This is a genomic window from Rhizobium sp. TH135, from assembly GCF_002855515.1.
GTDB lineage: Bacteria > Pseudomonadota > Alphaproteobacteria > Rhizobiales > Rhizobiaceae > Allorhizobium.
In genome coordinates, this window is record NZ_PKRP01000001.1 from 447,315 (window position 1) to 503,144 (window position 55,830).

57 protein-coding genes (2 of these 57 running past the window's edge) are annotated in these 55,830 nt (G+C 61.9%); 39 read left to right on the forward strand and 18 right to left on the reverse strand.

Going from position 1 to position 55,830, the window contains the following annotated elements:
* From C0V73_RS02195 to C0V73_RS02220, 6 genes are all read left to right on the forward strand, one after another.
* Window positions 1-770: the final stretch of a BCCT family transporter gene (locus C0V73_RS02195; RefSeq protein WP_102018348.1), read on the forward strand. Its footprint begins 889 nt before the window's first position; 770 of the gene's 1,659 nt are visible here — the last part of the coding sequence; its start codon lies off the left edge, out of view; it ends in the stop codon at window positions 768-770.
* A gap of 220 nt (window positions 771-990) precedes the next feature.
* A complete protein-coding gene (locus C0V73_RS02200) occupies window positions 991-2,820 on the forward strand; it encodes a potassium/proton antiporter (RefSeq protein ID WP_102018349.1) in 1,830 nt (609 codons plus the stop codon).
* Window positions 2,821-2,905: 85 nt separating this feature from the next.
* Window positions 2,906-4,105 (forward strand): phosphoglycerate kinase, encoded by a 1,200-nt coding sequence (locus C0V73_RS02205; protein WP_102018350.1) that lies wholly within the window; start codon window positions 2,906-2,908, stop codon window positions 4,103-4,105.
* Window positions 4,106-4,534: 429 nt separating this feature from the next.
* A complete protein-coding gene (locus C0V73_RS02210) occupies window positions 4,535-5,449 on the forward strand; it encodes a fructose bisphosphate aldolase (protein ID WP_102018351.1) in 915 nt (304 codons plus the stop codon).
* Between the two features lie 126 nt (window positions 5,450-5,575).
* Entirely contained in the window at window positions 5,576-6,487 is a 912-nt protein-coding gene (locus C0V73_RS02215) for a PhzF family phenazine biosynthesis protein (RefSeq protein ID WP_102018352.1), read from the forward strand.
* Window positions 6,488-6,664: 177 nt separating this feature from the next.
* A complete protein-coding gene (locus tag C0V73_RS02220; protein ID WP_102018353.1) occupies window positions 6,665-7,108 on the forward strand; it encodes a PACE efflux transporter in 444 nt (147 codons plus the stop codon).
* Window positions 7,109-7,120: 12 nt separating this feature from the next.
* Here C0V73_RS02220 and C0V73_RS23020 read toward each other — a convergent pair whose 3' ends face one another.
* A complete protein-coding gene (locus C0V73_RS23020) occupies window positions 7,121-7,276 on the reverse strand; it encodes a hypothetical protein (RefSeq protein WP_172449970.1) in 156 nt (51 codons plus the stop codon).
* Between the two features lie 206 nt (window positions 7,277-7,482).
* Here C0V73_RS23020 and C0V73_RS02225 point away from each other — a divergent pair, with 206 nt between their 5' ends.
* The 3 genes from C0V73_RS02225 (at window position 7,483) to C0V73_RS02235 (ending at window position 9,839) form a co-directional block, all read left to right on the forward strand.
* Window positions 7,483-8,778, forward strand: coding sequence for an MFS transporter (locus tag C0V73_RS02225; protein WP_102018354.1), 1,296 nt, complete (start codon window positions 7,483-7,485; stop codon window positions 8,776-8,778).
* Window positions 8,775-8,969 carry a DUF1192 domain-containing protein gene (locus C0V73_RS02230; RefSeq protein WP_102018355.1) on the forward strand — a complete coding sequence of 65 codons (195 nt, stop codon included), beginning with the start codon at window positions 8,775-8,777 and terminating at the stop codon, window positions 8,967-8,969. Before C0V73_RS02225 ends, C0V73_RS02230 begins: the two co-directional genes overlap by 4 nt.
* Before the next feature lie 351 nt (window positions 8,970-9,320).
* Entirely contained in the window at window positions 9,321-9,839 is a 519-nt protein-coding gene (locus C0V73_RS02235; RefSeq protein WP_102018356.1) for a DUF1465 family protein, read from the forward strand.
* A gap of 148 nt (window positions 9,840-9,987) precedes the next feature.
* Here the strand turns inward: C0V73_RS02235 and rpmE are convergent, their stop codons facing one another.
* Entirely contained in the window at window positions 9,988-10,209 is a 222-nt protein-coding gene (rpmE, locus tag C0V73_RS02240; RefSeq protein WP_102018357.1) for a 50S ribosomal protein L31, read from the reverse strand.
* A 188-nt stretch (window positions 10,210-10,397) separates the two neighbouring features.
* Here rpmE and C0V73_RS02245 point away from each other — a divergent pair, with 188 nt between their 5' ends.
* Both C0V73_RS02245 and C0V73_RS02250 read left to right on the forward strand, forming a co-directional pair.
* Window positions 10,398-12,200 carry an ABC transporter transmembrane domain-containing protein gene (locus tag C0V73_RS02245; RefSeq protein ID WP_102018358.1) on the forward strand — a complete coding sequence of 601 codons (1,803 nt, stop codon included), beginning with the start codon at window positions 10,398-10,400 and terminating at the stop codon, window positions 12,198-12,200.
* A 211-nt stretch (window positions 12,201-12,411) separates the two neighbouring features.
* Window positions 12,412-13,383, forward strand: coding sequence for a tripartite tricarboxylate transporter substrate binding protein (locus tag C0V73_RS02250; protein ID WP_102018359.1), 972 nt, complete (start codon window positions 12,412-12,414; stop codon window positions 13,381-13,383).
* 69 nt (window positions 13,384-13,452) lie between these two features.
* On the opposite strand, the gene C0V73_RS02255 is transcribed toward C0V73_RS02250, so the two are convergent.
* The 7 genes from C0V73_RS02255 to C0V73_RS02285 all read right to left on the reverse strand — a co-directional run bounded on the left by C0V73_RS02255 (window position 13,453) and on the right by C0V73_RS02285 (window position 21,532).
* Window positions 13,453-15,099: an FAD-binding dehydrogenase gene (locus C0V73_RS02255; RefSeq protein ID WP_102018360.1), complete on the reverse strand. Its 1,647-nt coding sequence runs from the start codon at window positions 15,097-15,099 to the stop codon at window positions 13,453-13,455.
* 88 nt (window positions 15,100-15,187) lie between these two features.
* Window positions 15,188-16,219, reverse strand: a complete 1,032-nt coding sequence (locus C0V73_RS02260; protein WP_102018361.1) for a peptidoglycan -binding protein — start codon at window positions 16,217-16,219, stop codon at window positions 15,188-15,190.
* Entirely contained in the window at window positions 16,220-17,254 is a 1,035-nt protein-coding gene (locus C0V73_RS02265) for a flagellar motor protein MotA (protein ID WP_102018362.1), read from the reverse strand. It lies immediately after the preceding gene.
* Between the two features lie 99 nt (window positions 17,255-17,353).
* A complete protein-coding gene (locus tag C0V73_RS02270; RefSeq protein ID WP_102018363.1) occupies window positions 17,354-18,154 on the reverse strand; it encodes an inositol monophosphatase family protein in 801 nt (266 codons plus the stop codon).
* 140 nt (window positions 18,155-18,294) lie between these two features.
* Window positions 18,295-19,563, reverse strand: coding sequence for a DUF4010 domain-containing protein (locus C0V73_RS02275; RefSeq protein ID WP_102018364.1), 1,269 nt, complete (start codon window positions 19,561-19,563; stop codon window positions 18,295-18,297).
* A gap of 122 nt (window positions 19,564-19,685) precedes the next feature.
* A complete protein-coding gene (locus C0V73_RS02280; protein ID WP_102018365.1) occupies window positions 19,686-20,876 on the reverse strand; it encodes a tetratricopeptide repeat protein in 1,191 nt (396 codons plus the stop codon).
* Window positions 20,877-20,884: 8 nt separating this feature from the next.
* Window positions 20,885-21,532: a thiamine phosphate synthase gene (locus C0V73_RS02285; RefSeq protein ID WP_102018366.1), complete on the reverse strand. Its 648-nt coding sequence runs from the start codon at window positions 21,530-21,532 to the stop codon at window positions 20,885-20,887.
* A 105-nt stretch (window positions 21,533-21,637) separates the two neighbouring features.
* Here C0V73_RS02285 and C0V73_RS02290 point away from each other — a divergent pair, with 105 nt between their 5' ends.
* Both C0V73_RS02290 and C0V73_RS02295 read left to right on the forward strand, forming a co-directional pair.
* Entirely contained in the window at window positions 21,638-22,414 is a 777-nt protein-coding gene (locus tag C0V73_RS02290) for a sulfite exporter TauE/SafE family protein (RefSeq protein ID WP_102018367.1), read from the forward strand.
* 84 nt (window positions 22,415-22,498) lie between these two features.
* Complete coding sequence (locus tag C0V73_RS02295) at window positions 22,499-22,759, forward strand: metalloregulator ArsR/SmtB family transcription factor (RefSeq protein ID WP_102018368.1); 261 nt, start codon at window positions 22,499-22,501, stop codon at window positions 22,757-22,759.
* Between the two features lie 148 nt (window positions 22,760-22,907).
* Here the strand turns inward: C0V73_RS02295 and C0V73_RS02300 are convergent, their stop codons facing one another.
* A complete protein-coding gene (locus tag C0V73_RS02300) occupies window positions 22,908-23,084 on the reverse strand; it encodes a DUF465 domain-containing protein (protein ID WP_102018369.1) in 177 nt (58 codons plus the stop codon).
* A gap of 233 nt (window positions 23,085-23,317) precedes the next feature.
* Between C0V73_RS02300 and C0V73_RS02305 the strand changes: the two genes are divergently transcribed.
* From C0V73_RS02305 to C0V73_RS02330, 6 genes are all read left to right on the forward strand, one after another.
* Entirely contained in the window at window positions 23,318-23,521 is a 204-nt protein-coding gene (locus C0V73_RS02305) for a DUF465 domain-containing protein (protein ID WP_102018370.1), read from the forward strand.
* Between the two features lie 16 nt (window positions 23,522-23,537).
* Complete coding sequence (purE, locus tag C0V73_RS02310) at window positions 23,538-24,038, forward strand: 5-(carboxyamino)imidazole ribonucleotide mutase (protein ID WP_102018371.1); 501 nt, start codon at window positions 23,538-23,540, stop codon at window positions 24,036-24,038.
* Window positions 24,035-25,099 carry a 5-(carboxyamino)imidazole ribonucleotide synthase gene (locus tag C0V73_RS02315; protein ID WP_102018372.1) on the forward strand — a complete coding sequence of 355 codons (1,065 nt, stop codon included), beginning with the start codon at window positions 24,035-24,037 and terminating at the stop codon, window positions 25,097-25,099. Before purE ends, C0V73_RS02315 begins: the two co-directional genes overlap by 4 nt.
* Before the next feature lie 178 nt (window positions 25,100-25,277).
* Window positions 25,278-25,403 (forward strand): type B 50S ribosomal protein L36, encoded by a 126-nt coding sequence (gene ykgO, locus C0V73_RS02320; RefSeq protein WP_006726873.1) that lies wholly within the window; start codon window positions 25,278-25,280, stop codon window positions 25,401-25,403.
* Between the two features lie 113 nt (window positions 25,404-25,516).
* A complete protein-coding gene (locus C0V73_RS02325; RefSeq protein WP_102018373.1) occupies window positions 25,517-26,152 on the forward strand; it encodes a tetratricopeptide repeat protein in 636 nt (211 codons plus the stop codon).
* 78 nt (window positions 26,153-26,230) lie between these two features.
* Complete coding sequence (locus C0V73_RS02330; protein ID WP_172449972.1) at window positions 26,231-27,298, forward strand: alpha/beta hydrolase; 1,068 nt, start codon at window positions 26,231-26,233, stop codon at window positions 27,296-27,298.
* A gap of 58 nt (window positions 27,299-27,356) precedes the next feature.
* Here C0V73_RS02330 and pyk read toward each other — a convergent pair whose 3' ends face one another.
* Window positions 27,357-28,796, reverse strand: coding sequence for a pyruvate kinase (gene pyk / locus C0V73_RS02335; protein ID WP_102018374.1), 1,440 nt, complete (start codon window positions 28,794-28,796; stop codon window positions 27,357-27,359).
* Entirely contained in the window at window positions 28,796-29,302 is a 507-nt protein-coding gene (locus C0V73_RS02340; RefSeq protein ID WP_102018375.1) for a DUF1036 domain-containing protein, read from the reverse strand. Before C0V73_RS02340 ends, pyk begins: the two co-directional genes overlap by 1 nt.
* Before the next feature lie 185 nt (window positions 29,303-29,487).
* On the opposite strand from C0V73_RS02340, the gene C0V73_RS02345 reads away from it, so the two are divergent.
* The 3 genes from C0V73_RS02345 (at window position 29,488) to C0V73_RS02355 (ending at window position 30,987) form a co-directional block, all read left to right on the forward strand.
* Entirely contained in the window at window positions 29,488-30,297 is an 810-nt protein-coding gene (locus C0V73_RS02345) for an N-formylglutamate amidohydrolase (protein ID WP_102018376.1), read from the forward strand.
* Between the two features lie 11 nt (window positions 30,298-30,308).
* Window positions 30,309-30,614, forward strand: a complete 306-nt coding sequence (locus C0V73_RS02350; RefSeq protein ID WP_102018377.1) for a DUF1244 domain-containing protein — start codon at window positions 30,309-30,311, stop codon at window positions 30,612-30,614.
* Window positions 30,615-30,720: 106 nt separating this feature from the next.
* Entirely contained in the window at window positions 30,721-30,987 is a 267-nt protein-coding gene (locus tag C0V73_RS02355) for a DUF2312 domain-containing protein (RefSeq protein ID WP_054148241.1), read from the forward strand.
* A 77-nt stretch (window positions 30,988-31,064) separates the two neighbouring features.
* Here the strand turns inward: C0V73_RS02355 and C0V73_RS02360 are convergent, their stop codons facing one another.
* The gene (locus C0V73_RS02360; protein ID WP_102018378.1) at window positions 31,065-32,924 is read right to left on the reverse strand and encodes a DUF882 domain-containing protein; all 1,860 of its coding nucleotides are present in this window, start codon (window positions 32,922-32,924) and stop codon (window positions 31,065-31,067) included.
* A 188-nt stretch (window positions 32,925-33,112) separates the two neighbouring features.
* Window positions 33,113-34,618 (reverse strand): sigma-54 dependent transcriptional regulator, encoded by a 1,506-nt coding sequence (locus C0V73_RS02365; RefSeq protein WP_102018903.1) that lies wholly within the window; start codon window positions 34,616-34,618, stop codon window positions 33,113-33,115.
* Between the two features lie 251 nt (window positions 34,619-34,869).
* On the opposite strand from C0V73_RS02365, the gene C0V73_RS02370 reads away from it, so the two are divergent.
* Genes C0V73_RS02370 through C0V73_RS02390 form a run of 5 tightly spaced genes read left to right on the forward strand, consistent with a single transcriptional unit; the run spans window position 34,870 to window position 40,102 of the window.
* Window positions 34,870-36,720, forward strand: a complete 1,851-nt coding sequence (locus C0V73_RS02370) for a M3 family oligoendopeptidase (RefSeq protein WP_102018379.1) — start codon at window positions 34,870-34,872, stop codon at window positions 36,718-36,720.
* Window positions 36,721-36,740: 20 nt separating this feature from the next.
* Entirely contained in the window at window positions 36,741-37,901 is a 1,161-nt protein-coding gene (locus C0V73_RS02375; protein ID WP_102018380.1) for an aminodeoxychorismate synthase component I, read from the forward strand.
* Window positions 37,886-38,506 (forward strand): aminotransferase class IV family protein, encoded by a 621-nt coding sequence (locus C0V73_RS02380; RefSeq protein WP_102018381.1) that lies wholly within the window; start codon window positions 37,886-37,888, stop codon window positions 38,504-38,506. Before C0V73_RS02375 ends, C0V73_RS02380 begins: the two co-directional genes overlap by 16 nt.
* An 8-nt stretch (window positions 38,507-38,514) precedes the next feature.
* Window positions 38,515-39,813: a hypothetical protein gene (locus C0V73_RS02385; RefSeq protein ID WP_143708299.1), complete on the forward strand. Its 1,299-nt coding sequence runs from the start codon at window positions 38,515-38,517 to the stop codon at window positions 39,811-39,813.
* 4 nt (window positions 39,814-39,817) lie between these two features.
* Window positions 39,818-40,102, forward strand: a complete 285-nt coding sequence (locus C0V73_RS02390; RefSeq protein WP_102018383.1) for a YciI family protein — start codon at window positions 39,818-39,820, stop codon at window positions 40,100-40,102.
* A 4-nt stretch (window positions 40,103-40,106) separates the two neighbouring features.
* Here the strand turns inward: C0V73_RS02390 and C0V73_RS02395 are convergent, their stop codons facing one another.
* Together C0V73_RS02395 and C0V73_RS02400 are read right to left on the reverse strand one after the other, a co-directional pair.
* Window positions 40,107-40,409, reverse strand: a complete 303-nt coding sequence (locus C0V73_RS02395) for a type II toxin-antitoxin system RelE/ParE family toxin (protein ID WP_102018384.1) — start codon at window positions 40,407-40,409, stop codon at window positions 40,107-40,109.
* Window positions 40,410-40,414: 5 nt separating this feature from the next.
* Window positions 40,415-40,807, reverse strand: coding sequence for a hypothetical protein (locus C0V73_RS02400; protein WP_143708300.1), 393 nt, complete (start codon window positions 40,805-40,807; stop codon window positions 40,415-40,417).
* On the opposite strand from C0V73_RS02400, the gene C0V73_RS02405 reads away from it, so the two are divergent.
* From C0V73_RS02405 to C0V73_RS02455, 11 genes are all read left to right on the forward strand, one after another.
* A complete protein-coding gene (locus tag C0V73_RS02405; protein ID WP_102018386.1) occupies window positions 40,791-41,684 on the forward strand; it encodes a DUF3445 domain-containing protein in 894 nt (297 codons plus the stop codon). The two genes, C0V73_RS02400 and C0V73_RS02405, sit on opposite strands and share 17 nt — an antisense overlap.
* A 136-nt stretch (window positions 41,685-41,820) precedes the next feature.
* Complete coding sequence (locus C0V73_RS02410; protein WP_102018387.1) at window positions 41,821-43,263, forward strand: homospermidine synthase; 1,443 nt, start codon at window positions 41,821-41,823, stop codon at window positions 43,261-43,263.
* A 185-nt stretch (window positions 43,264-43,448) separates the two neighbouring features.
* On the forward strand, window positions 43,449-43,814 hold the full coding sequence (gene omp10, locus C0V73_RS02415) for an outer membrane lipoprotein Omp10 (protein ID WP_102018904.1): 366 nt from the start codon (window positions 43,449-43,451) through the stop codon (window positions 43,812-43,814).
* A gap of 204 nt (window positions 43,815-44,018) precedes the next feature.
* Window positions 44,019-45,905: a 5'-nucleotidase C-terminal domain-containing protein gene (locus C0V73_RS02420; protein WP_102018388.1), complete on the forward strand. Its 1,887-nt coding sequence runs from the start codon at window positions 44,019-44,021 to the stop codon at window positions 45,903-45,905.
* A gap of 121 nt (window positions 45,906-46,026) precedes the next feature.
* Window positions 46,027-47,061, forward strand: coding sequence for a ferrochelatase (gene hemH / locus C0V73_RS02425; RefSeq protein WP_172449974.1), 1,035 nt, complete (start codon window positions 46,027-46,029; stop codon window positions 47,059-47,061).
* Between the two features lie 394 nt (window positions 47,062-47,455).
* Window positions 47,456-48,064: a hypothetical protein gene (locus tag C0V73_RS02430; RefSeq protein ID WP_102018390.1), complete on the forward strand. Its 609-nt coding sequence runs from the start codon at window positions 47,456-47,458 to the stop codon at window positions 48,062-48,064.
* An 86-nt stretch (window positions 48,065-48,150) separates the two neighbouring features.
* Complete coding sequence (locus tag C0V73_RS02435) at window positions 48,151-50,106, forward strand: methyl-accepting chemotaxis protein (RefSeq protein ID WP_102018391.1); 1,956 nt, start codon at window positions 48,151-48,153, stop codon at window positions 50,104-50,106.
* A 200-nt stretch (window positions 50,107-50,306) separates the two neighbouring features.
* Entirely contained in the window at window positions 50,307-51,308 is a 1,002-nt protein-coding gene (locus tag C0V73_RS02440) for an SPFH domain-containing protein (protein WP_102018392.1), read from the forward strand.
* Between the two features lie 5 nt (window positions 51,309-51,313).
* The gene (locus C0V73_RS02445) at window positions 51,314-51,772 is read left to right on the forward strand and encodes an NfeD family protein (RefSeq protein ID WP_102018905.1); all 459 of its coding nucleotides are present in this window, start codon (window positions 51,314-51,316) and stop codon (window positions 51,770-51,772) included.
* Between the two features lie 47 nt (window positions 51,773-51,819).
* Entirely contained in the window at window positions 51,820-52,056 is a 237-nt protein-coding gene (locus C0V73_RS02450) for a ribbon-helix-helix protein, CopG family (protein WP_102018393.1), read from the forward strand.
* Window positions 52,056-52,343, forward strand: coding sequence for a type II toxin-antitoxin system RelE/ParE family toxin (locus tag C0V73_RS02455; RefSeq protein WP_102018394.1), 288 nt, complete (start codon window positions 52,056-52,058; stop codon window positions 52,341-52,343). Before C0V73_RS02450 ends, C0V73_RS02455 begins: the two co-directional genes overlap by 1 nt.
* A gap of 3 nt (window positions 52,344-52,346) precedes the next feature.
* Here C0V73_RS02455 and C0V73_RS02460 read toward each other — a convergent pair whose 3' ends face one another.
* Window positions 52,347-53,342, reverse strand: a complete 996-nt coding sequence (locus C0V73_RS02460) for a KpsF/GutQ family sugar-phosphate isomerase (protein WP_102018395.1) — start codon at window positions 53,340-53,342, stop codon at window positions 52,347-52,349.
* Window positions 53,343-53,497: 155 nt separating this feature from the next.
* Between C0V73_RS02460 and C0V73_RS02465 the strand changes: the two genes are divergently transcribed.
* Window positions 53,498-55,048 carry an outer membrane beta-barrel protein gene (locus C0V73_RS02465; protein ID WP_102018396.1) on the forward strand — a complete coding sequence of 517 codons (1,551 nt, stop codon included), beginning with the start codon at window positions 53,498-53,500 and terminating at the stop codon, window positions 55,046-55,048.
* Between the two features lie 23 nt (window positions 55,049-55,071).
* On the opposite strand, the gene galU is transcribed toward C0V73_RS02465, so the two are convergent.
* Window positions 55,072-55,830, reverse strand: partial view of a UTP--glucose-1-phosphate uridylyltransferase GalU gene (gene galU, locus C0V73_RS02470; RefSeq protein WP_102018397.1) — the 3' portion only. Its footprint extends 129 nt past the window's final position; 759 of the gene's 888 nt are visible here — the last part of the coding sequence; the start codon falls outside the window, past its right edge — the gene reads right to left on this strand; its stop codon occupies window positions 55,072-55,074.

Sequence of the window (55,830 nt, forward strand, 5' to 3'; positions counted from 1 at the left end):
GTATCGCCATCGCATCCGTCGTGGCGGGTATGGACAAGGGCGTCAAACTGCTCTCCGAGGTCAATCTCGGCCTCGCTGCCTTGCTGCTCGTCTTCATCATCGCGGTCGGCCCGACCATGCAGATCGTCCAAGGCTTCTTCCTGAACCTCAAGGCCTATGCGACCTATCTGCCGGCCTTGTCCAATCCCTTCGGGCGTGAAGACACCAACTTCGCTCAGGGCTGGACGGCCTTCTACTGGGCCTGGTGGATCAGCTGGTCGCCCTTTGTCGGCATGTTCATCGCCCGCGTAAGCCGTGGCCGCACGGTCCGCGGTCTCCTGACGGCTGTGCTGCTCATTCCCTCGCTGGTCTCCGTCCTCTGGATGACAGCACTTGGCGGCACGGCAATCAGCCAGGTCGTCAATGACGGCCTGACCAGCGTCCAGGATGCAGCACTTGAACTGCAGCTGTTCGAGATGCTGGCCCACCTGCCGCTCACGGCCGTCACATCCTTCATCGGCATCGTGCTCGTGGTGGTCTTCTTCGTCACCTCATCCGACTCCGGCTCGCTGGTGATCGACACGATCTCGGCCGGCGGCAAGGTCAATGCGCCCGTGCCGCAGCGGGTGTTCTGGGCAACCTTCGAGGGCCTCGTCGCCATCGCGCTGCTGCTTGGCGGCGGACTTGTGGCCCTCCAGGCAATGGCCGTTTCTACCGGCCTGCCCTTTGCCATCGTGCTTCTGGGAGCAAGCTACGCTTTGATCCGCGGACTGCTCTCCGAACCCCGATAAAATTTCGTAGGGCGGATTAAAGAATTTAAATCCGCCCTACTATGATCATGATCTTGTTCCATTTTGCGCGAGCCGTTCGGCACGCATCTAAATTTCCGGTTTGCAAGGATTGCCCGTCATGACGACGGGAAACCACCATCTTTCGGTTTGACAGCCGGAGAGAGGGACCGGACAGTGATGGGCGCCGCCGGTCGGCCGGCATCGAGAAAGGGGAAGAGGATTGAGTGAGTTTTACGCGGTAACGTTGGTTGCGACGGCTCTGGTTTTCCTGGCCGCCTTTTCGAGCCTCATCGCTTTCCGCTTCGGCGCGCCGCTCCTTCTTCTCTTTCTGACCATTGGCCTTGGCGCGGGTGTCGATGGCCTCGGCATCGACTTCTCCAACTTCCCCCTCGCTTATGTGGTTGGCTCGCTTGCCCTGGCAGTCGTGCTTTTTGATTCGGGCTTCGGCACATCACTGCAATCCTTCCGCCTGTCAGCGGCCCCCGCCCTGACGCTCGCGACCTTCGGCGTGCTACTGACGACTGTCCTGCTAGGCGTGGCAGCCCATTTCCTCTTCGGCTTCAGCTATCTCGAGGGTCTGCTGCTCGGCGCCATCCTCGCGTCCACGGATGCGGCCGCCGTCTTCTTCCTCCTGCGCATCGGCGGCATCAACATCCGTGACCGCGTCCGTTCGGCCCTGGAAGTCGAATCCGGCACCAACGATCCCATGGCGATCTTCCTCGCCATCGCCCTCGTCGAGTTGATCTCGAACGGCAGCGGCGCGGATGGTCTTTCGCTGGATCTACTCAGGCTCTTCGTCGAGCAGATGGGTATCGGGCTCATCCTCGGTCTTGTCGGTGGTGCGTCGATCGCCTTCATCCTGCGCAAGTTGCAGATCGAGCAGGGACTGGCACCGATCTTCATGCTCGCCATGGCCCTGATGATCTTCGCCTTTACCGGCCTGATCGGCGGCAGCGGCTTCCTGGCCGTGTATGTCGCTGGCATCTATGCGGGGTCGCGCAAGCTGCCCTCCACGGTATCGATCAAGCGCTTCCAGGATGGGATGACTTGGCTCTCCCAGATCATCATGTTCCTGGTGCTGGGCCTGCTCGCGACCCCCTCGCAATTCCCGCAGATCCTGCTGCCTGCGGTCCTTCTCGCTCTCTTCCTCGTCTTCATCGCGCGTCCGCTCGCCGTCTGGCTCTGCCTCCTGCCGTTCGACTTCACCCAGCGTGAAACGGGCTTCATCGCCTGGGTCGGTCTACGCGGCGCCGTTTCGATCCTGCTCGGGATCGTCCCGGTCATCGGCAGCATGGAAAACGGCCAGCTCTTCTTCAACACGGCCTTCATCGTCGTGATGATCTCGCTGGTGCTGCAAGGCTGGACCATCAAGCCGCTTGCCAAGCGTCTCGGCCTCATCATCCCGCCGCGGATCGGGGCTATCGACAAGGTCGAACTCGACCTGCCGGGCACCGCCAACCACGAGCTGCTGGCCTACCGCGTCGTCGCCGGCAGCCCCGTGCTCCGCGGCGAGCGCATCCCGCGCTGGGCCATGCCCTCGCTTGTCATCCGCGATGGCAAGTCGATGCGTTATCAATATGCGGGCCGTCTGCGCGAGAATGACCAGGTCTACCTCTTCATCGCGCCGAGCTATTCCAAGCTGCTCGACCGGCTCTTCGCGACCGAAGCCCCGGTGGCCGAGGACGACGGCGAATTCTTCGGCACCTTCGCCATCGCTCCCGCCAGCCATGTGCGCGATATCGACGAGGCTTATGGGCCGCTGTCGATCTCCGACAGCGAGCGCGGCAAGACGGTCGCGGAACTGATCACCCAGCGCGTCGGGGGCCGCCCAGACTATGCCGACCGCGTCCGCCTCGGCACGATTGTTCTCATCGTGCGCGACATCGACGAGCACGGCCACATCGCCTCCGTCGGCGTCTCGATGGAACCGGTCGAGCCGGCAACCACCTGGCCGATCTTCCTCAATATCCGCGAACTCGCCCATGCGACGCGCGATTACCTGCGTCGCAAACGCGGCGCGGCGGCCGTCGATCGCAGCGCCGAAAAATGAGCCGGCGCGCCTTGCGCCGTCACATGAGCGGTGTAAGGTCCGGCCCGCAAGCCCAATTCCAACAGCATTCAAGACGGGTAGACCCATGCCGGCTTTCAAGACACTCGACGATCTCACCGACATCGCAGGCAAGCGCGTGCTTGTCCGCGTTGACCTCAACGTCCCCGTGACCAACGGCAAGGTCTCCGACACGACCCGCATCGAGCGCGTTGCGCCGACGATCCTGGAACTCTCGGAAAAGGGCGCCAAGGTCATCCTGCTCGCTCATTTCGGTCGTCCGAAGGGCGAGCCGGTCGCAGACCAGTCGCTGTCTCTGATCGCGCCTGCCGTAGAGGAAGTGCTCGACCAGCGCGTCGCCTTCGCCTCCGACTGCATCGGCGCCCCGGCTGCCGATGCCATCGCCAAGATGGAGAACGGCGACATCATGCTTCTGGAAAACACCCGCTTCCACAAGGGAGAAGAGAAGAACACCCCGGAGTTTACCGCCGAACTCGCCAAGAACGGCGACATCTACGTCAACGACGCCTTCTCGGCCGCACACCGCGCGCATGCCTCAACCGAAGGCCTCGCCCATCACCTGCCCGCCTATGCCGGCCGCACCATGCAGGCTGAGCTGGAAGCGCTGGAAAAGGGTCTGGGTCAGCCCACACGGCCGGTCGTTGCCATCGTCGGCGGCGCCAAGGTCTCGACCAAGATCGATCTGCTTTCCAACCTCGTGACCAAGGTCGACGCCCTCGTCATCGGCGGCGGCATGGCGAACACCTTCATCGCCGCCCAGGGAATCGATGTCGGCAAGTCGCTCTGCGAGCATGACCTCGCCGACACCGCCCGTTCGATCATGGAAACGGCGAAGACCGCGGGCTGCGCCATCGTGCTGCCCGTCGACGGCGTCGTTGCCCGCGAGTTCAAGGCCAATGCCGCCAACGAGACCGTCGACATCAACGCAATCCCCGCGGATGCCATGATGCTGGACGTCGGCCCGAAATCGGTCGAGCTGATCAACTCCTGGATCGGTAAAGCAGCAACGCTGGTCTGGAACGGCCCGCTCGGTGCCTTTGAAATCGCTCCCTTCGACAAGGCGACCGTATCGGCCGCTGAGCATGCCGCTGAACAGACCAAGGCCGGCAAGCTCGTTTCCGTTGCCGGCGGCGGCGATACCGTCTCGGCACTCAACCACGCTGGCGTTGCCGATGACTTCTCCTATGTCTCGACGGCAGGCGGCGCCTTCCTCGAATGGATGGAAGGCAAGGAATTGCCGGGCGTCGCGGTCCTGACCAAGGGCTGATCACGCCGACCCACCGATCAGAATAACAGTGAACCGCGTGTCCCAGGGCACGCGGTTTTTTCGTGCGCCTTGTCATTTGGCTGCCGGGTCTTCGGTGCTAGCATGATGCGACGGGAACCTCGGTCCGCCCGGCGGGTTGTTCCCCTCGACGCCAGATGTGCAGTCAAGCGGCGAAACAACAGCAATTTCCGTGCCGATTGAAACGCATTTAAAAATCTTTGAATTTTCAAACGATTGAAATGATTTCAATCGTTTCAATAGGTTAGCTGCCCATTTTCCCTTTGGAGAAGTTCTGTTATCGCCGAACTCATCTCGGTCTTTAAAGGCCGAAAGGCTCGAGGGAATGACCCGGACGACCACATCGGTCCGTCGAAAGAGCAAGAGAATAGTCCGGCGCGACGGCGCCATGTTCAGGGATAGGAGTGAGATATGGTGGACGCGAAGATGTTGGACAAAATGACCTCGGCACCCGGCTTCATCGCCGCGCTGGACCAGAGTGGCGGTTCGACACCGGGCGCACTCCGTCTCTATGGCATCTCCGAGAGCGACTACCAGGGCGACGACGAAATGTACCGCCTGATCCACGCCATGCGCGTGCGCATCATGAAGGCGCCTGCCTTCACCGGCGACAAGGTCATCGGCGCCATCCTCTTTGAGCGGACCATGGACGGTGATGTCGACGGCGAGCCCGTCCCCTCCTTCCTCTGGGAAAAGCGGGGCGTTGTCCCGTTCCTCAAGATCGACAAGGGTCTGATGGAGGAAGAAAACGGCGTTCAACTAATGAAGCCCATGCCGGACCTCGACGCGCTTCTCATCCGTGGCCGCGAGAAGGGTATTTTCGGCACCAAGATGCGCTCGGTCATCGCCCATGCCGACAAGGCCGGCATCACCGCCGTTGTTCGCCAGCAATTCGAAGTTGCCCGCCAGATCATCGCCCAGGGCCTTGTGCCGATCGTCGAACCGGAAGTCTCGATCAAGAGCCCGAGCAAGACAGAAGCCGAAGCCATCCTGCGCGATGCAATCGCCGCCGAGCTCGACAAGCTGCCATCAGGTGACAAGGTCATGCTCAAGCTGACCATTCCGACCGTTGCCGACTTCTACGCTCCGCTGATGAACCACGCCTCGGTCGTGCGTGTCGTAGCCCTCTCCGGTGGCTATTCGACGGTCGACGCCTGCGAAAAGCTGCGACAAAACCACGGCATGATCGCAAGCTTCTCGCGCGCGCTGGCCGAGAAGCTGCGTGTCACCATGAGCGACGCGGAATTCAACAGCAGCATCGCAGGGACGATCGAGCAGATCTACGCCGCAAGCGTCGCCAAGGTGGGCGCTATCGCGGCCGAGTAATCGGCTCCACGCCTCCTAAAAGTAAGACGTGACCACGAACGTCAAACTTGTCATCAGGACACGAAAGCCCGGCCACGCGCCGGGTTTTCTGCGTTATGGGAGGGGAATGGAACATCCGGAGCCCGCATGAAAACCGTCCCCTTCGTCACCGTCGATGTCTTCACCGAAATCCGGTTCGCCGGCAATCCGCTCGCCGTCGTCACGGATGCGCGAGGCCTGACCGACACTGAGATGCAGCAGGTCGCGGCGGAGTTTGGATATTCGGAAACGACCTTCATCCTGCCTGCGAGTGACCCAGCCAATACGGCTGAAGTCCGCATCTTCACGCCCGTGACGGAAGTCCCCTTCGCCGGCCACCCGAATGTCGGCACTGCGCATGTGCTCGCAACCGAAGGGACCAACTTCGGAAGACCGGTCGGCGAGCACCTTCGCTTCGAGGAAAAGGCGGGCCTTGTCGAAGTTTCAGTGCAACGCGATCCGGACGGCAAGGTGACGGGAACCACGATCCGCGCTCCAGGGCCCCTCACAACCGGAGCCCGGATATCAGCAGGCGTCATGGCTTCCTGTATCGGCCTTGCCGAAGCCGACATCGAGGTGAGCCGGCATGAACCGGTTTTCGCCTCCGTCGGCCTCAAATTCATCCTGGTCGAAGTGAAGAACCTGGAAGCCCTCGCCAAGGCGGCCTCGCAGCTTGAGTCGCTCACCGCGCTTCGCGCAACCTTTGCCGACGAAGACTGCGACTGCGCCACCTTCCTCTACACCTGGGTCGGTCCGGACCATATCCGCGCCCGCATGTTCGCCCCCTTCGACAACGTCGCAGAAGATCCCGCGACCGGAAGCGCCTCGGCGGCACTCGGTGCATTCCTCACCACTCTCGGCTCCGCTCTGCCGGAGCGACACTTGCTGATCGAACAGGGCGTGGAAATGGGCCGGCGTAGCCTCATCCGCTTGCGTGTGACGACAAACGACGGGAAGTTCGACCAGGTCGAGATCAGTGGCAGCTCTGTTCTCGTCACGCGCGGCGAACTTTACCTGTGACGGAAGGGCAACCAGCCTACCGATAACGCTCAATCCTTGTGCTTTTGCTGAAAATCTCGGCAAACAATCCTTGCCGCTTCAGGCCTCCGGGCCTATATCACGGTTCGAGGACGACCTCCCCATTTTGGGACCGATAGCACTGCGGGACGACCCGCCTGTTTTCCCGGAGGGAAGAACATGCGCACTGCCGCAGACCGCATCCGCCACGCCATCAGCTTCGAGGTCATTGGCCTCGCCTTGATCATACCGCTGGGCAGCTGGGCCTTTTCAGTACCGGTGACAGACATCGGCATCGTCGGCGTCGTCAGCGCGACGCTCGCGACGGCCTGGAACTATCTCTACAATCTCGGCTTCGACCACCTTCTGCGCCGCTATGCCGGCACGACGCTGAAGACCGTGCCGATGCGCATCATCCACGCCATCCTGTTCGAGGCCGGACTGCTGATGGTCCTGATGCCGTTCATTGCCTGGTATCTCGGCATCAGCCTGTGGCAGGCCTTCGTCATGGACGTGGCGTTTGCACTTTTCTACCTGGTCTATGCCTTCATCTTCAACTGGGCCTATGACCGCCTCTTCCCGCTGCCGGAATGGCAGACGGAAAAGGCTGCCGCCGCGAACTGATCCGCAATCGGGTCAGGGCCGGATCAGCAGCGTGATCGACCAGGTGACAAAGGCGACGACCGCGAGCTTCCAGAAATCGCTGCGTCGTCTCAGGCCCGGAATGCCGATCGGCTTGATCACCTGAACGATCATGGCAAGAATCAAAAAGGCGGAGATGGCCTTGGTCATCGAATCTCCTTGTGGAACCCGCGCGGGATGCCGCGCTGGCGGCATGCGATGCGGTGCGCAGCCACATCGCTGTCACTTTTGCCCGCCAGAAACTTTTCCTGCAAGCGCCAAGGTCGCATTCAGACAACGGTAGGAACATCCGTCTACTGTAACCGCGTCGTACCGCCCGCCCTCGGGTGCCATCCACACCAATCGACAAGAATGCCATGAGACGTAATCTTCTGCCGGTAATGGCCCTGCTTCTGGGCACGCTCTTCCTGTTCCTCGGAAACGGTCTGCACGGTCTGTTGCTACCGGTCCGTGGCGCCGCAGAAGGCTATTCGAACGAAGTGCTCGGCCTGCTCGGCACGACATGGGCGGCGGGCTTCGTGCTCGGCTGTTTCGTGGCGCCGAAGCTGGTCATGCGCGTCGGCCATGTCCGCGCCTTCTCCACCTTCGTCTCGCTGATCTCCGTCAACGCCCTGCTGACCGGCATCGTCGTCGATGCCACCTGGTGGGTGGCACTGCGCGTCATCACCGGCTTTTGCACGGCAGGCACCTCGATGATCATCGAAAGCTGGCTGAACGAGCGCGCGACGAATGAGAGCCGCGGCATGATCTTCTCGTTCTACATCTCGATCACCCTGATAGGCGTGGTCGGCGGCCAGCTGCTGGTCGGCGTCTTCGACCCAGCCACCACCATCCTCTTCATGATCTGCGGCATCGTTTATGGCTTCGCCGTGCTGCCGACGCTGATGTCGACCGCAGCCACGCCCCAGCCGCTCAGGTCGATCAAACTCGATCTGCCGCTGCTCTACCGCAACTCGCCCGTCTCCTTCGTCGGCATCCTGATGATCGGCATCGCAAACGGCGCCTACGGCACGCTCGGCGCCGTCTTCGGCGCGCGCACCGGCCTTGATGCCTCGACCATCGCGCTGCTTCTCTCGGTGACGATCTTCCTCGGCGCGGTCATGCAGTTTCCCGCCGGCAAGCTATCCGACCGGATCGACCGTCGCTACGTGCTGGCTGCGCTTTCGGCGCTTGCCGCCTTCGCAGCCCTTGGCCTCGTCTTCCTCACGCCCACAGATCCGCTCTGGATCTTCATTTTCGTCGGCATCTATGGTGCGGCCGCCAACGCGCTCTACCCGATTGCCGTTGCCCATGCGAACGACTTCGCCAAGCCGGATGAGTTCGTGAAGGTATCGGGCGGCCTGCTCCTGCTCTTCGGCATCGGCACGATCATCGGCCCGACCCTCGGCGGCCCTGTCATGACGGCCGCTGGACCTTACGCGCTCTTCGCAGTCACCGCGGTCTCGCACCTGCTGATTTCGGCCTATGCCATCTACCGAAGCCGCACCCGCGCCGCGATCCCGGCTGCCGATCGCGAGAACGTACCGAACCTGCCGATCTCGGCGTCGCCGATGAGCAGCACGCCGGAAGGCCTGAGTCTCGACCCGCGTGCGGCCCCATTGCCGGATCAGGAACCCTATGACGAACAGGACCAGAGGGACTCACGCGAATGATCATCGACGAAGAACCCCGCAAGCGTGGCACCGCCCACGAGCTGGGCTGCGACATATCCGCCATATCGGCAGACGAGTTGCGGCATCGAATCACCTTGCTGGAAGGCGAGATCGAGCGTCTGAAGGGTGAGATCGACCGCAAGGAGGCGGGACGCAAGGCTGCCGACAGCCTGTTCGGCCCCAAAGTATAGAGCTGCGATCTACAGACCCGCCTCCGAAAGAACCACTTTTCAATTTTCCGTTTACTTCACGTTAAGCCTTTTATCCGAAACTGTGGCCATCCAGAGCTCCTGGGTTCAGGCATTTTCCTTTATTTGGGGTGGCTTGATTTTCTCCCTGTTTTACCTTGAGAGCCGCATTTGCGGCTCTTTTTTTGTCCAATGGGGCAAAGGTTTCACGAAATTGTGGGAATTAACCCTTCCTTAAGTTTCGCCTTGCGGATTTGGGCTATTGGTAGCATCGTAGCCTCACAAAATGCGACAGGAACAAGTTCGTAGCGCTGTCGTTACATGCCTAAGTGATGCGTTTACAGGGAAACATCCATGTCTGAACTCGGTGTGAATACGGTTAGCTTTGCCGGTCGTGTGGCAGCGTCCAGCCAGTTCAAGTCGACCTATGCCGAAGGCATGGGACTGGTTGAAGAAACTGCCGCTTACCTCGACGGCCCCGGCCGCGCAGCCGCCAAGGTTCTGCCGCGGCAGGCTTCGGTATTGTATGCGGCTGAGTCGATGCGCCTGACCACCCGCCTGATGCAGATGGCCTCTTGGCTTCTCCTGCAGCGCGCCGTGAACAATGGTGAGATGAGCCGCGACCAGGTTCTCTCCGAGAAGAGCAAGGTTCGCCTCGACGGCTTCAATGTCGACCGTGCTGCACCGGGCTGGAACGACCTTCCGGAAGCCTTCCGCGACCTCGTGGAGCGTTCGCTGCGCCTGCAGAACCGCATCGCCCTGCTCGACCGCGAAATTTATCGCCCAGCCAGCGAAGAAGAATTCCAGCCGGACAATGAAAACAGCGTCCAGGCCCAGCTGAACCTTCTGCGCACCGCCTTCAACGCAGGCTGATCAATTCGCAAGCACCACCTTCAACCCGGCCAGCGAAAGCTGCGCCGGGTTTTTTCATGGCCGGATGCGCCAAGACTTTGGAACCAGGGACAACAAAAAGCCCGGCACGAAGGCCGGGCTTTTTGTTGAATTCGGATCCTTCAAACGATCAGAGGCCGAGGCCACCGAAGCGCTTGTTGAACTTCGAAACGCGGCCGCCGCGGTCCAGCAGCTGCTGGTTGCCGCCGGTCCATGCCGGGTGCGAGCTCGGATCGATTTCGAGGTTCATTACGGCGCCTTCCGAACCCCAGGTCGAACGGGTCTCGTATTCGGTACCATCGGTCATGACGACCTTGATGACGTGGTAGTCGGGATGGATGTTAGCCTTCATCGCTCTATTCCTGCTGTGCCGAGCGGTCCATTTGCCGCAATTGCCTCGGCAGAACCTATTCAATAGATGAAGCCGCAGTCCGTCTGGGCTACGGCTTCCCAATTCGATGCCGTGCCTATACATGAAGGACGCAGGGATAACAAGTGCCAAGGCGCGAAAGCCCATGTGCACTGAAGGAGCATGACAGAGTGACCTCGGAAGCTGAAAACACAGACAAGAAACGCCGCTCTCTGAAGCCCCTGACAAGCCTCTTTCCCTATCTCGGGCGCTATCGGGGTCTGGTCGCTGGTGCGCTGATCTTCTTGTGCCTGGCGGCCGCCACAACGCTCGCCCTGCCGATCGCCATCCGTCGCATGCTGGACCACGGTTTCCAGGCATCCGACAGCGCGTTCATCAACAAATACTTCGCCATGATGATCGTCATGGCCATCGTTCTCGCGGTCGCCAGCGCCCTTCGATACTATTACGTCATCACCATCGGCGAACGCGTGGTGGCAGACCTGCGACGCGACGTGTTTGCCCATGTCACGCGGCTCTCTCCCTCCTTCTTCGACATCAACCAGTCGGGCGAGATCGTCTCGCGGCTGACGGCCGACACGACTCAGCTGAAATCTGCCGTCGGCGCGACCGCCTCGCTTGCGCTCCGCAATACGATCCTCTGTCTCGGCGCCGTCGGCATGATGATCGCAACGAGCCCGAAGCTGTCGATCATGGTGCTGGCAGCGATCCCCGTCATAGTCTTCCCCCTGGTCGGCTTCGGCCGTTCCGTGCGCCAGCGCTCCCGCGCCGCCCAGGACACACTCGCGGAAGCCTCGTCCTATGCCGGCGAAGTCATTGGGGCTGCCCGCACCCTGCAGGCCTTCAACGCCGAAGAGGCCGCACGTGGTCGATATTTCTCCTCCGTCGAGAGCGCCTTTGAGGCCGCTCGCTCAGCGATCCGCTCCCGCTCGCTTCTGACCGGTGTGGCCATCGCTCTCGTCTTCGGCAGCGTCGTCGGCGTTCTCTGGTATGGCGCCCAGAGTGTGCTGGCCGGCACCATGAGCGGCGGCACGCTCAGCCAGTTCCTTCTTTACTCGCTGATCGCGGCCGGCTCGCTCGGCACGCTCTCGGAAGTCTGGGGCGAGCTCTCGCAAGCCGCCGGTGCAGCGGAGCGCCTGCATGAGCTCCTGGCCGAACACCCGGCGATCGCAGCACCAGCCAACCCCAAGGCTCTGCCCGAACCTGCCCAGGGCAGCATCACCTTCGACGACGTCCAGTTCATTTATCCCTCTGCCAAGACGAAATCAGCGCTGAACGGGCTCTCCTTCTCCGTTGCACATGGCGAAACGGTTGCGATCGTTGGCCCATCGGGTGCTGGCAAAAGCACGATCTTCTCGCTCATCCTGCGCTTCTACGATCCGTCCTCCGGCACCATCCGGCTCGACGGTGTCGACATTCGCGAAGCCGATCCGCAGGCCGTACGCGAACGCATTGCCATCGTCCCACAGGATACGACGATCTTCGCCTCCTCGATCCACGACAACATCGCCTTCGGCACGCCGGACGCCTGCCGTGGCATGGTGGAGGCGGCCGCAGAAGCTGCCCAGGCGAGCGAATTCATCGGCCGCCTGGAGAATGGCTTCGACACCATTGTCGGCGAACGCGGCGTCACGCTTTCGGGCGGCCAGCGCCAGCGCATCGCGATCGCCCGCGCCCTCCTGCGCGACGCCCCTCTCCTGCTGCTCGACGAGGCAACGTCTGCTCTCGATGCGGAAAGCGAGACCCTCGTCCAGAAGGCACTGGATGGCCTGATGCGCGACCGCACCACGATCGTCATCGCCCACCGGCTGGCTACCGTTCTGAAGGCCGATCGCATCCTGGTTCTCGATGATGGCCGCATTGTCGAGGAAGGCACGCACCTGAGCCTCATCCAGCAGGGGGGCCTCTATGCCAAGCTTGCCCGTCTGCAGTTCGAGACGGGTGGCCGTGATTTCACGGCCGCTGCGCAATAAGCGCCGCAATTAACGCTTGATGGGTGGACCTCCACCCATCAAAAGCGCCGATTGGGTGAATTCTCACCCATTCCCTTCCCCGATTACGCCTCCTTGGACACCGGCATGCAGCCTGCCGTTGAACGGCGTCGCGCGCCTGCCACACTCGCCATGTCCGGGAGGCTGGAGGAGCAGCCGCTTCGGACATTCGACATTGGATGGAGGAGTACTCATGTCGTTCTATAAATCCCTTTTTGCCGGTGGTCTGGCCGCCGGATTGCTTGTCGCCGCCCAGGCGCAGGCTGCCTTTCCCGAGCGTCCCGTGACGCTAGTTGTGCCCTTTGCCGCTGGCGGCTCGACCGATGTCGTCGCCCGCGTGATCGCCGAGAAGATGTCCGCGGATCTCGGTCAGCAGGTCATCGTTCAGAACGTGGCAGGTGCCGGCGGCAGCCTCGGCGCTGGCAACGTCGCCCGGGCCGAGCCGGACGGCTATACGATCCTGATGGGCACGGTCGCCACCCACGCGCTCAATCCGCTGATCCTGAAAAGCAAGCCCTATGATGCCGAGGCAGACTTCACACCCGTCTCGCTGCTGGTGCTCGTTCCCAACGTGCTGGTCGTCAACCCCGAACTGCCGGCAGAATCTGTCGAGGAGCTTCTGGCCCTGCTGAAGGCCGAGCCAGACAAATGGAGCTACGCCTCTTCCGGCAATGGCACACCGCTGCATCTATCTGGCGAACTGTTCAAGTCGATGGCAGGTGTGACCATGGAGCACATTCCCTACAAGGGATCCGGCCCGGCACTCAACGATGTGCTCGGCAACCAGGTGTCGATCATGTTCGACAACCTCCCCTCGTCATCCGCCCATATCAAAGCCGGCACCTTGAAGGCTCTCGCTGTCACCACCGCTGAGCGTGCGCCATCCTTCCCGGATATCCCGACGATGGCGGAAGCCGGTTTGCCTGGTTACGAGACCTATACCTGGAATGCCCTCTTTGCCCCGAAGGACACGCCGGAGGATGTGGTCGACCGGCTGAATGCCGCAGCCGTCAAGGCCATGGCAGATCCTGGGGTCGCAGAGCGGATGAAGGAATTCTCTGCCACGATCGTGGCCTCGAGCCCCGATGAGCTTGCCACGCATGTGAAGGCCGAAGTCGCGAAATGGACACCGGTCGTGAAGGACGCGAACGTCCAGATGGACTAAACCAACCATTCCACAAATAACTAAGGGCGGTGTCACCACCACCCTTTTTCAATGCCGCTATCGGCTCAATCAGCGCCCGACGCTACGCCCAGCCACCCGACCAGAGAACAAGCAGCCACCGAGGAAGGTCCCCTCGAGCGCGTTGTAGCCATGCATGCCGCCGCCGCCGAAGCCGGAGACCTCGCCCGCCGCATAAAGCCCCGGCACCGGCTTGTTCTCACGATTGAGCACCCGGCCTTCGAGATCCGTGTGCAGCCCGCCCAGCGTCTTGCGGGTGAGGATATGCAGCCTGACACCGATCAGCGGCCCAGCGGCCGGATCAAGCAGCCGGTGCGGCTTTGCTGTGCGCATCAGCTTGTCACCGAGATAGTTGCGAGCACCCCGGATGGCCACGACCTGCGCATCCTTTGAGAAGCTGTTGGTCATCTGCCGGTCGCGCGCCTCGATCTGCGCACGGACATGATGGACGCCCAGACGGTGTTCCCCAGTCAGCTCGTTCATGCCAGCCACGAGATCCTCAAGCGTATCACGCACGACGAAATCCTCGCCCTTGCCCATGAAGGCCTGCACCGGACCCGGCGGGTTCTTGCCGAGACGTTTCATCAAGAGCGGGATGTTCTTGTCGGTGAGATCAGGGTTCTGCTCGGAGCCTGACAGGGCAAACTCCTTCTTGATGATCGCCTTGTTGAGAATGAACCAGGAATAGTCATGACCGCGTGCGCGGATGGCTTTCAGCGTCCCAAGCGTATCGAAGCCCGGCATGGCGGGGGCTGGAAAACGGTTGCCATCGGCATCGCACCAGAAGGAAGACGGGCCCGGCAGAATGCGGATGCCGTGGTTCGGCCAGATCGGATCCCAGTTCTTGAGGCCCTCGGTATAGTGCCACATCCGGTCGCCATTGATGACCTCGCCACCAGCGGCCTGGGCGATGCCCAGCATGCGTCCATCGACATGCGCGGGCACACCGGCCACCATGTGCTTCGGCGCAGGCCCCAGGCGATCGACGGGCCAGCTCTTGCGGACAAGATCGTGATTGCCGCCGATGCCCCCGGAGGCGATGATGACGGAGCCGGACTTTACCTCGAAATCTCCGACGACATTGCGCGAGCTGGTGCCGCCGCGCGGCGTCGCGTCCCCAGCCAGAAGTCGGCCAGTGACACCCGTGACGGCGCCATTCGTTACGACAAGCCGGTCCACCTGATGGCGAAAGAGAAGGCTCAGTTTGCCAGCGTCGGCCGCCGCCTTGGCGCGCCGGACGAAGGGTGCCAGTACTCCGGGACCAGTCCCCCAGGTGACATGGAAGCGCGGCACGGAGTTTCCGTGGCCATCGGCATGGCCACCGCCGCGCTCGGCCCAGCCGACCACTGGGAACCAGCTGACACCTTGGGCTTTCAACCAGCTGCGCTTTTCGCCGGCAGCAAACTGCAGATAGGCTTCAGCCCATTGCCGTGGCCAGAAGTCTTCCGTGCGATCGAAGGCGGCCGAGCCCAGCCAGTCCTGGCGCGCCAGCTCGATGCTGTCGCGGATCCCCATACGACGCTGCTCCGGACTGTCGATCAAGAACAGGCCACCCAGCGACCAGAAGGCCTGGCCTCCAAGGTTCTGTTCGCCTTCCTGGTCGATTAGGCCGACCTTGAGACCGCGATCGACAGCCTCCGTGGCCGCAACGAGACCGGCCAGCCCTCCTCCGATGACGATGACGTCGAATTCCTGCATGCCACCCTCCCAAAGCGCATAGTCTTACCTTTACGCGCACGTAATACAGCACGCAAGTTGTCTGGAGGACAAACAATTACGGATGAACTTAGCGCTCGGTGAGCTTGAGTTCGATACGTCGGTTCTGGGAAAGGACGTCGGGCGTTTCGCCTTCGGCAATCGGCTGGAACTCTCCGAAGCCGGCAGCAACCAGGCGGTTCGCAGGCACGCCCCTCGAGATCAGGTATTTGACGACCGAGGTGGCACGCGCCGACGAAAGCTCCCAGTTGTCCCGGTACCGTCCAGTGCCGGTCAGCGGCGAGGCATCGGTATGTCCGTCGACGCGGAGCACCCAGTTGATCTCGGCTGGAATTTCCTGCGCCAGTTCGAGCACGGCCGCCGCCAGCTTGTCCATCTCCGCCTGACCGGCACCATCGAGATCGGCGCCACCAACGGGGAAGAGCACCTCCGACTGGAAGACGAAGCGGTCGCCGACGATCCGGATGTTCTCGCGATCCGACAGGATTTCACGTAGACGGCCGAAGAAGTCGGAGCGATAGCGGTTGAGTTCCTGGACACGCTGCGCAAGCGCCACGTTGAGACGCCGCCCGAGATCGGCAATGCGCGTCTGCGATGCCTGATCCTTGGCCTCAGACGCCTGCAGCGCCTCTTCAATGGCCGCGATCTGCGACCTGAGCGCCGCGATCTGCTGGTTGAGCAGCTCGATCTGGCTCATCGCTCGAGCGCTCACCTGCTTTTCCGCATCGAGTTCTTCGGTGAGCCGGCCCATCTTGGCATTGGCGACGTCCGCCGATCCCGCACCACTGTCGAGCAGTTCCTGCAGACGCGACCGTTCGGTCTCCGACGAGGCAAGCGACGATTGCAGCGACGCCAGCATGTCCTCGAGATCCTGCTTGCCGCTCTTTTCGAGTGCCAGAAGCTGGGTCAGTTCGGCGATCTGGCTGTTCAGCCGGTTGAGCACCTCATCCTTGCCGGAGATCTCCCGGCCCAGAATGAACTGCGCGACCACGAAGACCGTGAGCAGGAACATGATCGCAAGCAGAAGGGTCGACAGGGCGTCGACGAAACCCGGCCAATAGTCGATCCCGCGCTCGCGGCGACGGTTGCGCCCGAGCGCCATTTACTTGTTGCTCCCGCTGATCTTGTCGTTCAGCCGGTCGAGCGTCTTGCGCATGGCGCGAGCATCCTCCTGCTGCGCCTCGATCCAGTCACGCAGCATCTGCTGTTCGTTGCGCATGTTCTTGACCAGCCCCTGAATACCCTCGGCCAGACCTGCAATCGCAGCGACAGAGCGGTCATTGCCATCCCGGTTCGAAAGCTTCTGGATTTCCTCGACCAGGAGACGAATGTCGTCACTCGCAACGGCGGCAGACGCATCGGATACCGTGCCACGCTCCGAATCCACATCGGTGACGGAGGACAGCCAGTTTTCCAGTTCAATGTAGAAACGGTTCTGCGCACGCCCTGCCTGCAGGTCGAGGAAGCCGAGGATCAGCGAGCCGGAAAGACCGAGCAGCGAGGACGAGAAGGCCGTGCCCATGCCGGCAAGCGGCGCGCTAAGGCCTGACTTCAACGACTGCAGCACATCATTGCTATCACCGGAGGCCGGATCGAGCGACGCGATAACCTCATTGATCGAACCGATCGTGCCAAGCAGACCCCAGAAGGTGCCGAGAAGACCGAGAAAGACGAGGAGGCCGATCAGATAGCGGCTGGTGTCGCGCGATTCGTCGAGGCGTGTGCCGATCGAATCGAGGATTGAGCGGAGCGCAGTCGTCGAAATCGCCATCGATCGGCGGCCGCCGATCAGCGCGCGCATCGGCGCCAAAAGCTTCGGGTCGCGGCCGACAAGCGTCGCATTGTCACCAGCGGCACGGAAGGAATTGAACCAGCGGACTTCCGGTCGAAGCGCCAGCACCTGGGCAAAGACAAGAATGATGCCGACGGCGAGAACGCCCAGTATCAGGCCGTTCAGGCCCGGATTGGTGATGAAGGCAGCATGCGCCTGGCGATAGAGGATAGCGGCGATGAAACAGACGATGATCAGGAAGATCACCATCGTCGTGAAGAAGGGCATCGGGCTGGAGAGTTTCTGGCCGTATGCTCCCGGACGGGTTTCTCCCACCTCGAGATCCTCCAACTTCACTTTCGCCATGATACGCTCAACCTCCGGGGAATCTTGGACCCGGAGGCTAGTGCAAAATTGAGACGAATTGAAGCCGCGGAGGTTGGGAAAATTTTCCCTATACAGTAATCAGGACTGCGGCACCGGTCGGTTGACGACCTCTTCCAGCGCCTTGCGGATGTATTCGTTGCCGGCAAGTACGGTGCCGTTTTCGAACATCTCCTGGCCGCCCTTCATGTCGGAAACAAAGCCACCGGCTTCCTTGATCAGGAGAATGCCGGCTGCGATGTCCCAGGAATTCAACTGTGCTTCCCAGAAGCCGTCGTGACGGCCGGCAGCGACATAGGCGAGGTCGAGAGCAGCAGCACCCATGCGGCGAACGCCCGAGACTTCACCCATGACATGGCGTAGTTCAACGAGGAACTTGCCGTGCTGGCCACGACCGAGATGTGGCACACCACAACCGATGACGCAGTCAGACAGCACCTTGCGGGCGCCGACGCGGATGCGGCGATCGTTGAGGAAGGCGCCGCCGCCCTTTTCCGTCGTATAGAGTTCGTCGGTCGCCGGGTTGAAGATGACGCCGGCGACGATCTCGCCATTGCGCTCCAGCGCGATCGAGACGGCAAACTGCGGGATGCCGTGCAGGAAGTTGGTCGTGCCGTCGAGCGGATCGACGATCCAGCGATGCGCGCCGTCGGTACCCTTGATCTCTTCGCCTTCCTCGCCGAGGAAGCCATAGGTCGGACGCGACTTCAGCAGCTCTTCACGCACGATCTTCTCGGCCCGGAAATCGGCCTGCGAGACGAAGTCGCCTGGGCCCTTCACCGAAACCTGCAGGTTCTGCACTTCGCCGAAATCGCGCGAAAGCGACTTGCCGGCCTTGAGGGCAGCCTGGACCATGACATTGAGAAGGGCGGAGCGGGCCATTGATCGAAATCCTTGAAACTGGGAGGCGCCGGAGGGCGGCGACCGGAGCAGCACGCGATGGCGGCGGCATTTGGCGGGTTCAAGACCACAAATGCCGCCGGAATTCAAGGGGGATGGCTATTCCCGCCTATGCACCAGCGTCAGATGAGCCCTGCAGCCAGCGTGACGATCACGCCCGAACCTATGGCGACCAAAGTCGCGACCGCCAGTCGGGCAGCAAAGCCCTTGGTGCCGATCGCAGCCGCATAGACGACCTTGGCCACCATGTTCGAGACGATAGCAATGCTGACGGCAATGGTCGCAACCTCGACCGACAGCGTCGGCAGCATGCCGGCAACCGTCACCGTCGCCGCATCCACATCGGCCAGTGCCGTCAGACCTGATACCGCATAAAGGCCGGCATCTCCGAAAACCTGGCTGGCCGCCCGCGCGAGAAAGGCGATGACGGTGATCATCAGCGCCATCTTGAGCACCTGGAGCAGTTCGAAAGGATTGGTCGGCAGCGCAGCCTCCGAAGTCGCGCCTTTGCGTGCGACGAGTGAGACGGCCACGACCATCATCAGCGCACCGGCAACCAGAAGCCCCCAGAGAAGCCGCTCCGCAATGGCTGGTGCCAGCGCAAGCAGAAGCAACCCAGTGCGCACCAGCGACACGCTGCCAGCCGCAATCGCTCCGGCGGCTGGCCCTGCAGAGCCGTCTGCGACCGCTAGGCTTTGCCGCGCCATGGCAAGCGTACTGGCCGTCGAAGAGACTAGACCACCCACGGCGCCGGCCACGAGATCACCGCGTCCACCACCGATAAGGCGCACCGCGACATAGCCGACGAAGGAGATCGAAGCGAGCATGATGACCAGGATCACCAGGCTGCGCGGCAACACACCGCCAAAGGGTCCGTAAGGGGTGGCCGGAATGAGCGGCAAAAGCACGAAACCCATGGCCAGGAGCACGACGGCCGAGCGCAATTCCACCCAGGTGAGCCGCCGGATCGCGCCATGCAGGAACTCGCGGCTGGCAAGCACCGTGACCATGGCGGCACCCGCAGCCGACGCCGCTGCCATATCGCCGAGCACAGCAAGCGCTCCAAGGCCGAAAGTGGTGATGCCAGCGATGACGGTCGTTGCGCTGAACGAGCCCTCGGCCCGGGCCTCCATGAGGCCGAAACGCAGCATGACCATGGCGACTGCGAGCAGGAAGCTCGCGACAACAAGACCGGACAGGCCATCCGGGGTCAGGCCCTGATCCAGCAGCCCGGCAATCCCGCCCGTCATGCCGATCAGGGTGAAGGTGCGGATGCCGGCGATGCGCGCACCTTCCGGCTCGTCACGCTCGCGCCAGTGCCGTTCGACGCCGACGGCAGCACCGATGGCGAGTGCCAGACCGAGGCGTTGGAAGATATCGATGAGATCCATGACCGCCGCCCTCCCCGTGTTCCCAAATCTCGATGATAGCCACCGATAGGATCGGCTCAACCGGAGGCGGCTTATACGTTCATATCATAGAGACTAGGTATACAGCGGCAGAGCGGGCTGCGTCAGGTTCGCCGGAACCTGTTGGCGAGATCGATCGCCTGTTTCTGCTGCTCTTCGTTGAGACCGAGATAGAAATCCTCGAGCCCCGGATCCTTCAGACCTGCACGGCGCGACAGCACATACCACTTCGCCGCCTCAACCGGATCGGGCTTTGTCCCGAGCGCATTGATGTAGAGATGGGCGATACGGTTCTGCGCCACCACATTGCCGCGCGCAGCCGCGATGCTCAGCCAGCGGTAGCCGGCCTCATAGTCCCGCGGGCCATTGTAGCCGTTGACCAACCACAGCCCGATATCGAGCTGAGCGGTATCAAACCCCGCCCGTGCGGCGCGCATCATCCATTCCCGCGCCCGCGACTTCTTCTCGTCCGGCACGTCCTTCAACGCTGAATAGACCTGCGCCAGCGCATATTGCGCGTCGGCAACGCCCTGCTCGGCCGCCTTTTCATAATAGGGCATGGCAGCCGTCAGCCCGCGCACGCCGGGTGTGCCGGCAACAAGGATCTGCGCCCAATTGAATTGGGCAGATGCATTGCCGGCGTCCGCCGCGCGGCGCATGTAGTCATCCGCCTTCGCCTTGTCCTGCGGGACTTCGCGGCCCTCCATCAGGAGAAGGGCATATTTGAACATTGCAGCCGGATCACCGCCCTGGGCCGCCTGGCCATACCAGAAGGCAGCGCCCTTCAGGTCACGCTTGACGCCGAGACCGCGGGACATGATCTCCGCCAGCAGTGTCTGCGCTGCGGGATCCCCGAGCTGCGCACGCGGCAAGGCCTTGTCGACGGCCGTGAGAAACAACCCGCGCTGGAAGGCGCCGTAAGCGTCGTCAGGCTTGCCTTCATAGGCCTTTTCCGCCGGCACGTCCGGCAAGGGGGCGCCCATGCGCAGATAGATGTTGATGCCCTGCAACTCATCGGGCTTATCGCCCGCGGTCGGCTTGGCACCCTTCGTCACCGGCAAGGTGGAATCCAGATCGCCACGATCGAGCTTGTTGGCATCCCCGGTACTGCTGCTGTCGCGCGCGCCGCGCTCGATCTCGCCCGCATCGGATGGATCCGCCGGCAGGATCGCCGGCTGCTCACCAATCGCGATACCATCCTCGCTCTCCTGTGCGCTCGCAGGTGTGCCCACCGCAAGGCATGCCCCGGCGAGTGCGGCGAGAATCAGACGGTGGAGGGACGAGTTTGAACGCATGAGGCGGTTCAAGCCTCAAACCGTGGCGCTTTTTCGTCAAGCTCTGCATTCACACGGGTCACGATTGCGGCAGCCTGAGCAGGATCGGCAAACACGGCCTTTCCGAGCGCCACAAATTCCACACCGCTCTCGGCAACGACGACCGCCGAGGAAGGATCGCTACCGCCCATGACGATCGCCGGAAGCTCGATCATCGACGACCACCATTCGCCAAGCGCGATGTTTTTCGAGTGGGCTTCCGGCTTGATGTCACCGTCGATCTTGCCGAAGAAGATGTAGTCGGCCTGGATTTCTCCCATCTCCAGCGCGTGGTGACGGTCCATGGCATTTCCGCCACCGACGATCAGCTTCGGCACATGCTTCTCGACCGCCTCTGCGAGTGCCGCGGCATTGCCGGAGATGTGCAGGCCATCGGCTTTGACGCGCCCGGCCACACGGCTGTTGTCGACGATCAGCGCCGCCGCTCCCGCTTCCTGGATGACGGGCACCAGCATTTCCGCATGTTTCTGGAACACGGTGTCATCGAGTTCGTATTGCGGGATGATGACCGATGCCACATCGCCGCCACGCAAGGCGTTGCGCAGCACCTCTGTGCGCTCGGCAGGATCAGCGATATCGGGAACGATGAGGACGAGGCGGCAGCGGTCTTCGGTCATGCGCGGTGTTTCCGTGTGCGGGACGGGTCCGTATCTCGCGGATTTCGTCCTCGTTTTCTCTAGACAAATCCGATAGACCGCTCTTCCGAAAGGATCAACCGCGCAATGCTGACAGACCCGAACTTCTATGCCGTCGCCATTCCCGCTGTTGCCCTTGTCGGCCTGTCGAAAGGTGGTCTCGGTGGCGCTTTTGCGCTGATCGGCGTGCCGCTGCTGGCCTTTGCCGTACCGCCGATGCAGGCCGCTGCGATCTTCCTGCCGATCCTTCTGGTCATGGACGCCGTGGCACTCTGGGCCTGGCGCCATCACAACAACCGCGCAACCCTGATTGCCATGCTGCCGGGCGCCGTGATCGGCATCGGGCTCGGCTGGGCCACGTCCACCTATGTCTCGGCGGATGCCATGCGCCTCGTGCTTGGCGCCATATCGGTCGTCTTTGCGCTGAAATACTTCCTTGAAAGTTGGCTGGCCTACAAGGGAAAAGAAACCGAACCGGTCGGCGAACGGCCTGTGGCAGGTTCCTTCTGGGGTTCGCTCGCCGGCTATGCGAGTTTCGTTGCCCATGCCGGTGGCCCGCCCTTCCAGATCTATGTCTTGCCGCTGAAGCTCGACCCACTCACCTATACCGGCACCTCGACGCGCTTCTTCGCCATCCTCAATGCGATCAAGGTCATCCCCTATTTCGCGCTTGGGGAACTGGATGCAACCAATCTCAGCCTGTCAGGCGCGCTCCTGCCGGTCGCCCTTATCTCGACGCTCGCCGGCGCACGCCTTGTGCATTACCTGAAGCCACACATTTTCTACCCTTTGATGTACGGCATGGTGCTGATCGCCGGCAGCAAATTGCTCTGGGATGGCACGCGCGGACTGACGGGCATCTGACACCCGCATACCTGCCGCGAAAGCCTATGCTGCGCCGCACATCTGCGCTTGCCGCCGAGGGACCTTTGACATAACCTTTCAGCCATGACGAACGCAGACCCGTTCATGGCGATCGCAGACCCGAACCGGCGACATATCCTCGAGGATCTGCGGCGGGGGGAAAAGACCGTCAACGAACTGGCGGGCCAACTGCCGATCAGTCGCCCGGCCGTCTCCCAGCACCTGAAAGCTCTGCTCGACAGCGGTCTGGTGCATGTGCGTTCCGAAGGCACGCGCCGCATCTACTTCATCAATCGCCCGGGCTTTGACCGGATGAACATGTGGCTCGACCAGTTCTGGTCCTGAGCCCTCTCTGCCCTCCACCGAACAGGCAGAATAAAAGCCCCGAAGTTGTGTGAACTCCGGGGCCAAGGGTGGGATATTGGCTGCTTCATGAATACATCGGGATCGGTCTTTGGGTCCGCCTGATCCCGGCGCAGCCGGAAGGGTGGTATCAGTGGCGTGTGGAAGCCCTCAGGCGTTCCATTTCATCCTTGAGGCGCAGTTTCAGGCGCTTCAGCTCGGCAATGTGCCGGTCATCAACGGAGGGAGATGCAAGTGCGTCATGGAGTTTGTCCTCCAGGGCTCCGTGCTTCTTCTGCAGCGATTCAAGATGAGCCTGTATGGTCATTTGATGCGTCCTTCCTTCTCGCCTACCTCCAACCCTCATCCGCTGGAGTTTCAGGCTTTGCGAAGATAATGTGACACGAGAAATGCGGTTTGTCGAAGGCGAACTGGGCAAAAACGACCATCAAAAACCAAGACAGGGATAACTTCCCGTTACCGGTATTTGATGATAGGAGCTTGCGCGAATCTTCCGGGCATCCTTAAAGGATGGGCAAAACGGCGATATGGGGAATAAGCATGGCCGATCAGGAACAGGCTGACGTCAGGCTCTCGTTGGCGCGGCTCCGCCAGGAGCATGAAGACTACGATGCCGCGATCAACGCCATGATCACCGTCGGCTGCGACGCCCTGCGAATTCAGCGCATGAAGAAGAAGAAACTGTCCATCAAGGACAAGATCACGGCGCTTGAAGACCAGATAATCCCCGACATCATTGCGTGACACAGAAGGATCCGAGATGACCGCTGAGTGCCCGCCCGTCGCCATCATCATGGGAAGCCAGTCAGACTGGGAGACCATGAAGAACGCCGCAGACACGCTCGACGCACTCGGCGTCTCCTATGAAGCCCGGATCGTTTCGGCACATCGCACGCCCGACCGCATGTATGCTTTCGCCAAGGGAGCCCGCGACGAGGGCTTCAAAGTGGTGATCGCAGGGGCCGGCGGCGCAGCGCATCTGCCCGGCATGGTCGCGTCTCTGACCACCCTTCCCGTCTTTGGCGTCCCCGTTCAGTCGAAATCGATGTCCGGCCTCGACAGTCTCTACTCTATCGTCCAGATGCCGGCTGGCATTCCCGTCGGCACATTGGCCATCGGCCGCGCAGGCGCCGTCAATGCCGCCCTGCTCGCCGCCCGTGTTCTGGCCGTCTACGACGACGAACTCGCTGACCGCCTCGACGAATGGGTCGAGCGCCAGACGGCATCCGTCGCCGAATATCCCGTGGACGAGGCCCCATGACCATCCGCACCATCGGCATCATCGGTGGCGGCCAGCTCGGCCGCATGCTGGCCATGTCTGCCGCCCGTCTGAACTTCCGCACGGTTATCCTCGAGCCTCAGGCCGACAGCCCGGCCGCGCAGGTGGCGAACCAGCAGATCACCGCTGCCTATGACGATCCGGCAGCACTCGCCGAGCTCGCCCGCCTTTGCGACGTCGTCACTTACGAATTCGAAAACGTGCCGGTAACCGCAGCCGAGACGCTTGCCGCAAGCGTGCCCGTCTATCCGCCACCGAAGGCGCTTGAGGTTGCTCAGGACCGCGTGACGGAAAAGCGCTTCCTCAACGCGTCGGGCATCGAGACGGCCCGTTTCCACGCCGTGGACAGCCAGGCCGACCTTGAGGCAGCGCTCGCCGACTTCGGCGGTGAAGGTGTCTTGAAGACCCGCCGCCTCGGTTACGACGGCAAGGGCCAGAAGGTCTACCGCAAGGGTGAAGCCGCCGACGGCGGTTATGAAGTGCTGGGCGCCGTCCCGCTGATTCTTGAAAGCTTCGTGCCCTTCATCCGCGAGATCTCGATCATCGCCGCCCGGGGCACCGATGGCGAAGTCCGCTGCTACGACCCGACCGAGAACGTTCATCGGGGCGGCATCCTGCACACCTCGACCCAGCCCGCAGCCATCACGCCTGAGACGGCCAAGGCTGCCCGCGAGGCTGCGACCAAGCTTCTCGAGGGCCTCGGCTATGTCGGCGTGGTCGGCATGGAGTTCTTCGTGCTGGAGGACGGGAGCCTGATCGCCAACGAGATCGCGCCGCGCGTTCACAATTCCGGCCACTGGACGGAGGCCGCCTGCATCGTCTCGCAGTTCGAGCAGCACATCCGCGCGGTCGCCTCTCTGCCGCTCGGCGACACTGTCCGCCACTCCGATTGCGTGATGACGAATCTGATCGGCGACGATATCGATTCTGTCCCGGCCTGGCTCTCAAAGCCCAACGTGCTTGTTCATCTCTATGGCAAGACGGAAGCCAGACCCGGCCGCAAGATGGGCCATGTCACCGAAATCCTGCCGTTTCGCGACTGATTTTCCCGGTTTTTTAGCCTGATCTGTCCCGCATTTTCCGCCGGGCATGTTGACATCAAGGCCTCCCTCGGGCTAATTGCCGCCAACTCTTCAAGGGCGCGCCCAGCGGCGCGCTTTTGATTGTTTGAACACAGTGGGTGAATGACACATTCCCCGACAATCGTTGTGGACCAGAAAAATGAAGATCAAGAACTCGCTGAAAGCGCTTAAGGCCCGTCATCGCGACAACCGTCTGGTTCGCCGCAAGGGCCGCATCTACATCATCAACAAGCAGAACCCGCGCTTCAAGGCTCGCCAGGGCTGATGCCCCGGGATCTCAGGATCCCATGAGCCGGACGGACTGCCCGCTTCATCTGCAGCGTGTTGATATCGGAAATTTGAGTTTGAAAGACGGCGCTGAGGGACTACCTTCCCTGTATGCGCCGTTTTTCTTTGCGACTCGCCCTCAGCCACCTGCTCGTTCCCGCCCTGCTGACCGCAGGTACCGTCTCCGCGCAGGCACCCGAAGAACAGGGCGGCGCGCAAGCGACCCAGGCCCCTGTCGAACAGATCCCGCTGAAGCCGCCGGCCAAGCCCAAGACTGTCGATGACCTGCTGGCCGAGCTAAAACGGGAGCGCAATCCCCAGGCCGCACGCCAGATCGCCAATTCCACGATGGCGACCTGGAGCGAATCGTCGAGCCCGACGATCAATCTGCTCATGCAATGGTCTGCCAAAGCCGCCGGCGAAAAGCGCAATGCTGCGGCCCTCGACTTCATCGATCAGGCCATCATACTCAAACCCGATTTTGTCGGCGCCTGGAACCAGCGCGCGACGCTTCACTTCACCATGGGCAATTACCAGAAGTCCGTCTCGGACATCGAGAAAGTCCTGGAACTCGAGCCTCGCCATTTCGGCGCAATTGCCGGCCTTGCGGGCATCCTCACGGAGCGCGGCAGCAAGGATGCGGCACTGAAGGCCTGGGAACGCTACCTGGACATCTTCCCCGCCGACCGTGAGGCCCAGGAGATCGTCTCGAAGCTCTCCGAAGAGCTGGCCGGCCAGCGGACGTAAGGCAGCATCGACCTCACTTGACGAACGGCCCTGCAGCACGATCTTGTTGCCATATCGTCCAGCTCGGAAGCTTCGCTCTTGCTCCTCCCCCGTATCGGTCTCGCCTTGCTCGTCATCCTCCTCATCCTCATCGCCGTGCTCGCGGCCCTTGCCATCGCCACACAACTCCGCGCGCGCGCCATCGAGACCGAGACGCCGAATGTCGGCGAGCTGACAGATGTCGGCGGCTTCAGCCTGAACGCCCTCCACGTGCCAGCAGGCCCCGACGCAGACCTGCCACCCATCATCTTCATCCACGGCGCCTCCGGGAACCTCAGAGACCAGGCAGGCGCCTTCCTGGAGCCTCTGCGAGGTCGTGCCGAGCTTCTCTTCGTCGACAGGCCCGGGCACGGCTATTCCGAGCGCGGCGGGCCGGAGAACGACACGCCGGACGGCCAGGCGAACGCGATTGCGCGCCTGATGGAAAAGAAGGGCATCGAACGCGCGATCGTCGTCGGCCACTCCTTCGGCGGCGCGATCACAGCAAGCTTCGGTGTGCTGCATCCGGACAAGGTCGAAGGCCTAGTCTTCCTCGCCGCAGCCACCCATCCTTGGCCGGGCGGCGTCGATTGGTATTACCATCTCGCTTCCGCGCCGGTCATCGGCCCGATCTTCTGCCATACGCTCGCTTTGCATGCGGGCATGATGCGCATCGGGCCGGCGACGGATCATGTCTTCGCACCGAATCCACGTCCCGACACCTATCTCGAAGACACAGGCCCGGCCCTCGTCCTGCGCCCCTCGACCTTCCGCTCCAATGCAAAGGATGTCGCCGGCCTGCATGCCTATGTGAGCACCTTCGCCCCCCGCTACCGCGAGATCGCCAAGCCGACGGTGGTCATCACCGGCGACGCAGACGAAATCGTGCTGGAGGAAATCCATTCGAAGGGCCTCGCTCGCGACATCGCAGGCTCCGAACTGGTCTGGATCGAAGGTCTTGGCCACAAGCCGGATTACATCGTGACGGATATCGTTATCGCTGCCCTGGAGAAGATCGCCGGCCAAACACGCGATCTGCAGGCCATGGCGCGCGCGGTGGAGCCGCGGCTCGCTGCGACACGCGTGGAACCGACAGGAACCTCCCCTTCCCTTCAGGCTGGACAGTAACCGCCACGAAAAAAGCCGCCCGAGGGCGGCTTTTCCAATTCTAATATTCAGAGTGGGATCAGATCCCCGTCTGACCATCCGAGCCGATATAGGCAATGCGCAGCATGTTCGTTGAGCCAGGCGTGCCGAGCGGCACACCGGCGGAGATGATGATCCGATCGCCAGGCTTGCCGAAGCCCTCGTCCACGACGATCCGGCAAGCACCATTGACCATCTCGTCGAGATCGGTCGGCTCCGAAGACACGACGCAATGCAGGCCCCAGACCACCGAGAGGCGACGCGCGGTCTGGATGACCGGCGACAGCGCAATGATCGGCACTTCCGGACGCTCGCGCGAGGCGCGCAGACCGGTATTGCCCGAAGACGTGTAACAGACGATCGCCTGCAGGCGCAGTGTTTCGGCTATCTGACGGGCAGCCAGCGAAATGGCATCTGCACCGGTCGCTTCCGGCTGGGCGCGCTGGGCGTAGATGATGCCCGGATAGTGCGGCTCGCGCTCGACCGTGTGGGCGATGGACGCCATGGTCGCAACGGCTTCGACCGGATACTGGCCGGAAGCCGACTCTGCAGACAGCATGATGGCGTCGGCGCCTTCGAAGACGGCGGTCGCGACGTCGGAGACTTCTGCACGCGTCGGCACAGGTGCCGTGATCATCGATTCCAGCATCTGGGTCGCGACGACAACAGGCTTGCCTTCGCGGCGGCAGGCGCGGATCAGCTGCTTCTGGATGCCGGGCACGCGCTCGAGCGGCATTTCAACGCCAAGGTCGCCACGGGCAACCATCAGGGCGTCGGACAGTGCGATGATCTCGTCGATGCGCTCGATGGCCTGCGGCTTTTCGATCTTCGACATCAGGCCCACGCGGCCCTTGGCGATCTTGCGGACTTCCGCCAGATCTTCCGGACGCTGGATGAAGGACAGCGCCACCCAGTCGACGTCATTGGTCGCGAGCACGGCGTCGAGGTCGGCGCGGTCCTTGTCGGTCAGAACGCCGGTGGCAAGGATGGTGTCGGGAAGGCTCACGCCCTTGCGGTCGGAGATCTTGGTGCCGGAGACGACTTCGGTCACGATCGTCTTGCCATCGCATTTGACGGCCTTCAGGTGGAGCTTGCCGTCATCGATCAGCAGGCGGTCACCCGGCTTCACCGATTCGAGAATTTCCGGATGCGGCAGGTAGACGCGGGTCGCATCCCCGGGCGCTTCGTTGCTGTCGAGGGTAAAGGTCTGGCCGGCCTTCAGCTCGACGGTGGTTTCGGCAAACTTGCCCACACGCAGCTTCGGTCCCTGCAGGTCGGCGAGGATGCCAATCGGGCGCCCACAAGCTGCCTCGACACTGCGAATGCGCTGGATGAGCGTCCGCAGCATCTCATGGCTCGAATGGCTCATATTGATGCGGAAAAGATCAGCCCCGGCTTCGTGGAGCTTCCGGATCATCGCTTCGTCGGAAGATGCGGGACCAAGCGTGGCGAGGATCTTTACTTTGCGGTTTCGCTTCATCAGTTCTGGCTTTCCTGGGTGCCCGACGTATCGGACAGCTGGACCATCCAGCTCCCCTGCCTGCCGGTGTCGTATTCCTTGAATCCCATCTGCTGATAACCGCGTGCGAAGCAGTCCTTCACGCCAACGATCTTGAACTCGTTTTCGGCGACACACATGTTGATGTCACCAGTCCAGCGACCACCGCGGGCGGCATCCTCAGCATAGAGATAATAGTAACGCGATTGGAGTTCGCCCTCGATCAGTGTGGCGCAGGTGCCGGCCGGAACCTGCCACCAGCCTTCCGTAATCCAGCCCTCTTCCGCCCGGTAGCCGACGGCGACGCCGACAAGGTTCGGTGTGCCGTTGCAGACACGGAACTCGGCATGGGCGGCATCGGCTGCCAGCAGTGGCGAAAACAGCGCACCCGCGATCAGGAGGGGCTTCAGAAAACGCGCCTTGGCACGGTCAAAAGTCTGTCTGATCGAGTGATGCACGATTGCCGCCGGAACTCCAAAAATGCGCATGGGATGCCTTCTTGCGATGCTGACCAGAGAATGTCAACGCAACTCTAATCGATTATATTTTCTGTCTTTGGTCAGTACTGGAACCTATATGTCCGATCTTGGCACAAACGTGACAGCCATGAAAGCTTGCGCTCCCCCATTCCCCATGCGATCAAGCGGGTGTAGCAGACGATGGCTTCAAACTGATGAATGTTTCCCCCGTTTTTGAGATTTTAGAAGGCCGCCTCGATGCCGGCCTCGTGCTTCTCGCCGACCACGCCACCAACATTGTTCCCGAGCCCTATGGCCGCCTCGGCCTGCCGGACAACGCTTTTGGCCGTCACATCGCCTATGACATCGGCATCGAGCCGCTCACCCGGCAGCTTGCGGCACGCCTCGGTGTGCCGGCGGTTATGTCGCGCTTCTCCCGCCTGCTGATCGATCCGAATCGCGGCGAGGATGACCCGACCATCATCATGCGCATTTCGGATGGCGCCATCATTCCCGGCAACCATCCGATCACGCCGGAGGAATGGCAGCACCGCATCGCGACCTACCACCGCCCTTATCACCAGGCCGTCTCCGAGGTGATCGCCAGCGTCGCCGAAGCTTCGGGCAAGGCACCGCTGGTGCTGTCGCTGCATTCCTACACGCCGGCCTGGAAAGGCGTGCCGCGGCCCTGGCACGCAGCCGTTCTCTGGGATACCGACGAGCGGGCGGTGCGCCCACTGATCGATGGCCTTGAAGCATCGGGAGACATACTCGTCGGCGACAACGAACCCTATGATGGCGCCTTGAAGGGCGACACCATGTATCGGCACTGCATGATAACAGGCATCCCGCATGCGCTGCTGGAGGTCCGGCAGGATCTGATCGCCGACGAGGCAGACGTCACCGCCTGGGCTGATCGCCTCGCACCAATCTTCGAGCGCCTCAATGCCGACCCGAAGCTGCACGAGTATCAAGTCCATGCATCGCGCACCGGCCCTTACCCTATCCAGCCAATCGCGCCCTGAAGGAGGACTGCATGACGCTCCCCACCAAGGACCAACAAACCGAACTCGAAGCGGCCGCCTTCCGTAGGCTCGTTTCCCATCTGCGCAATCGACCCGAAGTCCAGAACATCGACCTGATGAACCTCGCCGGCTTTTGCCGAAACTGCCTGTCGAACTGGTATCTGGACGCCGCGAAGGAAACCGGGCTCGACCTCACCAAGGACGAGAGCCGCGAGATCGTCTACGGCATGCCCTATGAAGAGTGGAAGGCACTGCACCAGCGCGAGGCAAGCACCGACCAACAGCAGGCGTTCGAGAAGAACCGCCCGAAGGAATGATCACGTCCCCGAGCTTTGGGGCTTGACGCGGACGCCGCTTCGCGGCACGTGATCGCCACGAAAACCCACCTCAAGAATGCCATCCCTGCAATGAAGGAGATTGCCCATGTCTGATGCCGCTCACGGCGTCGCCCGCGACCAGCTCCGTGCCTTTGTCGAACGCATCGAGCGCCTGGAAGAAGAAAAGAAGACCATCGCCGATGACATCAAGGACGTTTACGGCGAAGCCAAGTCGATGGGCTTCGACACCAAGATCCTGAAGAAGGTCATTGCGCTGCGCAAGAAGGACGACCAGGAGCGCATGGAAGAGGATCTGATCCTCGACACCTACTTGCACGCGCTCGGCATGATCGAGAGCCCGCCGGAAGGCTGAGCGACATCTCGAAAGCCAATAAAAAACCCGCCAATCCGGCGGGTTTTTTATTGTCTATCAACTGGCTGATTTGACGATCAGGGAGCGCCGAAGCGGCTCGGGTCGATCGTCGTGGCATCGAGGCGGAAGCCATCCGGAACTGCCGTAGCAGGAGCGACCAGCGAGCGCGACACGACGCGGGGCGCCTTGACCGGCTTGGAGACGGCGTCGAACTTGCCTTGGTTCAGGGCCCACTGCTCGATCATGCCCTTGGTGAGCTTGGTGCCACCATACATGGCCATATGCGCCCGTTCTGCATCTTCCTGGCCCGGGCGACCACCCTTCTTGGGCAGGGCCGCATCGGCATTCGGCACGGCGTCGGACGGAGCGTCAAACATGTCACCGAACTGCGTCGTGGTTTCGACAGCCGCCGTTTCCTGCGGGATCGATGCGACCTCGACGGGCTTCTGGGCGGGAGCCGGGGCCTGCTCAGGGGCAGCCGTCAGCTCAGCCTGGACAGGCGCGCTCGACGGGATCGGGGCTGCCATTTCCGGAATGGTGCTGTCTTCCAGTGCGGCGGCCGCTTCCGGCGACAGGATCGCCTGCTCGACTTCGTCCACCTCGGCTTCGGCTTCAGCCTGCGAGGAAGCAAGGAGCGCCTCGGCCACCTGCGGACGCGCCGCGGGTACCGGAACAGCCATGCCCTCGGCCAAAAGCATGGCTTCGGAACTCGGGTCGATCGAGGCGGTCATAACGCCCTGCTCGGCACCGCCAGCCTGCGGCCGCGGATTGAGAAGGGTCGGCACTGGCACGGTGGTCAGAGAAGCAAGATCGGCGAATTCATCCGCTGGCGCAGAGGCCGGGACAGGAACACCACTTGCGACCTGCTGGAGGGCATCCTCAGCCGCATTGCGCGGCGGCTGGTAAAGCGCCACGGCGAGGCTGTTGTCAGCCGGGCGCAGTGAAGGCCGTGCCTGCGGAACAGGCGCGTCGGCCGCATCCACACCCGGAAGCGCATTGGCGACCATCACCGGCTCGGAAGCGGTTACGACAGGCTGCTCGCGCGGTGCGACGGGAGCCTGCTGCGGCTGTGCCACGGAAGGACGAGCGGCGGGTTCCGGAACATCCTCGACTTCATCCTCGTCGCCACCGCCGAACAGCATGGCGAGGAAATTGCGCGGACGCGACGAGGACTTTTCCTCAGCGATCATGACAGTATTGCCGGAGGCAACGCGGCGCTTGTACTCGGCGAGCGCCTGCTGATAGCCCGGCAGCGGCTTGCCGTCGGCGGGAATATGCACGGTCTTGCCGTCCGGGAAGAGGCGGACGAGATCCTGGCGGTTCATGCGCGGCCAAGCGCGGACGCCTGCGACGTCCATGTGCACGAAGGGCGAACCGGAATTGGGGTAGTAACCAACGCCACCGGCCTGCATCTTCACGCCGAGTTCGCGCAGCGTCTTCAGCGGAACACCGGGGATGTAGAAGTCCATCGCCGTGCCGCGCATGTGCTGGCTTTCCTTGGCAACACCCTTCGAGCGCGAACGCAGCATCGAGTTGGTGGCCGGAGAGCGATAGGCGGAGACGACCTTGATGTAACCCTTGGCGCGCGACTGACGATAGACTTCCCAGACGAGGTCGAAGAGGCGCGGGTCCATCTTCGTCGGCTCGTTGCGGCGCCAGTCACGGAGGATATAGTTGAGCTGTTTCAGACCCTTGGGGTCATAGCGGCCATTGCGCTTGAAGGTGATCGATGCGCGTTCGCCGGTGTGAACGAATTCGATATTGAGCGTGCGGCTTTCAGCATGTGCCGAACCAACGCTACCCAGAAGTCCACCGAAAGCCATCAGAAGGACGGCAGACAGCGAAAAAAGCAGCCTCGCTGCCAACTGCGCGGACGCAAGCCGGGTTTTGCGCCCGCTTTGCATATGGAGCGCGCTGATGTCCTGCGATGCCTGCAATGCAATCCCCGTCCGAAAGACTACGTCCCACGCCAACCGAAATGAACGTCAAATGCGGTCATACCATGGCAAATTTGCCACATCCGCACAAGCTGTCCATTTATAGTGAACGCTTGCCTAACAAGTGCTTAGACCTTTGGTAGGCGATTAAGCTTACCCCAGAGTTAACATCGAACGGTTGAGGCAAATCAAGCGGCATCCTTCTGCGGATCGTCGGGATCGATTCCGTAATCCTTGAGCTTGCGGTAGAGCGTTGAGCGCCCGATGCCCAGCTTTCGCGCCACCTGGCTCATCTGGCCGCGGTAGAATTTCAGCGCGAAACGGATCAGTTCCTCCTCGATTTCAGCAAGCTTGCGCACATTGCCAGCCTCGTCCGTGCTGACGATGACATTGCCGGATGCGCCGCCACTGAAACCTGTGGATGGAGCCACAAGACCCGCCGCCCGCTCGGCAAGAGCGGCCTGCACCTTGGCAATCGGGCTCTGCTCCGGAACGGATGGCTGTGCATCCGGACCGGCGGCTCCACTGCGATGGTCTTTCATCTGGGCCGAGATCTGCGGGAAATCCGCCTCGCGAAGGCTTACACCATCAGCCAGCACGACGGCGCGGAAGATCGCGTTTTCGAGTTGCCGCGTATTGCCCGGCCAGTCGAATGAGGTGAGCAGCGCAAGCGCCGACGATTCCACCTGAAGCGTCCTCGGCAGGCGTTGCTCCAGCGAGAAACGCTCGACGAAGGCCCGGATCAGATGGGGGATGTCTTCCTTGCGTCGGCGCAGCGACGCGATGGTGATGGGAAACACGTTGAGACGGTAATAGAGGTCCTCGCGGAAACGCGCAGCCTTGACCTCTTCGATCAGGTCCTTGTTGGTCGCAAGGATCAGTCGGACATTGGCCTTCACCGAACGCTGCTGACCGCCACCATGGACTTCGCCCGTCTGCACAAGCTCCAGCAGCCGCATCTGGCCGCCGGGCGGCAACTCACTAATTTCCTCAATGAAAAGCGTGCCGCCTTCGGCCTCGGAAAGCTTGCCGATCTGGCTTTCGCTGCCGAACAGCACCTCTTCCATCTGGGCCGGAGAAATGGAATTGCAGTTGAACCCGACGAACGGACGCGACGAGCGATCGCTTGCGGCATGAATAGCACGCGCCACCAGTTCCTTGCCAACACCCGCCTCCCCTTCAAGCATGACGGGGATGGTCGATTGCGCTGCCCGGCGGCCGAGTTCAACCACGCGAGACATGGCGGCACTTGCAGCAATCACATCGACGAAACTGACGGACCCAGTGCGGGCCCGGCGTGGCGCCCTGCCCTGCAGGCTGGTGCGATGGATCTTGAGCGCGGATTCGATGGCACCGATCAGCCGCTCCTGGGCGATCGGCTTGACCAGAAAGTCGAAAGCGCCGGCACGGACTGCATTGAGTGCCGTCTCCGTCGCACCTTCGGCAGTCCCGACAATCACAGGCACGGCCGCATTGATCTCGGCCAGCATGGGTATGATGTTGGGGTTCAGGCCCTCGGCGGATGCCGCGTCGATCACAACGACACCTATGGCGTCGCGATGGCGGCGGAAAAGATCGATGCCGGCATGCGCCGTATCAGCGACATGGACGGCGTGGCCGTGCGCCTCAATCGCAGCCTTCATGCTGCGGCGCTCGGTAGCATCTTCATCGATGAGTAGAATCTGTGCGGTCAACTTGCGCTCCCCGGGGCTGTTTCGGCGCATTCGCGCTCCTGGGTTATCGCGGGGAGACTGCCAGAAAGGCCTGAAGATGTTCTTGGGAGAAAGCCTCGCATTTTAACGGTCCTTAACCGTTTCTGGCACAATCCACAGGTGTCTCGGTGCGTGCGAACACGGATGTCGCACCATGGCGGCACACCCCGCTGCTTGCCGATCCGCAGGCGACTGACTACATCTCCGGAACGAAGAGAAGAAAGGACATCGCCATGACGATCGACCGCCGCCCCACCCTGAGCCCCGCCCACCCGGCTTCCGCCAGCGGAAATCAGAACCTCGGCGACCTGCCCGTCTGGAAGCTGGACGATCTTTATCCGGGTCAGACCTCGAGCGAATTCCTCGGTGCCGTCGAGAAGGCGGGATCCTATGCGCTTGCCTTCGAGACCAAATGGAAGGGCAAGCTTTCGATCGCGCTCGAAACCGTCGGTGAAAACTCGCTGGCCCAGGCCCTGCGCGAGATGGATGCGCTCGAAGACTTGCTTGGCCGCATCGCCTCCTATGCCGGCCTCACCTATTATTCCGACATGACCAATCCGGCGAACGGCAAGTTCTTCGGCGACATCCAGGCCAAGCTCACCGACATGTCGGCCCGCCTCCTCTTCTTCCCGCTGGAGATGAACCGTCTTGCCGACGATGCCGTCGACGCCGCCATGGACCGCGACCCCGCACTCGGCCATTTCCGCCCCTGGATCGTCGATCTGCGCAAGGACAAGCCCTTCCAGCTCGACGACCGGATCGAGCAGCTTTTCCTTGAGAAGTCGCAAACTGGTGCCGCCGCCTTCAATCGCCTCTTCGACGAGACGCTGGCTTCGCTGCGCCTCAAGGTCGGCGACGAGGAAATGCCGCTTGAGCCAACACTGACGCTTTTGCAGGACGCCAATCCGGAAAAGCGCCGCGAGGCAGCCGAAGCCCTGTCGAAGACCTTCAAGGAAAATATCAGAATCTTCACCCTGGTGACCAACACGCTCGCCAAGGACAAGGACATCTGCGACCGCTGGCGCGGCTTCGAGGACATCGCCGATAGCCGCCATCTGGCCAACCGCGTCGAGCGGGAAGTGGTCGATGCCCTGGCAGAGGCCGTACGCGAGGCCTATCCGCGCCTGTCGCATCGCTACTACAAGATGAAGGCGAAGTGGCTTGGCATGGACCAGATGAACTTCTGGGACCGCAATGCGCCGCTGGCCGAAACACCGGACCGTCTCATCTCCTGGGACGAGGCCAAGGACATGGTGCTCTCGGCCTATGGTGGCTTTGCGCCTGAAATGGCCGAGATCGCCGGCCGCTTCTTTGACGGCGGCTGGATCGACGCGCCCGCTCGCCCGGGCAAGGCGCCTGGTGCCTTCGCCCATCCGACGGTCCCGTCCGCCCACCCCTATGTGCTGGTCAACTATCTCGGCAAGCCGCGCGATGTCATGACGCTGGCCCATGAGCTGGGCCATGGCGTGCATCAGGTGCTGGCCGGCGGCCAGGGCGCGATGATGTGCCAGACGCCGCTGACGCTTGCCGAAACCGCATCCGTCTTTGGCGAAATGCTGACCTTCCGCGCGCTCCTCGACAAGACCACGGACAAGCGCGAGCGCAAGGCCATGCTTGCCCAGAAGGTCGAGGACATGATCAACACGGTCGTGCGCCAGATCGCCTTCTATCAGTTCGAGCGCAAGATCCACACGGCCCGCAAGGAAGGCGAACTGACGGCCGAGAAGATCGGCGAATTGTGGCTATCCGTGCAGCAGGAAAGCCTGGGGCCGGCGATCAAGATCTCGGAAGGCTATGAGACCTGGTGGGCCTATATCCCCCACTTCATCCACTCGCCCTTCTATGTCTATGCTTATGCCTTCGGCGACTGCCTGGTGAACTCGCTCTACGCCGTCTACCAGAACGCCGATCAGGGCTTCCAGGACAAGTATTTCGAGCTCCTGAAGGCCGGCGGCACCAAGCATCATTCGGAGCTTCTCGCTCCGTTCGGGCTCGATGCGACCGATCCGTCGTTCTGGGCCAAGGGACTGTCGATGATCGAGGGGCTGATCGACGAATTGGAAGCGCTAGATAAGGCAGCCTGAACCGGAGCCGCCGATATCCCATGCGTGACCACGCGCCCTATGCGCTCTTCCGCGACGACCGCGCGGGGACGAGCCTCGTCTTTGCCGAACCGGAGACGCTCGTCGTCGCCCGGACGGCGGACGAGGTCGAGCCTGCGCTCGCCACATTGGAAGCGCACCGGAAAGCCGGCAAATGGCTGGCGGGTTATCTGTCCTATGAAGCGGGCTTCGTCTTTGAGCCGAAGCTCCGTCCTCTGGTAGAAGACGGGCGGGAAACCCCGCTCATCGCCATGGGGGTCTTCGCCGCCCCCGCACCGGCCGAACACCCGCTGGCTGAAGCGCCCTCGAACATCCCGAATGCCCCCTTGCTCACCGATCCCAGAGCGGGCTGGGATTTCGACACCTATCGCACCCGCTTCGATCGGCTGCATCATCACCTGCGCAAGGGCGACTGCTACCAGGCAAACCTGACCATGCCGGTCGAGGCCCGCTGGTCCAGCGATCCCCGTGCCGCCTTCTGGTCGCTCGTCGGGCGCCAGCCGGTGCATTACGGCGCACTGATCGATTTCGGCGATCCGGTCATCCTGTCCCGCTCGCCCGAACTCTTCTTCTCCGTGGATGACGACGGCTGGCTCGAAACCCGCCCGATGAAGGGCACAGCCGCCCGGGGTGCTACCCCGGAGGAAGACGAGGCGATTATCGCGGCCATGCTCGGCGACGAGAAAACGCAAGCCGAAAACCGCATGATCGTCGATCTCCTGCGCAACGACGTCTCGGTCATCAGCGAGGTCGGCACATTGTCGGTCCCCAAGCTCTTCGCCATCGAGACCTATCCGACCGTCCACCAGATGGTGAGCTATGTCAGGGCAAAACTCTCGCCCGGCATCGGCCTGGCCGAGATCATGGCCGCCCTTTTCCCATGCGGATCCGTGACGGGGGCGCCGAAAATGTGGGCGATGCGCATCCTGCATGAACTGGAAGCCGGTCCGCGCGATATCTATTGCGGCGCGATCGGCTGGTGCGATCCAGCCGGCCCGATGCGATTTTCGGTTGCGATCCGTACGATCTCCCTTTTCAACGGCGGCCGCGCCGTCTTCAATGTCGGCGGCGGCATCGTCTTCGATTCGAAGGCCGAGGCCGAATACGAGGAATGCCTGTTGAAGGCGCGCTTTGCCGTGGGAGACGAATGGATTTCTCGCTGATCGAGACTTTGCGGTGGCAGCCGGACGCGGGTTTCCTGCGGCTCGACCAGCATTTGCGTCGCCTTTCCCGCTCGGCTGATGCGCTCGGCTTTCGACAGCCGCAGGACGCGAAAGGCAAGCTTGAGAAGGAAGTCTCCGGCAGCGAACCTCTGCGCGTCCGCCTGGTCATGACCTATCGCGGCAAGATGGACGTGAGTGCCACGCCATTCGAGCCGGTGCCGGAAGAAAGCGTCTGGCGGCTGAAGATCGCCAAGACGCGGCTGCAATCCGAAGACAGCCTCTTCCGCCACAAGACCACCCGCCGCGAACCCTATGAAGCCGCGCGCGCCGAATTCTCGAAGGACGAGGCCGACGAGGTGATCCTGTTCAACGAGCGCGGCGAGGTCTGCGAGGGCACGATCACCAACATCTTCGCCGAAGCTGCCGACGGCATGCTGCTCACACCGCCGCTCACCAGCGGGCTGCTGCCAGGCGTTTTGCGCGCCGAACTGATCCGCGAGCGAAAGGCGCGCGGCGAGGTGCTGAAACTCGATGACCTGCGCCACCGGAAACTCTTCGTCGGCAATTCCCTGCGCGGCCTGATCCCCGCCGAACTGGTGGAATAGGCACCGCAATGGCAGACCTACTGCCCCCGAACGCCGCCGTTCCCGGACCATCAAATGCCGCCACCGCCCTCATGGGCCTGTCCTTGGTCGCGCTCTTCCTTCTGCCCGCATGGCTCAACGGCTTCCCATGGGTGATGGACGACTCGATCGCCTATTCCGGACAGGGCGTGAACTGGATGCGGGCCAAGACGGCCGCGGTCTTGGTTGCCCCGCTGCATGGCCTGATCGGCTATTGGGCCCTTCCCGTCTTCAATGCCGTCGTGAATGCGGCAGCCTGGCTGCTTCTGATCCGCAGCTTTGACCTGCGGGGCTACTGGCTGATCCTGCCGCTCGCCGTGCTCGCGCTGCAACCGCTGTACACAAGTGCCGTGCTCGTGGATTCCTGGTTCTTCGCCGCCGTCGTCTTTCTGATCGTCTCGATCAGAAACAAGAGCCCGTTTCTCGCTTTGTCCGCCGGCATCCTCTTCTCCGGCCACGCCAGCGGCCTGATCCTGGCAAGCGTGCTGGCCATGCTGGTGGCGCTGCTCTTCGGCTTCCGAAAGGCAATGATGATGCCGGTTCTGGCCATCGCCACCACCATCGGCGTCAGCAGCTTTCTGGATGCCAAATACTTCCCCGAGACCCCGTCTCTCGGACGCACGTTCCTCGCGGCCCGCCTCTTCTCCGTCCAACCCGTTCTGCTGCGGGAAGAGTGCGAGCGCAGCGATGCAGTCGTCCTGTGTGACGCCGCCAGTCTAATCGAAAGGATCCGGGAACGTCCCGAGAATGCCGGCCGGCGCGATTTCTTCTGGGACCTGATGCGCGCGTTTCCCGACCGTTTCGAACTCGCCGCCTTCGAACGCGATCATGCCTGGCCGATCATCCGGGCCGCGATCACGCAGATGCCGCTCGAAACGGCTGACATCATCCTCCGGGATTTCCTAAGCTTCTACGGCACGGGAACGCGCCTCGATTTTATTGCGCGCCTGAACGAGCCGATGCCAGAGGCATTCCCGAATTCTTGGCAGGCACAAGGCATCTGGCAATCGGATGCCAACCTCGCAGGTCTGACCGGACTGCGGTGGGGCCTCTATGCAAGCCTTGCTGTAGCCTTGATGGTCGGCTGGCGCGGGACCAGCGACGAAAACGGGCGCTGGCTTTTCATCCTGCTGTTGATCTGCCTCGCCAATGACAGCCTGTTCGCAGTGGTCTCCGGCCCACCCGACCGCTACCACCACCGCATCCTGCCGCTGATCGCGGCAGCAACCTGCCTCCTCGTTCTGGCGCGACAGCGCCGTGACGCCGCGACCGCGGCCCAATGGAAATAGTCAGATGTTCATTCTCTCCCTCACCTATGTGAAGCCCACCGAAGAAGCCGATCGCCTGATGCAGCCGCATATGGACTGGGTGAATGCCGGCTATGACAGCGGTCTGTTCCTCGCCTCCGGCCGCAAGAACCCACGCACCGGTGGAGTGATCCTCGCCCGGGGCGATCGAGCCGAGATCGAGGCTTATGTCGCGGCCGACCCCTTCGCGGCAGAGGGTGTCGCCGTGTATGAGGTGACGGAAGTGGCTGTGACGCGAACGGCAGCCGGGCTGGAAGGGTTGAAGGGATAAAACCTCAGACTTCGTCTTCCGGACCGATGGTTCTAGGCGCTGCGCGCCGTCCATCGAAGACCTCAAGGACCTCGATGCTGGTAGCTGCCAACCGATAGTAGATTACGTAAGGTCCACCTGGCACGACCAGTCTGCGCACATCCACCAGTCTTGTTCTGGTGCCCAGTTCCGGATGTCTGGAAATGCTGTCGACCGCTTCAACGATGTGGCTACCCACTTTGCGCGCGGCCTGGGGATGAAACCGGGCAATATAGGCTCGGATATGAACGAGGTCGTGGCGTGCAGTCGTGGACCAGACGACTTTCATCTGGCTTACCGGCTGAGATCAGCATCTGGGGCTTGGACTTCTTCTGTCGTCCCCCAGCTCTGAAGCCAGCCTTTCATGGCATCGTGGGAAATCAACCCGTCCGCGCTGGCCAGAGCCATGCCTTTTTCGACAGCAGCCAGCTCCATCTCGTGTCTATCGAGATACTCGACGACAGCTTCCTCCAGCAATTCGCGTTCGTCGCGTTGGCTCTGGGCCGCAGACGACCTTAACCGCGAGATCGTCTCATGCGAGAGGGCAATTCGCTCCAACTGTCCTGACATTGATGAAACTCCCGGATTCAAACGGCGTGGAACACACCGAGACATCTTGTCATCATGATAGCAAGGCGGCAGGCTGACAGCAAACAAGGCTGACTTCTCCATGTCCTCATCACTCACCCACACCCCCTATGCCGGCCCAACCAGCCCCTTCACCATCGGCCTCTCGGCGCTCGATCCAAACCGCTGGATCGAACCGGACAGCGATCTGACCCGCTATCTCGCCGAGAAGCGGGACCTCGCCGCGACCCGCCTCCCCGAGATCTTCCGCGCGACAGACGACAGCCTTGTCGCTCAGCAGGAATGTCTGACCGAACTTGTCTCGCATCTGGAAACCCAGCATCAGGAGCTTTACCGTCGCGACGGCGACCTCATACATGTCGTTGGCCATACCCTCGACCTTTCCGACGAGACCATCCCCCCGCTACTCCGCGCTGGCATGCTGGTTCAGGACGACCTCGTCATCATGATGAGGCGCGAGGCGGGCTGGTACATCGCAGCGGCCCATCTTTCCTTCCCCTCTTCCTGGTTGCTTGCAGAAAAGTTCAACCGGCCGATGGAGGAGGTCCACGAGCATGTGCCTGGCTTCGAAGGCGGCACGCGCAATGCCGCGATGATCAACCGCATTTTCGACAATCTGGCGCCCGGCATGCCGACCGAACGCTTCAACTGGTCGATCAACTGGAAGCAAAAGCTTTTTCACCCCGAAACCGGTCGCAACGACACCGCTGAGCCGGACGAGGCCGTCGTGCGGGTCGAGCGACAGACCTTGACGAAACTGCCGGCGACCGGCGCCATCGTCTTCACGATCCGCATCTATCTCGACCCCGTCACTCTGTTCGAAAGACATGCGGATGGCAGGCGGCTCGCCGTGGCACTCGCCGACCAGCTGGAGGCTCTGAGCGAGGCCCAGCTTCGCTACAAGGGCCTTGACCAACAACGATCAAGGCTCGTGGCGCGGCTGCGGCAAGATGCAGCGTCGGAAAATAGCATCTGAGAGCCCCTCGCCTCTCGCCCGCACTCTTTATTGTGTCAGAGTTTTGTGATCTAGAACCGCCAGTATCGCTCTGGCCGTAAAACACAGGCCGGAAACATGGCTCGGGCAAAAGAACCGGGCCTCCAAGGAGACAAGAATGAGCGAAAAGACCTACCCGGTTTATGGCGAGATCACCGGCCCGATCGTGATGATCGGCTTCGGATCGATCGGCCGCGGCACCCTGCCGCTGATCGAACGCCACTTCAAGTTCGATAAGAGCCGGATGGTCGTCATCGATCCCCGCAACGACGAAGCGGAACTGCTTGCCAAGCACGGGATCAAGCACATCCAGGCCCATGTCACCAAGGACAACTACAAGAAGCTTCTGAAGCCGCTTCTGACCGAAGGTGAAGGCCAGGGCTTCTGCGTCAACCTCTCGGTCGACACCGGCTCGCTCGACCTGATGAAGTTCTGCCGCAAGCTCGACGTTCTCTATATCGACACGGTCGTCGAGCCCTGGCTCGGCTTCTACTTCGACAAGAACATGAAGAATTCCGAGCGCACCAACTATGCGCTGCGCGAAACGGTCCGCCAGGAAAAGGCGAAGAACCCGGGCGGCACGACGGCCGTCTCCACCTGCGGTGCAAACCCGGGCATGGTCTCCTGGTTCGTCAAGCAGGCTCTGGTCAACGTCGCCAACGAACTCGGCATCAAGTTCGACGAGCCGGATCAGAACGACCGCGAAGGCTGGGCCAAGCTGATGAAGAAGGTCGGCGTGAAGGGCGTGCACATCGCCGAACGCGACACCCAGCGCACCAAGAACCCGAAGCCGCTCAACGTCTTCTGGAACACTTGGTCGGTCGAAGGCTTCATCTCGGAAGGTCTGCAGCCTGCCGAACTCGGCTGGGGCACCCATGAGAACTGGATGCCGAAGAACGCCAAGAAGCACAAGAAGGGCTGCAAGGCCGCGATCTATCTGGAGCAGCCGGGCGCAAATACCCGCGTGCGCACCTGGTGCCCGACGCCGGGTCCGCAATACGGCTTCCTGGTCACCCACAACGAGTCGATCTCGATCGCCGACTACTTCACCGTCGAAAAGGATGGCGAAGTCACCTACCGCCCGACCTGCCACTATGCCTATCATCCGGCCAACGATGCCGTACTTTCGCTGCACGAGATGTTCGGCAATGGCGGCACGCAGCAGCCGGTCCTGCACGTCCTCAACGAGGATGAGCTGGTCGACGGCGTCGACGAACTCGGCGTGCTGCTCTACGGCCACGACAAGAACGCCTACTGGTACGGTTCGCGCCTCTCGCTGGAAGAAACCCGCGAGATCGCCCCTTACCAGAACGCAACCGGCCTGCAGGTCACCTCTGCCGTGCTCGCCGGCATGGTCTGGGCGATCGAGAACCCGAAGGCCGGCATCGTCGAAGCCGACGAGATGGACTACAAGCGCTGCCTTGAAGTGCAGTCGCCTTATCTCGGCCCGGTCGAAGGTCACTACACCGACTGGACCCCGCTCGACGGCCGCCCGGGCCTCTTCCCGGAAGACCTCGACGAAAAGGATCCCTGGCAGTTCCGGAACATTCTGGTCCGCTGAGCGATTTAGGCACGCAATGGAGGCCCGTCGCTCGCGGCGGGCCTTTTGCAATGCAGAGCAAGCCCGGGATAACCCCGACAACGCAGGGCAATCGCCTTGCTTTGACCAAGGCTTCGCGGCATGTTTTGATGACAATGCAGAAGGCGGGCGGCGCAGCCGAACCGCCGAGTTGGTGGGAGACAAGAATGAAAACCAAGTCCCTGGTCGCCGTCGCAGCAGCGAGCCTCGCGCTCACCTCCTGCTATTCGAGCCCGCCGCGCCAGTTGCCGGCCGTCCAGCAGGGTCCCTCCATCGAGGGTGCATGGGTTGACCCGAACGGGATCACATCCACGTTCCAGGGTGGCACCTTCACCACCCGCACCACCGACTCGAACCAGATCCTTGCTTCTGGCACATATCTTCTGGTCAACGACCGCCTCGTCGAGATCAACATGACCTCGCTGGTTCGCAACACCCGGCAGAAAGTCAATTGCGCGCTCGTCACCCCGACGCAGCTCAACTGCACCTCTGACAGCGGCGCGCAGTTCTCGCTCGCTCGCAGCAGCGTCTGATCAGACCCGATTTGACGGTGATTTCGAAAGCGGCCCCCACGGGCCGCTTTTGTCGTTCTACAACCACTAACATACGGGCGGCGACGGATTTTTACTTGCCCTGCCCCGGCCTTGATGAAAACATCCGCCATCCGAATTCTGGCATGCGGCTGTCATGATTGCGTGCCAGATGGGTGTGATGGATTGGAACAGGAGAGATACAAGATGTTCAAACACTTGAAGATTGGCCTATTCAGCGCCTCGGTGCTGGCCCTCACGGCCGGAACCGCTCTGGCCGATTTCGAACTCAACATCCTGCACATCAACGATCTGCATTCACGCATCGAGGCAATCAGCAAGTCCGACTCCACCTGCTCGGCAGAAGATGCGGCCGCCAATGAGTGCTTCGGCGGCATTGCCCGTGTGAAGACCGCGATCGACGCCCGCCGCGCAGAACTCTCCGGCAAGAACGTGCTGACGCTTGATGCCGGCGACCAGTTCCAGGGTTCGCTTTTCTACACCACCTACAAGAGCGCCCCGATCGCCGATTTCATGAACGGCATCGGCTTCGACGCCATGGCGATCGGCAACCACGAATTCGACGACGGCCCCGAAGAGCTGGCGAAATTCATCGACGCGCTGAAGTTTCCGATGATCTCGGGCAATACGCTGGCCGGCCTCAACTCACCGGTGGCCGACAAGTTCAAGCCATACATCGTCAAGGAATTCGGCGAAGAGAAGGTCGCGATCGTCTCCGTGCTCGCGACCGATACCGATGAAACCTCCTCTCCGGGCGATGCAGTCCTGTTCGCCGACGAGATCGGCTACCTCAAGGAAGCCGTGAAGGAGATCGAGGGCCAGGGCATCGACAAGATCGTCCTTCTCTCGCATGTTGGCTATGTCAAGGACCAGGAAATCGCAGCAGCTGTCGACGGAATCGACGTCATCGTTGGCGGCCATAGCCACACGCTGCTCTCCAACACCGACGAAAAGGCGGCCGGCCCCTATCCGACCATGGTGAAGAACCCGGCCGGCAAGGACGTGCCCATCGTCCAGGCCTATGCCTATTCCAAGTATCTCGGCGATCTGACCGTCGTCTTCGACGATGCCGGCGTCGTCAAGACGGCAACCGGCGAGCCGAAGCTGCTGGATGCATCCGTCACCCCGGACGCTGGCTTCGTCGCCAAGGTCGCAGAACTTGCAGGCCCGATCGAAGAGCTGAAGCAGAAGGAAATCGGCGCGACGGCCGAAGCCGTCGATGGCTCGCGCGAGACCTGCCGCGCCATGGAATGCACGATGGGTAACCTCGTCGCCGACGCCATGGTCGATCGCCTCAGCGACCAGGGCATCACCATCGCCATCCAGAACGGTGGCGGCCTGCGCGCATCGATCGATGCGGGTACCGTCACCATGGGCGAAGTCCTGACCGTACTGCCCTTCCAGAACACGCTCGCTTCGTTCCAGCTGAAGGGCTCGGACGTCGTGGCGGCACTGGAAAACGGCGTAAGCCAGGTTGAAGAGGCCGCTGGCCGCTTCCCCCAGGTCTCCGGCCTGAAATACACCGCCGACCTCACCAAGCCGGCTGGCAGCCGGATCAACTCGGTCGAGGTCAAGGAAGGCGATGCTTTCGTCGCAATCGACCCGAACAAGGTCTACGGCGTTGCGACCAACAACTACATGCGCTCCGGCGGTGACGGCTACAAGGTCTTCGCAACCGGTGGCCAGAACGCCTACGACTTCGGCCCCGGCCTTGAAGCTGTGCTTGCCGACTACATTTCCAAGAACAGCCCCTACAAGCCCTACACCGACGGCCGCATCACGGTGATCGCCGCAACGGCGCCGCCGGCGGGCGAAACAACGGAACCCGCAGCTGTCGCGACGGCACCCGCAGCGCCTGCTGCCGAGGCTCCGGCCCCAGCAGCGACCGCCACGGAAGCGGCAGTCGCGACCGCCGCCACCGTTTACAAGGTGGTTGCTGGCGACAGCCTCTGGAAGATCGCCGAGGCCACCTATGGCGACGGTCTGATGTGGAGCAAGATTGCCGAAGCCAACACGCTGCGGAATCCGAACGTGATCTCCATCGGCCGCGAATTGCAGCTGCCGGCGAAGTAAGACCGTTTGACGCACGGCAAAAGCCGGTCCGGGCTTCCCCGGGCCGGCTTTTGCTTTTATCAGATGATCTCAACAAGCCTCCATGACGTATCGGTCGAGATCTCATCACCAGGATATCAAGATGAATGCACTTCCCGCCCATTGGCCTTCCGACCATCCGCCCGTGAATTTCGGCAAGGTCGGCGTCTTGCTCGTCAACCTCGGCACACCTGACGGCACGGACTACAAGTCCATGCGCCGCTATCTCGAGGAGTTCCTGACGGACAAGCGCGTCATCGAATGGTCGCGCTGGTTCTGGTATCCGATCCTCTACGGCATCGTCCTCAACAAGCGTCCGCAGAAGGTCGGCAAGGCCTATGAGGAGATCTGGAACAAGGAGCTCGACGAGAGCTACCTGCGCACCTACACCCGCAGCCAGGCGGAAAAGCTCGCGGTCGCCCTGAAGGACCTGCCGAACGTGCATGTCGATTGGGCCATGCGTTACGGCCAGCCGGCGATCCAAGCCAAGATGAACGAAATGCAGAAGGCAGGCTGCGAACGCATCCTCGTATATCCGCTCTACCCGCAATACGCAGCCGCAACGACGGCGACGGTCAATGACGAGGCCTTCAAGGCGCTGCTCAAGATGCGCTGGCAGCCGGCACTTCGCACCGTTCCACAATATGCCGACGACCCGGTCTATATCGCGGGACTTGCCAACTCGATCAACAACCACCTCGCCTCCCTCGACTGGGAGCCAGAACTGGTGATCACCTCCTATCACGGCATTCCGAAGTCCTACTTCATGAAGGGCGATCCCTATCACTGCCAGTGTTACAAGACGACGCGCCTGCTGCGCGAGCATCTCGGCTGGGAGAAGGAGAAGCTGATGGTCACCTTCCAGTCCCGTTTCGGGCCGGAGGAATGGCTGCAGCCCTACACCGACAAGACGGTCGAGAAGCTCGCCAAGGAAGGCGTAAAGCGCATCGCCATCCTGAACCCGGGATTCGTTTCGGACTGCCTGGAAACGCTGGAAGAAATCGCCGGCGAAGCAGGCGAGGACTTCCTGCATAACGGCGGCGAAAAATTCACGCACATCCCCTGTCTCAACGACAGCGAGGACGGCATGCGGGTGATTGAAAACGTCGTTCGGCGGGAATTGCAGGGCTGGGCCTGAACCAGCCTGACCCATGGACTTTGAGAGACGGTCGCCGCGAGGCGGCCGTTTTCGTTTCAGCAGGTCCTCATATTTCACCCACAGTCCGTCTCATTTCAGCGCGGCTGCATGTATGCAACCAGAACGTCTTCCCTCTCACGATAAAATGAAGCGGGTACCAGGTTGCAGCGCGGCCCGCGCAAGTTTTGCCATTCTTTTTCATCTGGTTAGTGCGGCAATCCGCTCCTGCTTGCGCGTTCCCGAGGCAACCTCGGGCTGTCGGGTCTCCACCTCAAAGATTGCGGGAAACCGCATAAATCATTGGATTTAAATATAATTTTACGGGAACGATTTCTTATATTAACGGTCCGTTTAATAATGATGCCTAGAATTAGGGCATCAAAGGAGAGCACCCATGCATCACTTCCGTATGACCCTGGCATCCGCCCTTGTCGCGATGTCGTTCATGCCGGCCCATGCGCAAACGCCGGAGCCGGACGTCAACAAGCTCATTTCGCCGGCACTGATCGAAGAGATGCGCGGCATCATCAACGCCGAAATCGTCCAGGTATCGGTCGACGCCCAGAACAAGCGTCTGTCCAACATGGCGCAGGAACAGATCGATGCGCTCGACAACCAGTGGAAGGCGGAGCGCGAGGCGACAGACAAGCCGCTGATCGCAGCAACCCTCTCCAGCCCCTTGTCCGTTTACCTCGCCCGCATCCAGGGCAAGTCGCTCGGTCTCTATGCCGAAATCTTCGTCATGGACCAAAACGGCCTGAACGTCGGCCAGAGCTCTGTGACCAGCGACTTCTGGCAGGGTGACGAAGACAAGTTCCAGAAAACCTTCGACGTGGCAGACGACGCGATGTTCGTCGACGCCCCCGAATGGGACGACGAGGCGAAGATCTGGCGCAACCAGGTCAGCTTCACGCTGCTTGACGCTTCCAAGAAGAAGATTGGCGCAGTGACCATGGAAATCAATCTGACCGAGCTTGAAAGACGACTGCTGGCCGCGTCCTGAACGGTCTAGTGGCTGGTGCATGAACGCGCCGGTGTCGATGAAAGAATGTCAACTCTTCCCTCTCTGACTGAGACTGGACCAGCGTCATGCTCAACAACTTATCCGTGAGCGCAAAAGGCTTTATCGCTTTCGGGATATTGGCCACCATCGCCATTGCGTCTTCCACATTCATTTACAACAGATCGATTGTCGCCCATGAGCAGGTCTCCGAGGCAGCAACCGTTAACGAGGTCGCGGCGGCGATTGAAGAATTCAGCACCGACCTGTCTGTGGCAAACCTGCAGCTGAAGACATTCCTGCTGACAGGCAATCGTGACTACGCTGCCTCAGCGCAGGACGTCGTCGCCGAAATGTCGAAGGAAAAGGCGACACTCGAAAAGCTCTTCACCGAAGCTGCCCCGTCGGAACTGCCGAAGCTGAACGAAGCTTTTGCCTCACTGGATGCTTGGAAGACCAATTTCGTTGATCGCCAGATCCTGCTCATGCGCGACCCCGCGACCGTTGAGCTCGCCCGCGCAATCGAAGTCACGGGCGAAGGTGAGGCTCTTGCAGCCGCATTCCAGACCAAGTTGACCGAAGTGAAGAGCGCAATGGCTACCCGCGCAGCAACTGCGACGGCCGGCCAGAATGAAGCGCTCGAAATCGTCGAGACTGTCAGCCTGCTTGCCTCTATCATCGTCGCTGCTGCGGCAGCACTCCTTGGCTTCCTGAACTACCGACTCGTCTCGCGCCCCTTGACCAGGCTCGCCACGGCGACCGACCGGCTCGCCAACGGCGACCTCAATGTCGAGATCGTGTCGGGCGGCAAGGACGAGATCGGCCAGATGGCAGCGTCCATGCAGATCTTCCGCGAGGCCGCGATCGCCAACAAGCGTCTGGAATCGGAAGCTGAAGGCAACCGCCAGCGGGCAGAGGCCGAGCGCATCGCGACCCAGCAGCGCGCCGAAGCGGACGCAGCCGAGCGTCTGCGGATCGCGACCTCTGGCCTTGCGACCGGCCTGAAGCGCCTCGCAGCCGGTGACCTCGCCTTCCAGATCAATGAAGCCTTTGCCCCTGATTTCGAGGCCCTGCGCCACGACTTCAACCAGTCGGTCCGCCAGCTGAACCAGACCATGGCCGGCATCACCAACAGCGTTGCGACCATGGAGACCGGCACCCGCGAGATCGCCTCCGGCACCGATCACCTCTCCAAGCGCACCGAACAGCAGGCCGCAGCCCTGGAGCAGACGGCAGCCGCCGTCGAGGAAATCACCGCAAACGTCGTCAACTCGACCAAGCGCACCGAAGAAGCCCGATCCGTCGCGGCTCAGGCCAACACTTCCGCGACCCAGTCGTCCGACGTTGTTGCCAAGGCAGAAGACGCGATGCGCCGCATTGAAGGTTCCTCGCAGCAGATCTCCAATATCATCGGCGTGATCGACGAGATCGCCTTCCAGACCAACCTGCTCGCGCTCAATGCAGGCGTCGAGGCGGCTCGCGCCGGTGAAGCCGGCAAGGGTTTTGCAGTCGTCGCACAGGAAGTCCGCGAACTTGCCCAGCGGTCTGCGAATGCGGCGAAGGAGATCAAGGCACTCATCCAGAACTCCTCGACAGAAGTTGCAGGCGGTGTGGACCTGGTTCGCAAGACCGGCGAGGCGCTTCGCACCATCGGCGGCTTCATCACCGAGATGAACACCCACATGGATGCCATCGCTATCTCCGCCAAGGAGCAGGCAACCGGCCTTTCGGAAGTCAACCACGCCGTCAACTCGATGGACCAGACGACCCAGCAGAACGCTGCAATGGTGGAAGAATCCAACGCTGCCTCCGGTGCTCTGGCGACAGAAGCCGCCAAGCTGCGTGACCTGATCTCGCACTTCACCATCGACGGCGTGCAGCAAACGCAGGCATCGGCACTGCGCGAAACCGCCCGCACCATGGCGCAGCCTTCTGCCCATCGTGCTCCGGCACCGCGTGCAGCCGAACCCGCCCGCCACGCCGCCCCTGCCCCACGCAGCCACGGCAATGCGGCAGTCGCTCAGGACAACTGGGAAGAGTTCTGAGACCAGGCGATATCCAACAGGAACGAAAGGGCGGCGGGATCAATCCCGCCGCCCTTCTGCTTTTGGGCCCGCCCTCATCCTGTGATGATCGACCTCTGCCTCCCCCGGCTGTGATCTCTCACCCTTGCAATTCCCCTGTCACCCCACGATGTTAGCCCATGGGGGCGCGATCGTTTCTCGCGCCATTGCTGGAGGAATTCATGCCCATTACTGGTCCGGACATCGTCGTCATTGCTCTCGTGCTTCTGGTTGTTATGGTGCTCTTCGCGAGTATCAAGACCGTTCCCCAGGGCTTCCGGTACACAACAGAGTTGTTCGGCCGTTACACGCGAACGCTCGAACCGGGCCTCAACCTAGTCATCCCTTTCGTAGAGCGCATCGGCGCCAAGATGAACGTCATGGAGCAGGTCCTCGACGTGCCCACCCAAGAGGTGATCACCAAGGACAACGCCTCGGTGTCAGCCGATGCCGTGGCCTTCTACCAGGTGCTGAACGCCGCTGAAGCCGCCTACCAAGTGGCCAATCTCGAAAACGCGATCCTGAACCTCACCATGACCAATATCCGTTCGGTCATGGGCTCGATGGATCTCGACGAACTTCTCTCTAACCGCGAGGTGATCAACGATCGCCTACTGCGCGTCGTCGACGAGGCCGTCCGTCCGTGGGGCATTAAAGTTACGCGCGTCGAGATCAAGGACATCCAGCCACCCGCCGATCTGGTCGATGCCATGGGGCGCCAGATGAAGGCAGAGCGCGAGAAGCGCGCCCAGGTTCTCGAAGCCGAGGGCTTCCGCAACGCGCAGATCTTGCGCGCAGAGGGTGCCAAGCAGTCTGCCATCCTTGAGGCTGAAGGCCAGCGCGAGGCCGCCTATCGCGAGGCAGAGGCCCGCGAACGTCTGGCCGAAGCCGAAGCCAAGGCAACGCGCCTGGTGTCTGAAGCGATCGCCGCCGGTGACGTCAACGCCATAAACTACTTCGTCGCCCAGAAATACACCGAAGCAATGACTGCGATCGGCACGGCCAACAATTCCAAGATCGTCCTGATGCCGATGGAAGCAACCGCGTTGATCGGCTCGCTCGGCGGCATCGGTGCCATTGCCCGCGAGGTCTTCGGCGAGGACAAGCGCCCTGCCCCGCCGCGTCCGGCAACGCCAGTCCGCACCACACCGCCGATCTCCTCCTTCAACCCGAACGGCGAGTGATGGCCATGATCGGCCGCATCATCGCAGAACTCGGCCCCTGGAGCTGGTGGGTGCTCGGCATGCTGCTTCTGGCGGCCGAACTCGTGATGCCCGGCGTCTTCCTCGTCTGGATCGGGCTCGGCGCAATCCTGACCGGAGCAGTATCGCTGCTGCTCTGGGATGCCGGCTTCTGGACATGGCAGGTGCAGTCACTCGTCTTCGCCGCCAGTGCCGTGGTCTTCACCCTGGCGGGCCGCCGCTACTTCTCCAGCCTCGAAACCGAAAGCGACGAGCCACTCCTCAACCAGCGGGGCGCAAGCCTTGTGGGTCGCACGGCGGTGCTCGCCGAACCGATCCGCGAGGGCCGCGGCCGGATCCGCCTGGATGACACCTTCTGGCTGGTATCAGGCCCCGACCTGCCGGGTGGCGCCCGCGTGCGCATCGTCTCCAGCAACGGACGCGATCTGATGGTCGAAGAGGCGTAACGAGCGGGAGAGGTTGAACCTCTAGCAATCCGTGGCATAGTGAGCATATGACGGTAGAACTCGATATTGCACCGGACCTCGCAGCCCGGATCGACGCTCTTGCAGCCCGATCCGGTGGCTCTCGCTCGCAAATCATCCAGGACGCATTGGAAAAGGGCCACTCCATCGAGTGGCAAGAACGGTTTGTCCAGAAGGTGGAGATGGCCATCGAAGCGGCCGACCGCGGGGAATTCGCGTCACATTCGGATGTGGACCGGGTCCTCAACAAATATCGGCCTGGCTGATGAAGGTCTCGTGGTCTCTTCCCGCGATCCAGGATCTGGAAGAGATACAGGACTACATCGCTCAAAAGCGTCCCGCGTCCGCCCATCGTTTGATAAGCAGGATCTTCACTCAGACAGACAGATTGCTGTCCAAAAACCCGGAAATCGGACGCACCGGCCGGCTGGCAGGGACGCACGAACTCGTCATCACCCGCACGCGGTACATTGTGGTCTATCGCATCAAAGCCGGCGTCGAGATCCTGAGCGTCATCCACGGGGCACGGGAGTGGCCGGACAACTTCCCTTGAGCTTCAGGCCACGCCGATCCTAAGCAGGTCGTGGAAGTGAATGAGCCCGATGGGCGTATTGTCTTCATCGACCACAATCAGCGCGCCGATCCCATGCTTGTTGATCATGGCGGCAGCAGTCGTCGCCAGCGCGTCGCCCTTGATCACCTTGGGATTGCGGGTCATCACGTCCTCGACGTTGAGGATCGAGAGATCGCGGGCGAGATTGCGTGCCATATCACCTTCGGTGACGATACCGCAGAGTTGGCCAGCGTCATCCGTAATGCCAACACAGCCGAAATGCTTGTGCGACAGCGTCTTCACGGCCTCGGGCATTGGCGTGCCGAGCGGAACGAGCGGAACGCGGTCGCCGGTATGCATGATATCTCGCACATGGGTGAGTGCCGCACCCAGCTTGCCGCCCGGATGGAAGGTGCGGAAATCCGAGGGCGAGAAACCCCGCGCTTCGAGAAGGGCGATCGCAATGGCATCGCCGATCGCCAGCTGCAGCACGGCAGACGTTGTCGGTGCCAGCCCATGCGGGCAGGCTTCCTGAACCTTCGGCATCAACAGCACGACATCGGCATTGCGCGCCAGCGTCGAATTTTCACCGGCGGTGATTGCGATCAGCGGGATCGAGAAGCGACGGGAAAAGGCAAGAATGCCCTGCAACTCCGCGGTTTCGCCCCCCCAGGAGATGGCAAGGATCGCATCGTCCTGCGCAATCATTCCGAGATCGCCATGATTGGCTTCCGAGGGATGCACGAAGAAAGCAGGCGTGCCGGTCGAGGCGAAAGTCGCCGCGATCTTCGAGCCGATATGGCCACTCTTGCCGACGCCGGTGACGATGACCCGGCCGCCGATGTCGCCGATAGTCTTCACGGCATGGCAGAAGGGCGCGGCGAGCGGACCCGCCAGCGCTTCCTCGAGCACCCGCAATCCTTCGCGCTCGGTCGAGATGACCCGGAGGGCGGATTCGGTGGCACTGGCTTCGACGAGATTGACTGCGCGCTTGATCATGCCGTCCCATACTGCGTTTGAGGGCTGGTGTAAATTCTCGTGCGATGCGGCGGGCTGCGGAGGCGCAGGGGCGCGTCCGCCCGATGGCGTCGAAACCAAACATTAACCATCAGGCTTTACGTTTGGGTAAGCATTGCAGATTGCCGGGCGCAGGGATGAATTCAATCGAAAATCGGGACACGCGCGGCACAGGCCGCCTCGGGCTGCGCGCTTTTGCAAGCGTGCTGGCATTGTCCGTGCTCGCGCATCCGTCCCTGCTGGCAGCACAACAGACCCAACCGACGACAGCGACCGCCTCTTCCGTTTCTCTCCTGCCGACGGCAGGACAGACCACAACTGGAACCACAGCTGGAACCATCGCTGGCAACGGCGCATCAACATTGACGGACGTCGCCGCCTCCCCCTCGGCGGCAGCCGATCCATTGGCGACCGGCTCTGTCGATCCCGCCACACAGACCCTCGAACCGCTCGCCGACACCGACGCCGTCCCGGTCGACGAAAGCCTGGGGCGCCAGAACGTCCGCGAGACTCGCCTGGACAACCCTACAGCCGACCGCATCAATCGCGAACTCGATTCCGAAGACGACAGCGGCATCCGCCTCGGCACCCTCATCCTGCGTCCCTCGATCAGCCAGAAGCTGGGCAGCGAGACGGAAAAAAGCGGCGGCGTGAAGGAAGACAGGATCTTCTCGGAAACCGGCCTCAAGGGCACGATTACCTCCGACTGGTCGCGCCATGAACTGTCCGTGGGTGCCGAGGGCGCATGGCAAGAAACGCTATCGGGCGACGGCACCGATAAGCCGCGCGCAGACATCGACGCACGCCTGCGCCTCGACCTCGCCGACGACACCATCGCCACCTTGTCCGGCTCCTACAGCTTCAGCCGCGAAGACACGGATGATCCGAACGCGGTATCGGGCGCGCGCGTCCAGTCCGGCGTGAATGAATATGGCGCCGGAGCTTCCATCGAACGCGACTTCGGCCTGATCCGCGGCTCCATCGCCGCCGACATCACCCGCTACCAGTACTCCGATGCCGAACTCTCGGACGGCTCGACGCTGGAGCGCAGCGATCGAAACCGCAACCGCTACGCCTTGAGCACCCGCCTCGGCTATGAACTCTCACCGGCCCTCATTCCCTTCGTCGAAGGCACGATCGGCAAGATCGACTATGACGACGCCGAGGATTCGGCTGGATACCGCCGCTCTGCCGATCTCTATGGTGCGAAAACCGGTGTCGCCGTGGATCTCGGCGAAAAGCTGCGCGGCGAAATTGCGGTCGGCTACAAACATCAGAAATACGACGACACGCGCCTGGAAGACCTCTCGGCACTGACCGTGGACGGCAACATCTTCTGGTCACCGCGCGAGGGCACCAGCATCGACGTGACCCTCGACACAAGCATTGACCCATCGACAACGGCAGGCGTCAACGGCGCCACCATCCATCGCGTGACGGCGCAGCTTGCGCATGACCTGCGCACGAACCTTGTCGCCCGCCTGACCGGTGGCACGACCTTCACGAATTATGATGGGGATGCCGCATCGAGCGATACGACCGCCTATCTCGCCGGCGCGGGCCTGACCTGGAAGGTCAACCGCTATCTCGATGCGACGGCAGATCTGAACTACGAGCGGACGAACTACAAGACCGGCAGCGACAACGACAGCCTGACGGCGCTGGTAGGCCTGACCGCCAAGCGCTGAGCCCGGCGGTCAGGAATGCAAAATCACTTCAACGCTGCAAGCAGCGCTTTGAGCTGATCTTCGATGGCCGGACGGATGTCGGCACGCTCGATGGCGAAGGCGACATTGGCGAGGATGAAGCCATCCTTGGCGCCGCAATCGAAGGTCTCGCCCTTGAAGTGGTAACCGGCGAAATCCTGGGCCTGCGCGAGCTTCAGCATGCCGTCGGTGAGCTGGATCTCGTTGCCGGCACCGCGTTCCTGGGTCGACAGGATCTCGAAGATCTCAGGCTGCAGGATATAGCGACCGTTGATGAAGAAGTTGGAGGGCGCAGTTCCCTTGGCGGGCTTCTCAACCATCTGGGTGATCTTGAAGCCACCTTCGAGCGTCTCGCCGACACCGACGATGCCATACTTGTGGGCCTGTTCGGGCGCACATTCCTCGACGGCCACGATATTGCCACCGGTCTTTTCATAAAGTTCGACCATGCCCTTGAGGCAGGCCTTTTCTCCGCGCATAATCATGTCAGGCAGAAGAAGGGCGAAGGGTTCGTGCCCCACGATGTCACGGGCGCACCAGACGGCGTGTCCGAGACCCAGCGGCTCCTGTTGGCGCGTGAAGCTGGTCTGACCTGCAGTCGGCTGCAACGAATCGAGCAGCGACAGTTCGGCATTCTTGTTGCGGGCTTTCAGCGTCTGCTCAAGCTCGAACTGGATGTCGAAATAATCCTCGATGACCGCTTTGCCGCGGCCTGTAACGAATACGAAATGCTCGATGCCAGCCTCGATGGCCTCGTCAACCAC

Bases quoted from the DNA above. Each gene is read 5' to 3' on its own strand.
- C0V73_RS02205 (WP_102018350.1), top strand. From the start codon at position 2,906: ATGCCGGCTTTCAAGACACTCGACGATCTCACCGACATCGCAGGCAAG.
- C0V73_RS02210 (WP_102018351.1), top strand. From the start codon at position 4,535: ATGGTGGACGCGAAGATGTTGGACAAAATGACCTCGGCACCCGGCTTC.
- C0V73_RS02215 (WP_102018352.1), top strand. From the start codon at position 5,576: ATGAAAACCGTCCCCTTCGTCACCGTCGATGTCTTCACCGAAATCCGG.
- C0V73_RS02220 (WP_102018353.1), top strand. From the start codon at position 6,665: ATGCGCACTGCCGCAGACCGCATCCGCCACGCCATCAGCTTCGAGGTC.
- C0V73_RS23020 (WP_172449970.1), bottom strand. From the start codon at position 7,276: ATGACCAAGGCCATCTCCGCCTTTTTGATTCTTGCCATGATCGTTCAG.
- C0V73_RS02225 (WP_102018354.1), top strand. From the start codon at position 7,483: ATGAGACGTAATCTTCTGCCGGTAATGGCCCTGCTTCTGGGCACGCTC.
- C0V73_RS02230 (WP_102018355.1), top strand. From the start codon at position 8,775: ATGATCATCGACGAAGAACCCCGCAAGCGTGGCACCGCCCACGAGCTG.
- C0V73_RS02235 (WP_102018356.1), top strand. From the start codon at position 9,321: ATGTCTGAACTCGGTGTGAATACGGTTAGCTTTGCCGGTCGTGTGGCA.
- rpmE (WP_102018357.1), bottom strand. From the start codon at position 10,209: ATGAAGGCTAACATCCATCCCGACTACCACGTCATCAAGGTCGTCATG.
- C0V73_RS02250 (WP_102018359.1), top strand. From the start codon at position 12,412: ATGTCGTTCTATAAATCCCTTTTTGCCGGTGGTCTGGCCGCCGGATTG.
- C0V73_RS02255 (WP_102018360.1), bottom strand. From the start codon at position 15,099: ATGCAGGAATTCGACGTCATCGTCATCGGAGGAGGGCTGGCCGGTCTC.
- C0V73_RS02260 (WP_102018361.1), bottom strand. From the start codon at position 16,219: ATGGCGCTCGGGCGCAACCGTCGCCGCGAGCGCGGGATCGACTATTGG.
- C0V73_RS02265 (WP_102018362.1), bottom strand. From the start codon at position 17,254: ATGGCGAAAGTGAAGTTGGAGGATCTCGAGGTGGGAGAAACCCGTCCG.
- C0V73_RS02270 (WP_102018363.1), bottom strand. From the start codon at position 18,154: ATGGCCCGCTCCGCCCTTCTCAATGTCATGGTCCAGGCTGCCCTCAAG.
- C0V73_RS02275 (WP_102018364.1), bottom strand. From the start codon at position 19,563: ATGGATCTCATCGATATCTTCCAACGCCTCGGTCTGGCACTCGCCATC.
- C0V73_RS02280 (WP_102018365.1), bottom strand. From the start codon at position 20,876: ATGCGTTCAAACTCGTCCCTCCACCGTCTGATTCTCGCCGCACTCGCC.
- C0V73_RS02285 (WP_102018366.1), bottom strand. From the start codon at position 21,532: ATGACCGAAGACCGCTGCCGCCTCGTCCTCATCGTTCCCGATATCGCT.
- C0V73_RS02290 (WP_102018367.1), top strand. From the start codon at position 21,638: ATGCTGACAGACCCGAACTTCTATGCCGTCGCCATTCCCGCTGTTGCC.
- C0V73_RS02295 (WP_102018368.1), top strand. From the start codon at position 22,499: ATGACGAACGCAGACCCGTTCATGGCGATCGCAGACCCGAACCGGCGA.
- C0V73_RS02300 (WP_102018369.1), bottom strand. From the start codon at position 23,084: ATGACCATACAGGCTCATCTTGAATCGCTGCAGAAGAAGCACGGAGCC.
- C0V73_RS02305 (WP_102018370.1), top strand. From the start codon at position 23,318: ATGGCCGATCAGGAACAGGCTGACGTCAGGCTCTCGTTGGCGCGGCTC.
- purE (WP_102018371.1), top strand. From the start codon at position 23,538: ATGACCGCTGAGTGCCCGCCCGTCGCCATCATCATGGGAAGCCAGTCA.
- C0V73_RS02315 (WP_102018372.1), top strand. From the start codon at position 24,035: ATGACCATCCGCACCATCGGCATCATCGGTGGCGGCCAGCTCGGCCGC.
- ykgO (WP_006726873.1), top strand. From the start codon at position 25,278: ATGAAGATCAAGAACTCGCTGAAAGCGCTTAAGGCCCGTCATCGCGAC.
- C0V73_RS02325 (WP_102018373.1), top strand. From the start codon at position 25,517: ATGCGCCGTTTTTCTTTGCGACTCGCCCTCAGCCACCTGCTCGTTCCC.
- pyk (WP_102018374.1), bottom strand. From the start codon at position 28,796: ATGAAGCGAAACCGCAAAGTAAAGATCCTCGCCACGCTTGGTCCCGCA.
- C0V73_RS02340 (WP_102018375.1), bottom strand. From the start codon at position 29,302: ATGCGCATTTTTGGAGTTCCGGCGGCAATCGTGCATCACTCGATCAGA.
- C0V73_RS02345 (WP_102018376.1), top strand. From the start codon at position 29,488: ATGAATGTTTCCCCCGTTTTTGAGATTTTAGAAGGCCGCCTCGATGCC.
- C0V73_RS02350 (WP_102018377.1), top strand. From the start codon at position 30,309: ATGACGCTCCCCACCAAGGACCAACAAACCGAACTCGAAGCGGCCGCC.
- C0V73_RS02355 (WP_054148241.1), top strand. From the start codon at position 30,721: ATGTCTGATGCCGCTCACGGCGTCGCCCGCGACCAGCTCCGTGCCTTT.
- C0V73_RS02370 (WP_102018379.1), top strand. From the start codon at position 34,870: ATGACGATCGACCGCCGCCCCACCCTGAGCCCCGCCCACCCGGCTTCC.
- C0V73_RS02375 (WP_102018380.1), top strand. From the start codon at position 36,741: ATGCGTGACCACGCGCCCTATGCGCTCTTCCGCGACGACCGCGCGGGG.
- C0V73_RS02380 (WP_102018381.1), top strand. From the start codon at position 37,886: ATGGATTTCTCGCTGATCGAGACTTTGCGGTGGCAGCCGGACGCGGGT.
- C0V73_RS02385 (WP_143708299.1), top strand. From the start codon at position 38,515: ATGGCAGACCTACTGCCCCCGAACGCCGCCGTTCCCGGACCATCAAAT.
- C0V73_RS02390 (WP_102018383.1), top strand. From the start codon at position 39,818: ATGTTCATTCTCTCCCTCACCTATGTGAAGCCCACCGAAGAAGCCGAT.
- C0V73_RS02395 (WP_102018384.1), bottom strand. From the start codon at position 40,409: ATGAAAGTCGTCTGGTCCACGACTGCACGCCACGACCTCGTTCATATC.
- C0V73_RS02405 (WP_102018386.1), top strand. From the start codon at position 40,791: ATGTCCTCATCACTCACCCACACCCCCTATGCCGGCCCAACCAGCCCC.
- C0V73_RS02410 (WP_102018387.1), top strand. From the start codon at position 41,821: ATGAGCGAAAAGACCTACCCGGTTTATGGCGAGATCACCGGCCCGATC.
- omp10 (WP_102018904.1), top strand. From the start codon at position 43,449: ATGAAAACCAAGTCCCTGGTCGCCGTCGCAGCAGCGAGCCTCGCGCTC.
- C0V73_RS02420 (WP_102018388.1), top strand. From the start codon at position 44,019: ATGTTCAAACACTTGAAGATTGGCCTATTCAGCGCCTCGGTGCTGGCC.
- hemH (WP_172449974.1), top strand. From the start codon at position 46,027: ATGAATGCACTTCCCGCCCATTGGCCTTCCGACCATCCGCCCGTGAAT.
- C0V73_RS02430 (WP_102018390.1), top strand. From the start codon at position 47,456: ATGCATCACTTCCGTATGACCCTGGCATCCGCCCTTGTCGCGATGTCG.
- C0V73_RS02435 (WP_102018391.1), top strand. From the start codon at position 48,151: ATGCTCAACAACTTATCCGTGAGCGCAAAAGGCTTTATCGCTTTCGGG.
- C0V73_RS02440 (WP_102018392.1), top strand. From the start codon at position 50,307: ATGCCCATTACTGGTCCGGACATCGTCGTCATTGCTCTCGTGCTTCTG.
- C0V73_RS02445 (WP_102018905.1), top strand. From the start codon at position 51,314: ATGATCGGCCGCATCATCGCAGAACTCGGCCCCTGGAGCTGGTGGGTG.
- C0V73_RS02450 (WP_102018393.1), top strand. From the start codon at position 51,820: ATGACGGTAGAACTCGATATTGCACCGGACCTCGCAGCCCGGATCGAC.
- C0V73_RS02455 (WP_102018394.1), top strand. From the start codon at position 52,056: ATGAAGGTCTCGTGGTCTCTTCCCGCGATCCAGGATCTGGAAGAGATA.
- C0V73_RS02460 (WP_102018395.1), bottom strand. From the start codon at position 53,342: ATGATCAAGCGCGCAGTCAATCTCGTCGAAGCCAGTGCCACCGAATCC.
- C0V73_RS02465 (WP_102018396.1), top strand. From the start codon at position 53,498: ATGAATTCAATCGAAAATCGGGACACGCGCGGCACAGGCCGCCTCGGG.